Origin of the sequence: Microvirga flavescens (assembly GCF_003290125.1) — a bacterium.
In the GTDB taxonomy this organism is placed as follows: Bacteria; Pseudomonadota; Alphaproteobacteria; order Rhizobiales; family Beijerinckiaceae; genus Microvirga; species Microvirga flavescens.
This window is the reverse complement of sequence record NZ_QMKH01000008.1, coordinates 1-55305: the sequence shown is the minus strand read 5'-3', so window position 1 is coordinate 55305 and position 55305 is coordinate 1. Positions and strand designations below refer to the sequence as shown.

Annotated in this window: 55 protein-coding genes, 1 tRNA gene and 1 pseudogene (1 of these 57 only partly in view); 25 read left to right on the top strand and 32 right to left on the bottom strand. The window is 63.9% G+C overall.

Annotated elements, in window-relative coordinates:
- Positions 1 to 7 carry the final stretch of an ATP-dependent DNA helicase gene (locus DQW91_RS14650; protein ID WP_112664395.1) on the top strand. Its footprint begins 1082 nt before the window's first position, so 7 of the gene's 1089 nt are visible here — the last part of the coding sequence; the start codon falls outside the window, past its left edge; its stop codon occupies positions 5 to 7.
- A 225-nt stretch (positions 8 to 232) separates the two neighbouring features.
- Entirely contained in the window at positions 233 to 1321 is a 1089-nt protein-coding gene (locus tag DQW91_RS14645) for a TRAP transporter substrate-binding protein (protein WP_112664394.1), read from the top strand.
- 36 nt (positions 1322 to 1357) lie between these two features.
- On the opposite strand, the gene DQW91_RS14640 is transcribed toward DQW91_RS14645, so the two are convergent.
- Positions 1358 to 2188 (bottom strand): lytic murein transglycosylase, encoded by an 831-nt coding sequence (locus DQW91_RS14640; RefSeq protein WP_112664393.1) that lies wholly within the window; start codon positions 2186 to 2188, stop codon positions 1358 to 1360.
- Between the two features lie 162 nt (positions 2189 to 2350).
- On the opposite strand from DQW91_RS14640, the gene DQW91_RS14635 reads away from it, so the two are divergent.
- Genes DQW91_RS14635 through arsC form a run of 3 tightly spaced genes read left to right on the top strand, consistent with a single transcriptional unit; the run spans position 2351 to position 4219 of the window.
- The gene (locus tag DQW91_RS14635; protein ID WP_112664392.1) at positions 2351 to 2701 is read left to right on the top strand and encodes an ArsR/SmtB family transcription factor; all 351 of its coding nucleotides are present in this window, start codon (positions 2351 to 2353) and stop codon (positions 2699 to 2701) included.
- Between the two features lie 11 nt (positions 2702 to 2712).
- Complete coding sequence (gene arsB / locus DQW91_RS14630) at positions 2713 to 3762, top strand: ACR3 family arsenite efflux transporter (protein ID WP_112664391.1); 1050 nt, start codon at positions 2713 to 2715, stop codon at positions 3760 to 3762.
- 28 nt (positions 3763 to 3790) lie between these two features.
- On the top strand, positions 3791 to 4219 hold the full coding sequence (gene arsC, locus DQW91_RS14625) for an arsenate reductase (glutaredoxin) (protein WP_112664390.1): 429 nt from the start codon (positions 3791 to 3793) through the stop codon (positions 4217 to 4219).
- Positions 4220 to 4230: 11 nt separating this feature from the next.
- On the opposite strand, the gene lepA is transcribed toward arsC, so the two are convergent.
- Together lepA and hrcA are read right to left on the bottom strand one after the other, a co-directional pair.
- Entirely contained in the window at positions 4231 to 6036 is a 1806-nt protein-coding gene (gene lepA / locus DQW91_RS14620; protein WP_112664389.1) for a translation elongation factor 4, read from the bottom strand.
- 120 nt (positions 6037 to 6156) lie between these two features.
- Entirely contained in the window at positions 6157 to 7266 is a 1110-nt protein-coding gene (gene hrcA, locus DQW91_RS14615) for a heat-inducible transcriptional repressor HrcA (protein WP_425373406.1), read from the bottom strand.
- Between the two features lie 171 nt (positions 7267 to 7437).
- On the opposite strand from hrcA, the gene rph reads away from it, so the two are divergent.
- Positions 7438 to 8151: a ribonuclease PH gene (rph, locus tag DQW91_RS14610; RefSeq protein WP_112664463.1), complete on the top strand. Its 714-nt coding sequence runs from the start codon at positions 7438 to 7440 to the stop codon at positions 8149 to 8151.
- Between the two features lie 10 nt (positions 8152 to 8161).
- Complete coding sequence (rdgB, locus tag DQW91_RS14605) at positions 8162 to 8806, top strand: RdgB/HAM1 family non-canonical purine NTP pyrophosphatase (protein ID WP_112664388.1); 645 nt, start codon at positions 8162 to 8164, stop codon at positions 8804 to 8806.
- A gap of 40 nt (positions 8807 to 8846) precedes the next feature.
- On the opposite strand, the gene DQW91_RS14600 is transcribed toward rdgB, so the two are convergent.
- The gene (locus tag DQW91_RS14600) at positions 8847 to 9341 is read right to left on the bottom strand and encodes a DUF2852 domain-containing protein (RefSeq protein ID WP_112664387.1); all 495 of its coding nucleotides are present in this window, start codon (positions 9339 to 9341) and stop codon (positions 8847 to 8849) included.
- Between the two features lie 240 nt (positions 9342 to 9581).
- Positions 9582 to 10229 (bottom strand): TetR/AcrR family transcriptional regulator, encoded by a 648-nt coding sequence (locus DQW91_RS14595; protein WP_112664386.1) that lies wholly within the window; start codon positions 10227 to 10229, stop codon positions 9582 to 9584.
- Positions 10230 to 10362: 133 nt separating this feature from the next.
- On the opposite strand from DQW91_RS14595, the gene hemW reads away from it, so the two are divergent.
- Complete coding sequence (gene hemW / locus DQW91_RS14590; RefSeq protein WP_112664385.1) at positions 10363 to 11526, top strand: radical SAM family heme chaperone HemW; 1164 nt, start codon at positions 10363 to 10365, stop codon at positions 11524 to 11526.
- Between the two features lie 20 nt (positions 11527 to 11546).
- Here the strand turns inward: hemW and gshB are convergent, their stop codons facing one another.
- Positions 11547 to 12497 (bottom strand): glutathione synthase, encoded by a 951-nt coding sequence (gene gshB / locus DQW91_RS14585; RefSeq protein WP_112664384.1) that lies wholly within the window; start codon positions 12495 to 12497, stop codon positions 11547 to 11549.
- Positions 12498 to 12619: 122 nt separating this feature from the next.
- Here gshB and DQW91_RS14580 point away from each other — a divergent pair, with 122 nt between their 5' ends.
- Complete coding sequence (locus DQW91_RS14580; protein WP_112664383.1) at positions 12620 to 13495, top strand: lipid kinase; 876 nt, start codon at positions 12620 to 12622, stop codon at positions 13493 to 13495.
- A gap of 44 nt (positions 13496 to 13539) precedes the next feature.
- On the opposite strand, the gene DQW91_RS16675 is transcribed toward DQW91_RS14580, so the two are convergent.
- Positions 13540 to 13764, bottom strand: coding sequence for a hypothetical protein (locus DQW91_RS16675; RefSeq protein ID WP_157961460.1), 225 nt, complete (start codon positions 13762 to 13764; stop codon positions 13540 to 13542).
- 226 nt (positions 13765 to 13990) lie between these two features.
- On the opposite strand from DQW91_RS16675, the gene DQW91_RS14570 reads away from it, so the two are divergent.
- The gene (locus DQW91_RS14570) at positions 13991 to 14863 is read left to right on the top strand and encodes a LysR family transcriptional regulator (protein WP_112664381.1); all 873 of its coding nucleotides are present in this window, start codon (positions 13991 to 13993) and stop codon (positions 14861 to 14863) included.
- 11 nt (positions 14864 to 14874) lie between these two features.
- On the opposite strand, the gene DQW91_RS14565 is transcribed toward DQW91_RS14570, so the two are convergent.
- Entirely contained in the window at positions 14875 to 15252 is a 378-nt protein-coding gene (locus DQW91_RS14565) for a YraN family protein (protein WP_112664380.1), read from the bottom strand.
- On the bottom strand, positions 15249 to 16190 hold the full coding sequence (rsmI, locus tag DQW91_RS14560) for a 16S rRNA (cytidine(1402)-2'-O)-methyltransferase (RefSeq protein ID WP_112664379.1): 942 nt from the start codon (positions 16188 to 16190) through the stop codon (positions 15249 to 15251). Before rsmI ends, DQW91_RS14565 begins: the two co-directional genes overlap by 4 nt.
- Positions 16191 to 16403: 213 nt before the next feature.
- Here rsmI and DQW91_RS14555 point away from each other — a divergent pair, with 213 nt between their 5' ends.
- The 4 genes from DQW91_RS14555 to DQW91_RS14540 all read left to right on the top strand — a co-directional run bounded on the left by DQW91_RS14555 (position 16404) and on the right by DQW91_RS14540 (position 21947).
- Complete coding sequence (locus DQW91_RS14555; protein WP_112664378.1) at positions 16404 to 17711, top strand: penicillin-binding protein activator; 1308 nt, start codon at positions 16404 to 16406, stop codon at positions 17709 to 17711.
- Between the two features lie 77 nt (positions 17712 to 17788).
- Positions 17789 to 20539: a [protein-PII] uridylyltransferase gene (locus tag DQW91_RS14550; protein ID WP_112664377.1), complete on the top strand. Its 2751-nt coding sequence runs from the start codon at positions 17789 to 17791 to the stop codon at positions 20537 to 20539.
- Positions 20540 to 20600: 61 nt separating this feature from the next.
- On the top strand, positions 20601 to 21206 hold the full coding sequence (gene grpE / locus DQW91_RS14545) for a nucleotide exchange factor GrpE (RefSeq protein WP_112664376.1): 606 nt from the start codon (positions 20601 to 20603) through the stop codon (positions 21204 to 21206).
- Between the two features lie 105 nt (positions 21207 to 21311).
- Positions 21312 to 21947 (top strand): trimeric intracellular cation channel family protein, encoded by a 636-nt coding sequence (locus DQW91_RS14540; RefSeq protein ID WP_281024041.1) that lies wholly within the window; start codon positions 21312 to 21314, stop codon positions 21945 to 21947.
- A gap of 3 nt (positions 21948 to 21950) precedes the next feature.
- Here the strand turns inward: DQW91_RS14540 and DQW91_RS14535 are convergent, their stop codons facing one another.
- The 7 genes from DQW91_RS14535 to DQW91_RS14505 all read right to left on the bottom strand — a co-directional run bounded on the left by DQW91_RS14535 (position 21951) and on the right by DQW91_RS14505 (position 26290).
- Entirely contained in the window at positions 21951 to 22889 is a 939-nt protein-coding gene (locus tag DQW91_RS14535) for a hypothetical protein (protein WP_112664375.1), read from the bottom strand.
- A gap of 39 nt (positions 22890 to 22928) precedes the next feature.
- Positions 22929 to 23549, bottom strand: a complete 621-nt coding sequence (locus tag DQW91_RS14530) for an alpha-ketoglutarate-dependent dioxygenase AlkB (protein ID WP_112664374.1) — start codon at positions 23547 to 23549, stop codon at positions 22929 to 22931.
- A 51-nt stretch (positions 23550 to 23600) separates the two neighbouring features.
- Positions 23601 to 24116 carry a GNAT family N-acetyltransferase gene (locus DQW91_RS14525; RefSeq protein ID WP_157961459.1) on the bottom strand — a complete coding sequence of 172 codons (516 nt, stop codon included), beginning with the start codon at positions 24114 to 24116 and terminating at the stop codon, positions 23601 to 23603.
- Complete coding sequence (locus DQW91_RS14520; protein WP_112664373.1) at positions 24113 to 24733, bottom strand: 2,3-bisphosphoglycerate-dependent phosphoglycerate mutase; 621 nt, start codon at positions 24731 to 24733, stop codon at positions 24113 to 24115. The genes DQW91_RS14525 and DQW91_RS14520 overlap by 4 nt, the downstream gene beginning before the upstream one ends.
- A gap of 78 nt (positions 24734 to 24811) precedes the next feature.
- Positions 24812 to 25612, bottom strand: a complete 801-nt coding sequence (dapB, locus tag DQW91_RS14515) for a 4-hydroxy-tetrahydrodipicolinate reductase (protein WP_112664460.1) — start codon at positions 25610 to 25612, stop codon at positions 24812 to 24814.
- 82 nt (positions 25613 to 25694) lie between these two features.
- On the bottom strand, positions 25695 to 26000 hold the full coding sequence (locus DQW91_RS14510) for a DUF1330 domain-containing protein (protein ID WP_112664372.1): 306 nt from the start codon (positions 25998 to 26000) through the stop codon (positions 25695 to 25697).
- The gene (locus DQW91_RS14505) at positions 26000 to 26290 is read right to left on the bottom strand and encodes a DUF1330 domain-containing protein (RefSeq protein ID WP_112664371.1); all 291 of its coding nucleotides are present in this window, start codon (positions 26288 to 26290) and stop codon (positions 26000 to 26002) included. The genes DQW91_RS14510 and DQW91_RS14505 overlap by 1 nt, the downstream gene beginning before the upstream one ends.
- Positions 26291 to 26387: 97 nt before the next feature.
- Between DQW91_RS14505 and DQW91_RS14500 the strand changes: the two genes are divergently transcribed.
- Positions 26388 to 27359 carry a hypothetical protein gene (locus DQW91_RS14500; protein WP_112664370.1) on the top strand — a complete coding sequence of 324 codons (972 nt, stop codon included), beginning with the start codon at positions 26388 to 26390 and terminating at the stop codon, positions 27357 to 27359.
- An 80-nt stretch (positions 27360 to 27439) separates the two neighbouring features.
- Here the strand turns inward: DQW91_RS14500 and pyrF are convergent, their stop codons facing one another.
- The 7 genes and pseudogenes from pyrF to DQW91_RS14465 form a co-directional block, all read right to left on the bottom strand.
- A complete protein-coding gene (pyrF, locus tag DQW91_RS14495) occupies positions 27440 to 28180 on the bottom strand; it encodes an orotidine-5'-phosphate decarboxylase (protein ID WP_112664369.1) in 741 nt (246 codons plus the stop codon).
- Positions 28177 to 28800: a class I SAM-dependent methyltransferase gene (locus tag DQW91_RS14490; RefSeq protein ID WP_112664368.1), complete on the bottom strand. Its 624-nt coding sequence runs from the start codon at positions 28798 to 28800 to the stop codon at positions 28177 to 28179. The genes pyrF and DQW91_RS14490 overlap by 4 nt, the downstream gene beginning before the upstream one ends.
- A gap of 64 nt (positions 28801 to 28864) precedes the next feature.
- Positions 28865 to 30007, bottom strand: a complete 1143-nt coding sequence (gene dnaJ / locus DQW91_RS14485; protein ID WP_112664367.1) for a molecular chaperone DnaJ — start codon at positions 30005 to 30007, stop codon at positions 28865 to 28867.
- Position 30008: 1 nt separating this feature from the next.
- Positions 30009 to 30200: a YdeI/OmpD-associated family protein gene (locus DQW91_RS14480; RefSeq protein WP_112664366.1), complete on the bottom strand. Its 192-nt coding sequence runs from the start codon at positions 30198 to 30200 to the stop codon at positions 30009 to 30011.
- Between the two features lie 87 nt (positions 30201 to 30287).
- On the bottom strand, positions 30288 to 32201 hold the full coding sequence (gene dnaK / locus DQW91_RS14475) for a molecular chaperone DnaK (protein WP_112664365.1): 1914 nt from the start codon (positions 32199 to 32201) through the stop codon (positions 30288 to 30290).
- A gap of 216 nt (positions 32202 to 32417) precedes the next feature.
- Positions 32418 to 33323 (bottom strand): annotated as a pseudogene (locus tag DQW91_RS14470) (methylated-DNA--[protein]-cysteine S-methyltransferase).
- A 69-nt stretch (positions 33324 to 33392) separates the two neighbouring features.
- Positions 33393 to 33911, bottom strand: a complete 519-nt coding sequence (locus DQW91_RS14465; protein ID WP_112664364.1) for a DUF2244 domain-containing protein — start codon at positions 33909 to 33911, stop codon at positions 33393 to 33395.
- Positions 33912 to 33932: 21 nt separating this feature from the next.
- Between DQW91_RS14465 and nth the strand changes: the two genes are divergently transcribed.
- Positions 33933 to 34649: an endonuclease III gene (gene nth / locus DQW91_RS14460; protein WP_112664363.1), complete on the top strand. Its 717-nt coding sequence runs from the start codon at positions 33933 to 33935 to the stop codon at positions 34647 to 34649.
- Between the two features lie 7 nt (positions 34650 to 34656).
- On the opposite strand, the gene DQW91_RS14455 is transcribed toward nth, so the two are convergent.
- Entirely contained in the window at positions 34657 to 35454 is a 798-nt protein-coding gene (locus tag DQW91_RS14455; protein WP_112664362.1) for an undecaprenyl-diphosphate phosphatase, read from the bottom strand.
- A gap of 144 nt (positions 35455 to 35598) precedes the next feature.
- Here DQW91_RS14455 and DQW91_RS14450 point away from each other — a divergent pair, with 144 nt between their 5' ends.
- From DQW91_RS14450 to DQW91_RS14440, 3 genes are read left to right on the top strand one after another with little or no spacing between them, the layout of a single operon-like run.
- Positions 35599 to 36291, top strand: coding sequence for a glutathione S-transferase family protein (locus tag DQW91_RS14450; protein ID WP_112664458.1), 693 nt, complete (start codon positions 35599 to 35601; stop codon positions 36289 to 36291).
- An 11-nt stretch (positions 36292 to 36302) separates the two neighbouring features.
- The gene (queG, locus tag DQW91_RS14445) at positions 36303 to 37436 is read left to right on the top strand and encodes a tRNA epoxyqueuosine(34) reductase QueG (protein WP_281024040.1); all 1134 of its coding nucleotides are present in this window, start codon (positions 36303 to 36305) and stop codon (positions 37434 to 37436) included.
- On the top strand, positions 37433 to 38308 hold the full coding sequence (locus DQW91_RS14440) for an SDR family oxidoreductase (RefSeq protein WP_112664361.1): 876 nt from the start codon (positions 37433 to 37435) through the stop codon (positions 38306 to 38308). Before queG ends, DQW91_RS14440 begins: the two co-directional genes overlap by 4 nt.
- Here DQW91_RS14440 and olsB read toward each other — a convergent pair.
- From olsB to mutS, 4 genes are all read right to left on the bottom strand, one after another.
- Positions 38296 to 39240: a l-ornithine N(alpha)-acyltransferase gene (olsB, locus tag DQW91_RS14435; protein ID WP_112664360.1), complete on the bottom strand. Its 945-nt coding sequence runs from the start codon at positions 39238 to 39240 to the stop codon at positions 38296 to 38298. The two genes, DQW91_RS14440 and olsB, sit on opposite strands and share 13 nt — an antisense overlap.
- A gap of 151 nt (positions 39241 to 39391) precedes the next feature.
- Entirely contained in the window at positions 39392 to 40930 is a 1539-nt protein-coding gene (locus DQW91_RS14430; RefSeq protein ID WP_112664359.1) for a YifB family Mg chelatase-like AAA ATPase, read from the bottom strand.
- 82 nt (positions 40931 to 41012) lie between these two features.
- The gene (locus DQW91_RS14425) at positions 41013 to 41660 is read right to left on the bottom strand and encodes an ankyrin repeat domain-containing protein (RefSeq protein ID WP_112664358.1); all 648 of its coding nucleotides are present in this window, start codon (positions 41658 to 41660) and stop codon (positions 41013 to 41015) included.
- A gap of 89 nt (positions 41661 to 41749) precedes the next feature.
- Positions 41750 to 44494 (bottom strand): DNA mismatch repair protein MutS, encoded by a 2745-nt coding sequence (gene mutS / locus DQW91_RS14420; RefSeq protein WP_112664357.1) that lies wholly within the window; start codon positions 44492 to 44494, stop codon positions 41750 to 41752.
- Between the two features lie 150 nt (positions 44495 to 44644).
- Here mutS and DQW91_RS14415 point away from each other — a divergent pair, with 150 nt between their 5' ends.
- From DQW91_RS14415 to hrpB, 3 genes are read left to right on the top strand one after another with little or no spacing between them, the layout of a single operon-like run.
- Complete coding sequence (locus tag DQW91_RS14415) at positions 44645 to 46933, top strand: NADP-dependent malic enzyme (RefSeq protein ID WP_112664356.1); 2289 nt, start codon at positions 44645 to 44647, stop codon at positions 46931 to 46933.
- Between the two features lie 30 nt (positions 46934 to 46963).
- Complete coding sequence (locus DQW91_RS14410; RefSeq protein ID WP_112664355.1) at positions 46964 to 47578, top strand: HAD family hydrolase; 615 nt, start codon at positions 46964 to 46966, stop codon at positions 47576 to 47578.
- A 41-nt stretch (positions 47579 to 47619) separates the two neighbouring features.
- Positions 47620 to 50088, top strand: a complete 2469-nt coding sequence (hrpB, locus tag DQW91_RS14405; protein ID WP_112664354.1) for an ATP-dependent helicase HrpB — start codon at positions 47620 to 47622, stop codon at positions 50086 to 50088.
- Here hrpB and DQW91_RS14400 read toward each other — a convergent pair whose 3' ends face one another.
- The 4 genes from DQW91_RS14400 to aroA all read right to left on the bottom strand — a co-directional run bounded on the left by DQW91_RS14400 (position 50089) and on the right by aroA (position 53407).
- Complete coding sequence (locus tag DQW91_RS14400; protein ID WP_112664353.1) at positions 50089 to 50463, bottom strand: methylglyoxal synthase; 375 nt, start codon at positions 50461 to 50463, stop codon at positions 50089 to 50091.
- An 84-nt stretch (positions 50464 to 50547) separates the two neighbouring features.
- The gene (locus tag DQW91_RS14395; protein ID WP_112664352.1) at positions 50548 to 51354 is read right to left on the bottom strand and encodes a DUF1194 domain-containing protein; all 807 of its coding nucleotides are present in this window, start codon (positions 51352 to 51354) and stop codon (positions 50548 to 50550) included.
- 72 nt (positions 51355 to 51426) lie between these two features.
- Positions 51427 to 52050, bottom strand: coding sequence for a (d)CMP kinase (gene cmk / locus DQW91_RS14390; RefSeq protein WP_112664351.1), 624 nt, complete (start codon positions 52048 to 52050; stop codon positions 51427 to 51429).
- 7 nt (positions 52051 to 52057) lie between these two features.
- Positions 52058 to 53407, bottom strand: coding sequence for a 3-phosphoshikimate 1-carboxyvinyltransferase (gene aroA, locus DQW91_RS14385; RefSeq protein WP_112664350.1), 1350 nt, complete (start codon positions 53405 to 53407; stop codon positions 52058 to 52060).
- A gap of 282 nt (positions 53408 to 53689) precedes the next feature.
- On the opposite strand from aroA, the gene DQW91_RS14380 reads away from it, so the two are divergent.
- The 3 genes from DQW91_RS14380 to DQW91_RS14370 all read left to right on the top strand — a co-directional run bounded on the left by DQW91_RS14380 (position 53690) and on the right by DQW91_RS14370 (position 54930).
- Complete coding sequence (locus DQW91_RS14380) at positions 53690 to 54067, top strand: TIGR02300 family protein (protein ID WP_112664349.1); 378 nt, start codon at positions 53690 to 53692, stop codon at positions 54065 to 54067.
- Positions 54068 to 54151: 84 nt separating this feature from the next.
- Positions 54152 to 54227: transfer RNA gene (locus tag DQW91_RS14375), tRNA-Ala, on the top strand.
- Between the two features lie 256 nt (positions 54228 to 54483).
- Positions 54484 to 54930 carry a DUF2267 domain-containing protein gene (locus tag DQW91_RS14370; protein WP_112664348.1) on the top strand — a complete coding sequence of 149 codons (447 nt, stop codon included), beginning with the start codon at positions 54484 to 54486 and terminating at the stop codon, positions 54928 to 54930.
- Positions 54931 to 55305 lie beyond the last annotated feature (375 nt).

Here is a 55305-nt window from a genome sequence, read left to right as displayed (position 1 = left end):
CCAGTAACGCGCGGAACCTTCATCAGCCCCGAGACTTGATGCCCGAAGCCGGCCGGCTGAGAGAGGGGCTTCACCTATGCGCCCCGCGCATGAACTCCCTGCTCTCGTGGGGCTGCCTCCCCGTGCTCGGCCCGTTATAGGGGCGCATTCGAGTTTTGCGTTTCGCGACCGTTGTTTGAAATTTTCTGTCTCGGACATCTCGCGAAGCGTTTGTTTGCGAAAGGATGACCCCATGAAACGCCGCTCCTTCATGCAGGCGGCCACGCTTGGCGTGGCTGCGGGAGCCATTGCCAAACCCGCGATCGCCCAGGCGATGCCCGAGGTCAAATGGCGCCTGACTTCCGGTTTCCCGAAGTCGCTCGACACGCTTTTCGGCGGTGGCGAGCTTCTGGCCAAACTCGTGAGCGAGGCGACCGACGGAAAGTTCCAGATCCAGACCTTCGCCTCGGGTGAGATCGTCGGCACGCCGCAGGCGCTCGATGCGGTGACCAACAACACCGTCGAGATGGCCCATACCTGCTCTTATTATTATATCGGCAAGGACCCGACCTACGCGATCGGCACCACGCTTCCCTTCGGCATGAATTCCCGCCAGACCAATGCGTGGCTCTATCATGGCGACGGAAACCAGCTTCTGAACGAGTTCTATGCCAAGTCGAATCTCTACGCGCTCGTCGCCGGCAACACGGGCGCGCAGATGGGCGGGTGGTTTCGCAAGGAGATCAAGAGCGTTCAGGATCTTGTGGGATTGAAGATGCGCATCGCGGGTCTCGCGGGGCAGATCATGGCGAAGCTCGGCGTGGTGCCGCAGCAGATCGCCGGCGGCGATCTCTATCCCTCGCTCGAGCGCGGCACCATCGATGCCGCCGAATGGGTCGCGCCTTACGACGATGAGAAGCTCGGCCTGAACAAGGTCGCTCCTTATTACTACTATCCCGGCTTCTGGGAGGGCGGCCCGGCGATTCACTTCTTCATCAATCTGCAGAGGTGGAACGAATTGCCGAAGGCCTACCAGGCCGCGCTGCAGGCGGCGTCGGGCTACGTCAATGGCGACACGCAGGCGAAGTACGATGCCCGTAACCCGGCTGCCCTGCGCCGCCTGATCGGAGCGAACGCGCAGCTTCGCGCCTTCCCGCAGGACATCATGGAACAGGCCTACAAGGCGGCAAACGAGATCTATGACGATCTCAGCGCCAAGAACGCCGACTTCAAGAAGATCTATGACAGCTATAAGGCGTTCCGCGGCGAGGAATATCTCTGGTTCCAGGTCGCGGAATACGCCTACGATAACTTCATGATCCGCTCCCGCGCTCGCGGGTAACGAGGCCGGTGCGATGCGGGCGCGTGAAGCGCCCGCTCACTGACCGACGCGCGCCTCGCGGCCTTCCGCGAGGCGGCTCGCGAAATAGCCGACCGTACGCGAATAGACCGTGGACTTGTTCCACGCCCGCAAGGCGTCGAAGTTCGGCGCATCGGGAGCCCAATCCGCGCCACGCACCCAGCCGTGCCCTTTGAGATAATTCGCGGTGGAGGCGAGCACATCGGCCGGGCTGTGCAGAAGATCGGCTCTTCCGTCACCGTCGAAATCAACCGCGTATTTGATATAAGACGACGGCATGAACTGGGTCTGGCCGAGTTCGCCCGCCCAGGCTCCGCGCATTTCCGCCGGGGTCAGGTCCCCATGCTGGACGATGCGCAAGGCGTCGAACAATTGCGCCTGAAACATCTCGGTGCGGCGGCAATCGTAAGCGAGTGTCGCGACCGAGCGGACCGTCGCCATGTTTCCCTTTACCGCGCCGAAATCGCTCTCCAGCCCCCAGATCGCCACGAGAATTTCCGGCGGCACACCATAGCGATCCTCGATCCGTGCGAGTGTTCCGGCATGCTTCTTCAGCAGGCTCGCACCCATTCTCAACCGATAGGGGGAGACCATGCGCCCGGAAAACTGTTCGAAGCTCTGCTTGAAGACTCCCTGGCCGCGATCCTTGCGGATCACGCTCTGATCGAACGTGACGCCGCCCAACCCTGAGCGGATCGCTTCGGCGGAAATGCCCTGCTCGGCGGCTTCCACGCGGATGTCGGCGAGCCATTTTTCAAACCCTGCCGGATCGCGGCAGGTCGCGGCGAAAGCGCTGCTTGCGCTCATCAGGAGAGCGGTCACCGTCAAAAGGCGAGGGATCATGGGCATTTGCCGTCTCCAGCATTCTGCTTCCCTCCGAGGTAGCGTCACGGGCGGTCAACTCAAGTACGAAGCCGACACGCTTGCAGCGCGTATCTGCCAAGGGATTTCCCGTGCCTCATCTCGATTTTGAGCTTGTCTTTGATCTAATATGTCGATAAGTCCAGACATATGGACAAAGAGCAAACCATTCTCGCCCTTGCGGCTTTGGCGCAGACGACCCGGCTTGATGTGTTCCGGCTTCTTGTCGCTCATGAGCCGAAGGGCATGCCGGCGGGGGAGGTGGCGCAGGCGCTGGCGGTGCCGCACAACACCATGTCGGCTCATCTTGCCGTGCTGACCCGCGCCGGGCTTGTGCAGGCAAAGCGGAATGGGCGCTCCATCGTCTACAGGGCGGATCTTGGGGGATTGCGGGGCATGACGACGTTTCTGCTCAAGGATTGCTGCGGAGGCCGTCCTGAGATCTGCGCCCCGTTGATCGCGGACCTCTCGCCCTGCTGCCCCTCTCAAGACAAAGCTTAGGAAAGCGTCTGATGTCATTTTTCGAACGCTATCTCACGCTCTGGGTCGCGCTTTGCATCGTCGTGGGCGTTGTGCTTGGGCATCTCGCGCCGGGTGTGTTCCATGCCATCGGCTCGATGGAAATCGCCAAGGTCAATCTGCCTGTCGCGGTGTTGATCTGGCTGATGATCGTGCCGATGCTGGTGAAGATCGACTTCGCCGCGTTGCATCAGGTGCGCGAGCATTGGCGCGGCATCGGCGTGACGCTCTTCGTCAACTGGGCGGTCAAGCCGTTCTCAATGGCGGCGCTGGGATGGTTCTTCATCGGATATCTGTTCCGATCCTACCTGCCGGCGGAGCAGATCGACTCTTACATTGCGGGCCTTATCATCCTGGCTGCCGCGCCGTGCACCGCGATGGTGTTCGTGTGGAGCAATCTCACGAAAGGCGAGCCGCATTTCACGCTCTCCCAGGTTGCGCTCAACGACGTCATCATGGTGATCGCGTTCGCCCCGGTCGTCGGGCTCCTGCTCGGCCTTTCCGCGATCACAGTGCCGTGGAATACGCTCACGCTGTCGGTCGTGCTCTATATCGTCGCGCCGGTGATCGCCGCGCAGGTTGTGCGCAAGTACGTCCTGGCGCGGGGTGGAGAAGCGGCACTCACCGGGCTTCTTTCGGCCCTGCAGCCGCTCTCGCTTCTGGCGCTGCTCGCCACGCTGGTGTTGCTGTTCGGCTTCCAGGGCGGGCAGATCCTCGCGCAGCCGCTTGTCATTGCGCTTCTCGCTGTGCCGATCCTGATCCAGGTCTATTTCAATGCGGGGCTCGCCTATCTGCTCAATCGATTGAGTGGCGAGAAGCATTGCGTTGCAGGGCCGTCCGCGCTGATCGGCGCGAGCAATTTCTTCGAGCTCGCAGTTGCCGCCGCCATCAGCCTGTTCGGCTTTCAATCGGGCGCAGCGCTCGCGACTGTCGTCGGCGTTCTCGTCGAAGTGCCGGTGATGCTCTCAGTGGTCTATATCGTCAACGGAAGCCAGGATTGGTACGAGCGCGGCCAGCGTAAAGAGCGCGTCTTGCGGGCTTGAACCGTCTTTCGAATATCAGGAGGTCACGATGGATGTGATCGTCTACCACAACCCGCTTTGCGGAACGTCGCGCAACACCATCGGGCTCATCCGCAATGCGGGAGTTGAGCCGCATATCATCGAGTATCTGAAGACCCCGCCGACGCGCCTTCTGCTGCGCCAGCTGATCGAGCGTATGGGACTCAATGTCCGGGACGTGCTCCGCAAGAAGGGCACGCCTTACGCCGAACTCGGCCTCGACAATCCGGCCCTGACAGACGACCAATTGCTCGATGCCATGATGGAGCATCCCATCCTGATCGAACGCCCCATCGTGGTGACGCCCTTCGGGGTCAAGCTCTGCCGCCCGTCGGAGGCCGTGCTCGACATCCTGCCGGTGCCGCAACTCGGCGAGTTCCGGAAGGAGGACGGGGAGCTTGTAATCGACGCGTCGGGCCGCCGCGCGGCGACGGTTTAAGACGGGACGCCTTACGAATCCATCTTGAGCGCGGCGATGAAGGCTTCCTGCGGGATGTCGACCTTGCCGAACTGGCGCATGCGCTTCTTGCCTTCCTTCTGCTTGTCGAGCAGCTTGCGCTTGCGCGAGGCGTCGCCGCCGTAGCACTTGGCGGTCACGTCCTTGCGGAGCGCGCGGATGGTTTCGCGGGCGATGATCTTGCCGCCGATGGCCGCCTGGATCGGAATCTGGAACAGGTGCGGCGGGATGAGGTCCTTGAGCTTCTCGCACATGGCGCGGCCGCGGCTCTCCGCGCGGGTGCGGTGCACGAGCATGGAGAGCGCGTCCACCGGTTCGGCGTTGACGAGAACGGACATCTTCACGAGGTCGCCCTCGCGATAATCGGAGATGTGATAGTCGAAGGAGGCATAGCCCTTCGAGATCGACTTCAGGCGATCGTAGAAATCGAACACCACCTCGTTCAGCGGCAGGTCGTAGACCACCATTGCGCGCTTGCCGACATAGTTGAGGTCGATCTGGATGCCGCGGCGGTCCTGGCAGAGCTTGAGCACGGAGCCGAGATAATCGTCCGGCGTCAGGATCGTGGCGCGGATCCACGGCTCCTCGATGGTTTCGATCTTCATGACGTCCGGCATATCCGCCGGGTTGTGAAGCTCTATCGTCGCGCCGTCGCTCATGTTGAGGTGGTAGACAACGCTCGGCGCGGTGGAGATGAGGTCGAGGTTGAACTCGCGCTCCAGGCGCTCCTGAATGATCTCGAGGTGCAGAAGGCCGAGGAAGCCGCAGCGGAAGCCGAAGCCGAGCGCGGCGGATGTCTCCATTTCGTAGGAGAAGCTCGCATCGTTCAGGCGCAGCTTGCCCATGGCGGCGCGCAGGTTTTCGAACTCGGCTGCGTCCACGGGAAAGAGGCCGCAGAACACCACCGGCTGCACGGGCTTGAAACCGGGCAGCGCCTCGGCGGTGGGCTTGCGCTCGTCGGTGATGGTGTCGCCGACGCGGGTGTCGGACACTTCCTTGATCGAGGCGGTGAGGAAGCCGACCTCGCCGGGGCCGAGCACGTCCACATCAGTCATCTTGGGCCGGAACACGCCGACCTTGTCGACGCCGTAGACGGCACCGGTGCCCATCATCTTGATGCTCTGGCCCTTCTTCAGGGTGCCGTCGATGATGCGCACGAGCACGACCACGCCGAGATAGGCGTCGTACCAGGAATCGACGAGCATGGCCTTGAGCGGCGCATTCTCGTCGCCCTTCGGCGGCGGCAGCTTCTTGACGATGGCTTCCAGAACGCCCTCGATATTGATGCCCGTCTTGGCCGAAATCGGAACCGCGTCCGAAGCGTCGATCCCGATCACTTCCTCGATCTGCTCCTTGATCCGGTCCGGGTCGGCGGCAGGCAGGTCGATCTTGTTGAGAACGGGCACGATCTCATGGTTGGCGTCGATAGCCTGATAGACGTTGGCGAGCGTCTGGGCCTCCACGCCCTGAGAGGCGTCCACCACGAGAAGCGAGCCCTCGCAGGCGGCCAGCGATCGCGAAACCTCATACGCGAAGTCCACGTGGCCGGGGGTGTCCATGAGGTTGAGGATATACGTCTTGCCGTCCTCGGCCTTGTATTCGAGGCGCACGGTCTGCGCCTTGATGGTAATGCCGCGCTCGCGCTCGATGTCCATGCTGTCGAGCACCTGCTCCGTCATTTCGCGCGCGGAAAGCGCCCCGGTCGTCTGGATCAGACGGTCGGCGAGCGTCGACTTTCCATGATCGATATGGGCGACGATGGAGAAGTTCCGGATGTTATCGAAGGTGCGGGCGGTCATTTAAGCTTGCAAATACCAAAAGATCTGTTGCTCGCGGCAATAGCAGCATGGGCCGCATAAGCCAAGCGAAGGCGGTGTCGCGTGAGGGTGACGCTCTGGGCGGGTGGCTCCACAGCCCGGTTAACGGCCCTTTTCCAGGATCCGCGAAATGACCCTGGCCGTATAATCGACCATCGGGACGATGCGGGCATAGTTCAGCCGTGTCGGACCGATGACGCCCAGAACGCCGACGATCTTCTGGCTGCCGTCGCGGAAAGGCGCGGCGATGAGCGATGAGCCGGAGAGCGAGAACAGCTTGTTCTCCGAGCCGATGAAGATCCGCACGCCCTCGCCGCCTTCGGCACGGGTGAGAAGGTCGATCACGTCCGTCTGGGTTTCGAGGTCGGCGAAGAGCAGGCGGATGCGGTCGAGATCGTCCGCCGCCTTCAGGTCCTCCAGAAGATTGGCCTGTCCGCGCACGATGAGCTGGCGCGTGTCGGAGGAGCCGACGGTGGTGGCAAGGCCCGCATTGACGAGCTTTGCCGTGAGCGCGTCGAGCTCCTGCTCCATGTTGGCGCGGGTCGCCTCGATCTCGCCCCTCAAGTCGGCCAGCGTGCGGCCTTTGATGCGGGCATTGAGGTAGTTTCCGGCTTCGATCAAGGCTCCGGCGGGCAGGCCAGCGGGCAGGTCGAGCAGGCGGTTTTCCACCGAGCCGTCGTCGGACACGAGAACCACGAGCGCACGGGCCGGGTCGAGGCGCACGAATTCGATATGCTTCAGTTTTGCGTTCGATTTCGAAGTGAGCACCACCCCCGCGCCGCGCGAGACGCCGGACAACAGCGTCGAGGCTTCGGCAAGGGCCGTCTCCAGCGTATGGCCGGAGGCGGCGGCCTTCATCTGGGCTTCGATGCGCGCCCGCTCCTCGCTGGTGACGTCGCCGATCTCCATCATGGCGTCCACGAAGAACCGCAGGCCCATCTCGGTGGGCAGGCGTCCGGCGCTGGTATGAGGGGCGAAGATCAGGCCCGCGGCCTCCAGATCCGACATGACGTTGCGGATCGAGGCAGGGGAAAGCGTCATGGGCAGGATGCGCGCCAGATTGCGCGAGCCGACCGGCTCGCCGGTCGTGAGGTAGCTCTCGACGATCTGCCGGAAAATCTCGCGCGAGCGTTCGCTCAGCTCCGTTGCGGCGCGGTTCTCGGCGGAGGAATGAAAGCGTCCCGGGACTGTCATGGCGTCGTGGTGGTGAATCCTGAGGTTCATATGTGCGGAGTGGCGCTGGTCTATGCAAGCGCAGAGTCATATGTTTCGTAACATTATTGGCACGAAATGCTTGGGTCGCGGCGCTTGTCGGGCTGATCGCTTGCCGTGGCGGCCAATAAAATCTAGGAAGCCTTCTCTTTTTTCATGGAGAACGAGTTCATGCGCCCATCCAACCGCGCGCCCGACGAAATGCGCCCCGTCACTCTCGAACGCGGCGTCGCGCGCTATGCGGAAGGCTCCTGCCTCGTTTCCTTCGGCAATACCCGCGTGCTCTGCACCGCCTCCCTCGAAGAAAAGGGGCCGCCGTGGCTGCGCGGCACCGGCAAGGGCTGGGTCACGGCGGAATACGCCATGCTGCCCCGCGCGACGCACGAGCGCACCAAGCGCGAGGTCAATTCGGGCAAGCCTTCGGGCCGCACGCAGGAAATCCAGCGCCTGATTGGCCGCTCGCTCCGCGCGGTCGTGAACCTGCCCGCCATCGGCGAGCGGCAGATCGTGGTGGATTGCGATGTCATTCAGGCCGATGGCGGCACCCGCACGGCCTCGATCACCGGGGCCTGGGTCGCGCTGCATGAGTGCTTCACCTGGATGCAGGGCCGCTCGATCATCTCGATCAACCCCTTGCGCGAACCCGTCGCCGCCATTTCCTGCGGCATCTTCAAGGGCACACCGGTTCTCGATCTCGACTACGCCGAGGATTCCTCCGCCGAGACTGATGCGAATTTCGTCATCACCGGCTCGGGCGGCATCGTCGAAGTGCAGGGCACGGCGGAAGGAAAGCCCTTCTCCGAGGAGGAATTCCTGAGCCTCCTGCGGCTCGCCAAGGCCGGAACGGCGCAGCTCATCGAGATGCAGAAGAAGGCCGTGGCCTGAGGATCTTTCGATGCATCGCCCCCTGACCGGCAAGGTCGTCATCGCCACGCACAACGCGGGCAAATTGCGTGAAATGCAGGAACTGCTCGCCCCGTTCGGGGTGGAGGCCGTCTCGGCGGGTGAGCTTGGCCTGCCGGAGCCGGACGAGACCGGCTTCATGTTCTCCGAGAACGCGGCCATCAAGGCGCATGCTGCCGCAAAAGCAACCGGCCTGCCCGCGCTCTCCGACGATTCAGGGCTCTGCGTCGATGCGCTGGATGGTGCGCCGGGATTGTTCACGGCGAACTGGGCGGGGCCGAACAAGGACTTTCCGGCGGCGATGGCCCGTGTCGAGAAGGAACTTCAGAAGCGCGGCGTGGATGCGAACGGCAACCGCCGGGCCCATTTCACCTCGGCCCTCGTCATCGCATGGCCCGATGGACATGAAGAGCTGTTCGAGGGGCGCGTTTTCGGCGAGGTCGTCTGGCCGCCGCGCGGCAATCAGGGCTTCGGTTACGATCCACTGTTCCAGCCCGATGGGTTTGCGAAAACCTTCGGTGAGATCTCATCGGAAGAGAAACACGGGATCGATTGGTCGCAGAGCGAACCCACGGCGCTCTCCCATCGTGCGCGGGCCTTCCTCAGCCTGGCGGCGGGCTGCCTCTCCCGGGCATGAAGAAAAGGCGGAGCACCCGAAGCGCTCCGCCTCTTTCGTTTTAGACGCCTGAGCCGTTGTTCTCCGCCCGGCGCTTGGCCATGAAGGCGTCGAACTCCTCGCGGTCCTTGGCGCGCTTCAGGTCCTCGACGAAGCTCGCGAAAGCGCGGGCCTCCTCATCGAGGCGGCGGCGCTCCTCTTCGAGCCGCTTCAGCTCTGCCCGGCGATATTCCTCGAAGGCCGAGTTGCCGGTGCCGCCGGGGCCATAGCCGAACCCACCGGCAGGGCCGCCGGAGAACGTTTCGCGGAAGCGCGAGAAATTATCCTCGAAGAAAGCCCGCATCTCGCTCGCCTTCGGGCGGCCTGCAACCCGCCAGACCAGGTAGGCGACGGCCAGCGGCCAGAACCAGAAGAACGCGACGATGACCCCGATGATTTCGAGCGCCCGGCGCGGCGGCCCGCCGCAGCGGTGGTGGCGAGCGCCGTGCTCAGAACCCGGTTCGGCGCCCGCGTTCCACGCGGACGAATGGTAGGAGGCAGAAGACGAGCAAGTCATGGCTGGATCCCGCATGTTAATGCAAACAACATTTACATGCGGAAGGGAGGACCCGCTTTCAAGGGGTGCGACAGGGCTGCGACAAAGGCAGGCGCGGTGAGGGCAGGGCGTCAGACGCGGAGTCGAGGGGAGGAGCGCAAGCGGGACGGCGAAGTGCGGCAGGCAGGGGGTCCTACGAAAGCCTTTACCTGGTGGTGGGTTGGGAAAGCAGGGCTTGGCTGTTCCGCCGAAAAGTGGCCGCTACTTCCCGCCCTTCTGGAGCGCGCCGTGGACAAGGGCGAGGACGCCTGCGCGCAAAAGCTCGTACTTGTCCGGCAAGCCGGGGCCCCTCGGCAATTGCCCGGCGGCGTCGAGGGTCGCGATGCCGTGGGAGAGCGCCCAGACCTCGAGGGCAATGAACCGCACGTCAACATCCTTGAAGCCGCTCGGGAAGGTCTCGGAGAGGGCGCGCACCAGAAAGTCGAACGCGGTTTCCGGCGGCCGGACACCAGGCGCAACCGGCTGCTTCGGCGCTTTTTCGCCCTCGCTCACCTGTGGTGAGAACATGGCCAAGTAATAGCCGGGCTCCTGCTCGGCGAAGGTGAGGTAGGCCTCGCCCATCCGCGTGAAGCGTTCGAGCGGGGTGCCTTCCCCGGCAAGCGCCCGGCCGAGCCGCTCGCCGAGATCCTTGAAACCGCGAAACGCCACCTCCGCGACCAGCGCATCGCGCCCGCGAAAGTGGCGATAGAGCGCGGCGGGCGTGACGCCGACGAGCTTGGCTGCATCGGCCAGCGTGAAGCCGCCGAGCCCGCGCTCCGCGATGAAGCGTTGGGCCGCCTCGATCAGCGCCTCTTTCAGATTGCCGTGGTGGTAGCCACGCTTGTCGAAGGGGCTGTGCCAGTGGCGCATGCAAAAGGAACTCGCCGGTTTCTCTGTCGATAAACAATTAGGCCGCCCGGGCCGAGGACGCCAGTCTGTTCAGGGTCTCATCGCGGCAAAGAGCAACCGTGACGGGATGCGCGGAAGATGCCATATACGGCCCATGATCGATCATCCGACGCGCGATGTCGGTTTCGGTGTCTATGTGCACTGGCCCTTCTGCGCTTCAAAGTGCCCCTATTGCGACTTCAACAGCCATGTCCGCCATCAGCCGGTGGACCAGGAACGGTTCGTCGCGGCCTTCCGCCGGGAGATCGCCCACACGGCGGCGCGGATTCCGGGGCGCACGGTCTCCAGCATCTTCTTCGGTGGGGGAACGCCATCTCTCATGAAGCCGGAAACGGTCGGCGCGCTGCTCGATGCCATCGGTGGAGCCTGGGCCATCGACCCGAATGCGGAGGTGACCCTCGAGGCCAACCCGACCAGCGTGGAAGCGGAGCGTTTTCGCGGCTATCGCGCGGCTGGCATCAACCGCGTGTCGCTTGGCGTGCAGGCGCTCAACGATCATGACCTGCGCCGCCTCGGGCGCATGCACAGTGTCGATGAGGCGCTCGACGCCGTGAAGATCGCCGCCTCGATCTTCGAGCGTTACTCCTACGACCTCATTTACGCGCGCCCCGACCAGACGCCGCAGGCGTGGAAGGCGGAACTGGAGCGGGCGATTTCCTACGCCGTCGAACATCTCTCGCTCTATCAGCTTACCATCGAGCCCGGCACATGGTTCGAGCGCCTGCATCAGGCAGGCAAGCTTGTCGTGCCGGGAGATGATGAAGCGCGCGCGCTCTACGATCTCACGCAGGAGATCTGCGAGAAGCACGGGCTTCCCGCTTACGAGGTTTCGAACCACGCGCGGCCCGGCGCGGAATCGCGGCACAATCTTCTCTACTGGCGCTATGGCGAGTATGCGGGCATCGGCCCCGGCGCGCATGGTCGTCTTGTGACAGGCAATGCGCGCCTTGCGACGCAGACGGAAAAGCACCCCGAGACGTGGCTTGCGAGCGTGGAACGGGAAGGGCACGGCATCATCGATGAGGAAGTGCTGTCCTCCGAATCCGAAGGCGACGAATTCCTCCTCATGGGCCTTCGCCTGAAAGAGGGTATCGACCCTCAACGCTACACCGCCTTCACGGGCCGCACACTCGATGAGAAGCGCGTGCGCGTCTTACGGGAAGCGGGAATGCTCGCGCGGCGAGACGATGCGCGGCTCTCCGTCACGCGCGAAGGTTTCCCTGTGCTCAATGCAGTGATTGCGGAACTCGCGGCTTGAAGACGTTCGCCGGGCGACGCTCACGTCCCGCGAGTGATGTTTCTCTCGATCGCATCCCAGAGCATCACCGTCAGATCCGGCCCGCCGAGGCGCTTGATGGCGCGAAGGCCGGTCGGAGAGGTGACGTTGATCTCGGTCAGGTTGCCGTCGATCACGTCGATGCCGACGAAGATCTGGCCCATCTTTTTCAGGTGCGGGCCGATGGTTTCGCAAATTTCCCGCTCGCGCGAAGTCAGATCGGCGGGCTTTGCCGCGCCGCCCCGCACCATGTTGGAGCGGATGTCGTTGGCCGCCGGAACGCGGTTGATCGCGCCCGCCGCCTCGCCGTCGATGAGGATGATGCGCTTGTCGCCCTCGCTCACCTTCGGCAGGAATCGTTGGATCACCCAGGGCTCGCGGAAGGTGACGGAAAACAGATCGTAGAGTGAGCCGAAATTCGGATCTTCACGCCCCACCTTGAACACCGCCGCGCCGCCGTTGCCGTAAAGCGGCTTCATCACCACGTCGCCGTGCTCGCTGCGGAATTCCTCGATCTCTTTCCTGTCGCGGGAGATCAGCGTCGGCGGCATCAGGTGCGGGAATTCGGTGACGAAGAGTTTCTCTGGCGCATTGCGCACATGGGCGGGATCGTTCACCACCAGCGTGTGCGGATGGATGCGCTCCAGAAGGTGCGTCGTGGTGATATAGGCCATGTCGAAGGGCGGGTCCTGACGCAGCAAAACAACGTCGGCCGTCGAGAGGTCGATCTTCTCAGGCTCACCCAGGGAAACATGGTCGCCCTCAACATCCCGCACCACGATGGGTTCCGCCGAGGCGACGATCGCGCCGTCGCGCATGGAGAGACGATCCGGCGTATAGTGCAACAGCCGGTATCCCCGCCGCTGCGCCTCCAAAAGCATGGCGAAGGTCGAATCGCCCGTGATCTTGATGTTCTGGATGGGATCCATCTGGACCGCGACGGTGAGGGTCATGCATCAGTCTCCATGCGTGGGATGGGTTATCGAGCCGAAACGGCCGCTTGGCAACTGCCCCGGTTGCATGGCCCCGTCGCGGGGCCTTGTGGATATGCTCAAGCCTTCACATCTGGAGGTTCATGAAGCCTCCCAAACGCGCCCTTCTCATCATCAATGCCAGGAGCCGCTCGGGCGCCGCCCGGCGCGATCTCGCTATTGCGCGGCTGAAGGCGCACGGCATCGAGCCGTTGCAGAAGGAGTGCGGCAGCCGGCATGAGCTGGCTCCGCTCATCGCCCATTATGCGGACAAGGTGGATTGCGCCGTGGTGGGCGGGGGCGATGGGACCCTCAACGCCGCGGCCTTCGGCGTGATCGAGGCCGGGCTTCCCCTCGGCGTCCTGCCGATGGGAACGGCGAACGATCTTGCCCGGACCCTCAAGATCCCATTCGACATCGACGGCGCAGTGAAAGTGATCGCCGCAGGGCGCACGCGAAAGATCGATCTTGGAGTCGTGAACGGCGAGCCGTTCTTCAACGTGGCGAGCATCGGCCTTTCGGCAGAACTGGCGCGGGAACTGACAGGCGACATCAAGCGTCGTTTCGGCCGCCTGGCCTATGCGCTCGTTGCGCTCAAAGTGCTGATGCGGGCACGCCCGTTCAAGGCGACCATCACCAGCGAAACCGAATCCGCCCGCGTGCGGACGCTGCAGATCGCCGTCGGTAATGGGCGCTACTATGGCGGCGGCAATGCGGTGGAGAAAGATGCTGCCATCGATGACGGGCATCTCGATCTCTACAGCCTCGAATTCCGGCAGGTCTGGAAGCTCGCCCTGCTGGTGCGTTCGTTCCGCTCCGGCGAGCATGGCGCATGGCGGGAAGTCCGCGCTGTGCGTGCGCAGGAATTCGACATTCGCACACGCATCTCGCGCCCTGTGAATGCGGATGGCGAAATCGTCACCAGCACCCCGGCCCATTTTTCGATCAGGCCGGGAGCGGTGACGGTGTTTGCGCCATAGCGTGGGAAACGTTTTCCCCGGTCCAGGCATTCCGAGAACTATTGCTAGCGGCAGCGGCCGTTGCGCAGGGCATCCTCCAAGCCGCCTCTCGCCAGTCCGATGTCGCAGAGCGCAGCATCGTCGAATGAAGCGAGAAGGCGCATGTCGCGGCGAATGCGGATCTCCTTCGCGAGGAAGGCAGAAAAACGGACGAGGAGGGCCGGAACGCGTGGCGTGAAAGAGCCGGTGGTGCGGGTTGTACTCGCATTGCAGATCATGGTCGAGGACATGGCTTGCTCCTTCTTTCGGATCGACGATCCGGCACCGTTCGCGCAAGCGCTCTCATGCGGCGGGCAGAGGCCCGACGTGGCAATGCGGGAAAAGAGTCGGGTCGTTTGCTTTTCCTCGCCACCGAACAATCTTCAGCGGCGATGAAGAGACCATATGCCGGCCTCTTGCATAAATGAAACGAATGTTCATTATATTTAGAATAACGATCCATTATGGAGAGGTCTTATGGCCCGTAACCTCGATGTCAGCCTCTTGCGTGCCTTCGTTGCCGTCGTCGATGCGGGCGGCATGACCGCCGCGACAGGGGTCTTGAACCTGACCCAGGCGGCGGTGAGCCAGCAGATCAAGCGCCTGGAGGACACCTTCGGTGAAGCGCTCATCGCGCGCGAGCGGCGAGGCTTGAGGCTGACGAGCGCGGGAGAGCGCCTGTTCGGTCGCGCAAAGCGGCTCCTTGCCCTCAACGACGACATCTGGACCGAGATGACGACACCGCTCTACGAGGGCGAAGTTCGCCTCGGCATTCCAAGCGACATCGTCAACACCTATCTCCCGACCTTTCTGAAGGGGTTTGCGCAGGCCTATCCGAAGGTTCGCGTCTCGCTGCGGTGTACGTCCAGCGTCGAGCTTCGCGAGTTGCTGAAGGCCGGCAAGATCGACCTCACGTTGACGACCGAGCTGAAATGCGGACCGGACGGTGAAAACCTTCTGGTCGACCGTCTGGTCTGGGTCGGCGCGCGCGGCGGCGAAGCGCAGTGGCAACGGCCCTTGCCAGTGTCGATCGGCTGCAGCGATTGCGCATTCCGCGCACCGATCCGCGAGGCTTTGCAAAAGGCCGGTATTGAATGGCGCTCGATTTCCGAAGTCACGATCAGCGAAGCTCAAGTGGCGACGACGGTGGCGGATATTGCGGTGATGGCTTCACTCTGTTCGAGCGTTCCGAGCGGCCTTGAGATCCTCGGCAAGGAATCCGGCCTGCCGGCGCTTCCGCCCTTCTCCGTCAATCTCTATTTGCCGAAAGATGGCGGGACCCACATCGCGCAGGAGCTTGCGCGTCACATCCGTCAGGCCGTGGTGGAGCAGCGTCGGTTGGTGGCGTGAGAACGACGAGGTTAGTCGATCTCCAGTTCGAACGCCGCCTTTAAATGGCGCGGAAAACTCCCCGGCGCGATGAAGACGGCATCGGCGCGCCATGTCTTGTCCGCAGCCCATGCGTGGCGGGAGAGCCATGCGCGCGCCGCGCGGGAAAAGCGCTGACGCTTGACGGCGGTGATTGCGGTTTGCGCATCGTCCATGACACTCCGCGCTTTCACCTCGACAAAGGCGATGGTGTCGCCGCGCTTGACGATGAGATCCACCTCGCCGCCTGCCGCCGCATAACGGCGGGCGAGGGGGCGATAGCCTTTGAGGAAAAGAAACAGCAGGGCCATGCGCTCCGCCCGGTGACCGCGCAGAAACGTGCGGCGACGGCGCTCGCCGGGCTTCGTCATGCGTCCTTGGCTTTCGCCAGCACGAGCGCGCGCGCATAGACATCGCGCTTCGGAAGACCGAGCTCTGCGGAAACGATGGCGGCGGCGTCCTTGATCGAATGGGCCTTGAGCGCGGCTTCGAGCTTGCCGTCGAGGGCGGCATCGGCCTCCGCCGCGTGCATCTCCTTCGTCGCTTCGCCGATGAGAACGACAATCTCGCCCTTCGGCGGACCCTCCTTCTCGAATTGCTCGGCAAGCTCCGGCAGAGTGCCGCGCCGGATGGTCTCGAACAGCTTCGTCAATTCCCGCGCCACGACGGCCCTGCGCTCGCCGAGCACGGCGGCTGCGTCGATGAGCATTTCCGGCAGGCGGTGAGGCGCTTCGAAGAGCATGAGCGTGCCGGGGATCGTTGCGATCTCGCCGAGGCGCGTGCGCCGCGCGGCGCTTTTCGGCGGCAGGAATCCTTCGAAGAAGAAACGGTCGGTCGGCAGGCCCGAGGCGACGAGAGCCGTCAGGACAGCGGAGGGGCCTGGAATGGGGGTGACGGGCAGGCCTTCCTCGATCGCCGCCTGCACCAGCTTGTAGCCGGGGTCGGAGACGAGCGGCGTTCCCGCGTCGGAGACGAGGGCCAGCGCCTGCCCCTCGCGGATGCGCAGCACCATGCGCTCGCGCACCGCCTCGTTGGAATGCTCGTGATAGGCGACCAAAGGCGTCGTGATACCGTAATGGGCGAGCAGCGTCTTCGTCACCCGCGTATCCTCGGCAAGCACGGCGTCCGCCGCCGCCAGAACGCTCAGCGCGCGGAAAGACACGTCCTTCAGGTTGCCGATAGGGGTGGCGACCACATAGAGGCCAGGGGAAAGGGGCTCCACCTCGGCGGCAAGGCCGAAGGCGGTGAACGTGCTGGTCTGCCCGTTCGGCGAGCGCCTCTTGGTGCGGTTGTCGATTCTCTGTGTCATGCCGGGTTACCTTTGCATGAAGGTTTCCGGGACGGGAAGCCTCAAGCATGATCAGAACAAGTGGAAACCTGTTGTTCGCCCGGATCATGAGACGGCCTATTTCGCCGGATCGGGCTTTGGAAACAATATTTACTTTTCCCCGCCACCCTTGTCGGATCCGTAAGATAGACCGCCCGCATGGCTCCACGGCCATGCCGCGCCGGAGAGTGGACGATGGTGCGCATTCGCTTTGACCGACGCTTTGACCGACAGGGCAAAGGCCTGTCGAGCCGTGCCGTGGCCCTTCTGGCGCTGGCGCTTCCCGTGTTTCTCGCCGGATGCATCGGCTCCGGCAGCATGACGCCGCCGCGCCGGGTGGCGAGCGCCCCCGCGCAAGCCGCGCCGCAGCCCGCCTATGGACAACCGGTCGAAGAGGCGATGCCGGGGCAGGCTCCCGCTCCCGTGTATGCAGGCGCGCCGTCGGGGATGAACATCGGCACCGGCAATGTCAGGGTCGCGTTGATCCTGCCCTTTTCCAGCCCCGGTCAGGGGGCCATCGTCGCCCAGAGCATGCGCAACGCCGCGGAGCTCGCCCTTGGCGATTTTCAAGGCTCGGACATCACCCTTCTCGTGAAGGACGATAGAGGCACCCCGGACGGCGCGCGGGAGGCCACGCAGCAGGCTGTCGCCGAGGGGGCGGAACTCATTCTGGGGCCGGTCTTTGCCGGTTCCGTGCAAGGGGCCGGGCAGGTCGCCCGCCAGGCGGGGCGGCCGATGATCGCCTTTTCCACCGATGCCAGCGTCGCCGGACCCGGCATCTATCTCCTGAGCTTCCTCGTGCAGGAGGAGGTCGACCGCATCGTCTCCTATGCCGCGCGGCAGGGGCATCGCTCCATCGCGGCGCTGATTCCGGAAACGACCTACGGCACGGTGGTCGAGGCGCGCTTTCGCGAGACGGCGGCCCGGTCGGGCCTCAGGGTCGTCGCCATCGAGCGTTATCCGGCGGGCCAGCCTCAGGGGGCCGTGCAGCGCATCGCCAACGTTATCGGCGGCGGCGCGCCGCAGGCCGATTCCCTTCTCATTCCCGACAATACCGATGGTCTGAACGCGGTTGCTCGCGCCTTGCAAACGGTCGGCTATGACCCGCAGAGGGTGCGCCCCCTCGGCACAGGCGTCTGGAACGAGGCGCGGGTGTTCGCGCTGCCGCAGTTGCAGGGCGGTTGGTTCGCAGCGCCCGACAGCCGTGGCTTCGAGGCCTTCGCGGGCCGCTACCGCGCGCGCTTCAATACCGATCCGACGCGCCTTGCCACCTTGTCCTACGATGCCGTCACGCTTGCTGCGGCTTTGACGCGCACCCAAGGGTCCCGGCGCTTTGCGGAAGACGTGCTGACGAACCCGGCAGGGTTCGCCGGAGCCGACGGCGTGTTTCGTTTCAAGGCCGACGGCATGAACAACAGGGCTCTTGCCGTGCAGGAAGTCCGCAACGGTGGGGCTGTCGCCGTGAATGCCGCACCCCGCGCTCTTACGGCCTCCGCCTATTGAGGCGGCCCCTGTAAAATCATAGCTTCGCGCCCATGACGATACTAAGCGAGGGCGCAGCTCAGCCCGTCCCCAGGCCCATGTCGAACCAGACCTTTGAGACTGTCTTGCGCGAACTCGGCGACAAGCCCCTTCGCGATGCCGCCACCTTGCGCGCGCGCCTTGTACCGGGGCTCAAGAGCGTTCTGGACGAGGGCCGCGCGGCGGCCGAGCGGCAGTTGATGGAGCGACAGAACGGCCTTGTCTGCGCGCGTCGTCTTTCCGCCCAGATGGATACGCTCGTCGAAGCCATTTATGGCGCGGTCGTTCATCATCTCTATCCGGCCTCGAACCCCTCGACGGAGGAGCGTCTCGCCATCGTCGCGACGGGCGGCTACGGGCGTGGCACGCTCGCGCCGGGTTCCGATGTCGATCTTCTGTTCCTGCTTCCCTACAAGCAGACGGCCTGGAGCGAGAGTGTCGTCGAAGCGATGCTTTACGTGCTGTGGGACCTGAAGCTGAAGGTCGGCCACGCCACCCGCTCGATTGAGGATTGCTTGCGCGAAGGCGCGGCGGATATGACGATCCGCACCTCGCTTCTCGAGGCGCGTTTCCTGTTTGGGGACAAGGCGCTGTTCGACAATATGGTCGAGCGGTTCGACCGCGAGATCGTCGCCGTCTCGGCGGCGGAATTCGTTGACGCGAAACTGAAGGAGCGCGATGCGCGCGTCGCCAAGGCAGGCGCATCGCGCTATCTCGTCGAGCCCAACGTGAAGGACGGCAAGGGCGGGCTTCGCGATCTCAATACGCTCTTCTGGATCGGAAAGTACGTCTATCGCGTGCGCGAGCCGGCGGAGCTGGTGAAGGCGGGGCTGTTTACGCCGGATGAATTCAAGCTCTTTGCGCGATGCGAGGAGTTTTTGTGGCGCGTGCGCTGCCATTTGCATTTCGCCACGGGGCGAGCGGAAGAGCGCCTGACCTTCGATATGCAGCGCGTGCTCGCGGAGCGCCTCGGCTTTACCGGGCGCGCGGGCTTGTCGGCGGTCGAACGCTTCATGAAAGCTTACTTTCGCATCGCCAAGGACGTGGGCGATCTGACGGCCATCGTCTGCGCGGAACTGGAAGCCCGGCAGACCAAGCACAGACCCATGCTCGACCGCGTGCTCGGCCGCTTTCGCCGCCGTCGCGGCGGCGCGCTGGAAGGGCATGATTTCTTCATCGACAACAATCGCATCAATGTGCGCAGCGAGCATGCCTTCGAGCGTGATCCGGTCAACCTGATCCGCCTCTACTGGCTGGCGGACAGGCACAATCTCGCGATCCATCCGGATGCGACGCGTCTTGCCACGCGCTCGTTGAAACTGATCGGGCACAATCTGCGCAACGACAAGGAGGCCAACCGCCTCTTTCTCGACATCCTCACCTCGCGCAATGCGCCGGAGGTCGTTCTGCGGCGCATGAATGAGGCCGGCGTGCTTGGCCGCTTCATTCCCGATTTCGGGCGCATCGTCGCAATGATGCAGTTCAACATGTATCACCACTACACGGTGGACGAGCATCTCCTGCGGTCCATCGGCGTTGTCGCCGAAATCGAGGCTGGGCAACTGGCGGAAGAGCATCCGCTTGCCAACCATGTCGTCGGCACCATCAAGAACCGACGCGCGCTTTATGTCGCCGTGTTGCTGCACGATATCGCCAAGGGCCGTGAAGAGGATCACTCCGAGGCGGGCGCTGTGATCGCGCGCAAACTCGGGCCGCGCTTCGGGCTCGATGCTGCGGAAATCGATACGGTTGCGTGGCTCATCGAGCATCACCTTCTCATGTCGAACACCGCGCAAAGCCGCGATCTTTCGGACCCTGCCACCATCAAGAACTTCGCTGGCGTCGTGCAGACGATGGAGCGGTTGAAGCTTCTTCTCGTCTTGACCATCGCCGACATCAAGGCTGTCGGGCCCGGCGTGTGGACGGGATGGAAAGGCCAGCTTCTGCGCACGCTCTATCAGGAAACGGAAACCGCGCTCGGCGGCGGCGTGGTCGATCTTGCGCGCTCCGAGCGCATCCGCATTGCGCAGGAAAAATTGCGCACTGAACTACCCAACTGGAGTCAGAGCGACTTCGACACGTATGCGGCGCGCCACACGCCGGCCTATTGGCTGCGGGCGGATGAGACGCGGCGCGCCAAGCATGCCCGTTTCGTGCGCGAGGCCGACAAGGTGGGGCGCACGGTCACGACGTCTTACGAGACGGACCAGTTCAGGGGCGTGACGGAACTGACTGTTCTCTCGCCGGATCATCCGCGCCTTCTCGCCATCGTCACCGGGGCCTGCGCGGCGGCGGGCGGCAACATTGTGGATGCGCAGATCTTCACGACGACGGACGGCATGGCGCTCGACACCATCGTGCTCTCCCGCGCCTTCGACCGGGACGAGGACGAACTACGCCGCGCGGGACGTGTCGCGAGCGCCATCGAGAAAGCGCTGAAGGGCGAGGTGAAGATTGCTGATCTCGTTGATACCAAGCGCCCGGCCAAGGAGCGATCAAAGGCGTTCCAGGTGGTGCCCGAGGTTTCCATCGACAACGATCTGTCGAATCGCCAGACCGTCATCGAGGTCTCCGGGCTCGATCGTCCGGGCCTTCTCTACGACCTCACGACGGCTTTGGGAAAACTCAATCTCAACATCGCTTCCGCCCACATCGTCACCTTCGGCGAAAAGGCGGTGGACGTGTTCTATGTGACGGATCTCACCGGAACCAAGGTCAATCACCCGGGCCGGCAGGCCACGGTGCGGCGGGCCCTCATGAAAGTGTTCGAGGGTGAGGAGAAGGAACCCTCCTCGCGCCGCGGCGCTTGATTTGTGAGCCCAAGACCCTGATATGAGGCCAGAACCTTTTCTCATCCCCAGTTGATCGACGATGAAGCCGACCGATACTGACGCCAACCAGACCCCTTCCCAGGAGCCCGCGAACGACGCCGTTCCCGGCGCCGAGCCTTCCGAGCAGCCCACGCACGATCCCATCGCTGCGCTCGAGGCCGAGCGGCAAGACGTCAAGGACAAGCTGCTCCGCACGCTGGCCGAAATGGAAAACCTGCGCCGCCGTACGGAGCGCGAGGTTGCCGATGCCCGGACCTACGGCATGGCTAATTTCGCCCGCGACATGTTGACCGTGGTGGACAATATCCGTCGCGCCATCGAGAGCGTGCCCGCCGAGGCAAAGACCGAAGCGGACGACGCGTTGAAGAGCCTTCTCGACGGCATCGAGCTGACGGAGCGCGATTTCCTCAAGACGCTCGAGCGTCACGGCGTGAAGCAGCTCGACCCGCAGGGCCAGAAATTCGATCCGAATCTCCATCAGGCCATGTTCGAGGTGCCGAATCCGGACGTTCCGTCCGGCACGGTCGTTCAGGTCGTCCAATCCGGCTACGTGATCGGCGAGCGCGTCCTGCGTCCGGCCCTCGTCGGCGTGGCGAAGGGCGGCCCGAAGGCCGCCAACGGCACGGACAGTTCTTCAGTCGCTTAAAGCATGATCAGAACAAGTGGGCACCGGTTGTTCGCCTTGGATCATGCGGCAAACCAAGACATCGGGAGATTGATCGTGTTTCAAAGAAACGGGATCAATCTCTAAGTGTCGTTTCTCAACGCCATTCCCTTCGAGGCCATCGGCGTCGCCGTCTTTGCATTGACGGGGGCCCTGATGGCGGCCCGAAAGGGAATGGACCCGTTCGGCTTTGCCCTTCTCGCCACGGTGACGGGCGTCGGCGGCGGAACCATCCGGGACCTTCTGCTGGGCGAGCCGGTCTTCTGGGTGGGCAAACCGACGGACGTGTTCGTCTGCCTTATCGTCGCGGAAATCGTATTCGCCCTAGGGCCCCAGAGGGTCGCCGCCCTCGAAGGCGGGCGGCGGCGGGGCCTTTTGCTGCTCTGGGCGGATGCCCTCGGCATGGCGCTTTTTACCGTCATGGGCACCGGCAAGGCGCTGGCGGCGGGCGTTCCGTTCATGTCGGCCATCGTGCTCGGCACCATTACTGCAACGTTCGGCGGCATCATTCGGGATATTCTCGCCGCGACGACGCCTCTGGTGCTGAAGAAGGACATCTACGTCACGGCGGCGGCGCTCGGCAGTGGCGTCATGGTCGGCTTGCAGGGGCTGGGGCTCGATCCTTTCCTTGCATCCGCCACGGGCGCCTGCGCCGCCTTTGGTCTGCGCGCGCTCGCCCTGCTCAGGGGTTGGTCGCTGCCATCCTTTCCGAGCCGGGACTGATCTTCACTCGTTGACCTCGACGCTGTCGATGATGTGCCGGAAGCGCGGCAGGTCACGGTCACGGCTGTCAGCCCGGGTCATGGCGACCATGCGCACGTAACGGTCAGGGTCAAAGCGAATCGTCTGCATCACCACAATCGCCTCGCCCGAGACGGCCTCGTTCGCCTTGGCGACGATCTCGTGCCATTCCTGCCCCTTGAGGCGGAAGGTATCTGCGCGCTCGATGGTCACGTTCTTGAGAATCTGATTCGAGCTCAGCGCGGCGCGGGCAAACTGCTCCCTGCGCTCGCCGACCGGGGGCGGGGCGCTGAGGGACGTCGCCAGAATCACGATCGGCTGTTCGATGGCCGCAATGTTGTCCTTGGGCCCCTCGGTGAACAGAACGGAATTGCCCGAGAGCACGCGAACCGGCCTGAATCCGCCGCGATCCCCGATGCGGAAGGGCAGGGCGGACAACTGCTCCTCGATGGAGACGGGGCCGCGTAAGGAAACGCTCTTCAGGGCCTTGAGCATCTGTGCGTCGGTGTAACCTTCGCCATCGCCCTGGATCTGCGCGACGAGCAGGGCGGTCATGCCCTGATCTTTGAGGGCGAGAAGCCATTTGCGCCCACCTGCGCCGCCAAGGAGATTACCGGTGATGAGGATGCCGGAGCGACCGTCGAGCTTCACGCTTTCGCGCCCGGTGACATTCATGCCCTGACGCTTCAAGGCATCATTGGTGAGGCCCGCGACGAGCTGCGGATAAGCCTCCGGCGGCATTTCGACGAAGCTGATGCCGGCGGCGCGGTCGGGATTCTCGAACCCGCTGAATCGCTTGGAGGGCTGCATCTCCTGTGGCGGCACGATGCCGATGCGGGATGCGGGAGGGAAAACGGCGTCGGCCGCGATTGCCGCCTGCAGGGAAACAACCAATCCGAAGGCCGCGAAAACAAGACGCCTCATTGCCCAAGCCCCTCATACAGACGCACGTTTCATAAAACTCTAGAGTGCCTGTCTCACCTTGCGCAAGGTGAGATTGAGGCGCCCTCCCTGCGGCAACAGATCGGACGTGCCGGGCAAGATCCGGTCGATGCCGTGAAAAATCAGCCGGGAGGGGCCGCCGAACACGATGGCGTCTCCCGATTTCAGCTTGATCGAGCGGGTCGGGTCCTTCCGGTCGAGGCTGCCATAGCGGAAGAGTCCGGTCTCCCCGAGGGAGAGCGAGACGACAGGGGCCTCGAATTCCTCCTCGTCCCGGTCCTGATGTAATCCCATGCGAGCGGAAGGCTCATAGAAATTGATGAGGCAGGCATCGGGCGGCTGCGGATAGCCGCTCAGGTCCTGCCAAGCCTTGAGCACCTGATCCGGCATCACGGGCCAGGGCTGACCTGTCTCGGGGTGCGTCGGCTGGTAGCGATAACCGTCGATGTCCGACACCCAGCCGAGCCGCCCGCAATTGGTCATGCGGACGGAGAAAGGCTTTCCCGTGCGCGGCATGCGCGGCGAAAAGAGTGGCGCGGCGCGTGTGACGTCACGCACCGCGTCGAGCAGCCGCTGCTGCGCGAGGCGGTCGAGATAATCGGGATGGTAGGTCAGGCCGGGGGCGAGGGTGATCGCGGTCATGGTCACGCCGATATGGCGCTCTGCGCAGAGGTTGTCATCCCGGCACGACGATCAGGGCACTTTCCAGAAAACTGTCGTGTCGCAGAAGCTGCCATCGGGAAACAGCGCGTAATTCGGGATGATGCCGGACTTCGTCCAACCGAGCTTGGCGTAGAGCTGCTCGGCGTTCGAGCCGGTCACCGTGTCGAGAGTGAGAAGCGTGAGGCTCCGGCGTCGCGCTTCCTCTTCGAGCGCGGTCAGCAAGTGGCTTGCGAGGCCCTGCTTGCGTGCGCGGCGATGAACGAGAAGCTTTTTCACATCGCCACGATGAGGCTGGTTCGGCGGCGTGTCGAGACCGAGCTGCACGGTGCCGCTCAGAACGCCGTCCACGTAAGCGGCGAAGAGCACCGTGTCGCCGGCGGCGATCTTCTCGATTACGCCGCCCCACCAGCGATGCGCCTCCTCGACAGGGTAGGGCCACATGAAACCGACCGACGCACCGCCCGCGACGCAATCGGCGAGCGTCTCGGCAAGCTGTGCGCGGTCGGCCTGCGTGGCCTTCGCGTCGAGAAGGCGGATATCGATCACGCGGTGAGAACCTTTTTGTCCTCGACAGTGGTGTCGGCCTTGAGGCGGTAGACGAGCGGCACGCCGGTGGCGAGTTCCATCGAGGGGATCGTGTCCGCGCTCAGGCGGTCGAGCACCATCACGAGGGCGCGCAGGGAGTTGCCGTGCGCGGCCACGAGAACGCGCTCGCCACGCATCACGCGAGGCAGGATCTCGCTCACGTAGTAGGGAAGCACGCGGGCGACGGTGTCCTTCAGGCTCTCGCCGCCGGGAGGCGGAACGTCATAGGAGCGGCGCCACACATGGACCTGCTCCTCGCCCCACTTGGCGCGGGCGTCGTCCTTGTTGAGGCCCGACAGGTCGCCGTAGTCGCGCTCGTTCAGCGCCTGCTCTTTGATGACGGCGAGGTCCGGCTGGCCGATCTCTTCCAGGATCAGCTGGCAGGTGCGCTGCGCACGCGAAAGCGCGGACGTGTAGGCCACGTCGAACTGGATGCCGAGCGCCTTCAGGCGGCGTCCCGCCGCGCGGGCTTCCTCCACGCCGAGATCGGTCAGGCCAGGGTCCTTCCAGCCGGTGAACAGGTTCTTGAGGTTCCAGTCGCTCTGGCCGTGGCGGGCAAGGACGAGAAGGCGGTTCATGGCAGGCGGCTCCGGTTGGAGGTTATCGGCGACAAGGCGAATAGCGAATGGCGGCTATGAGGGCAAGGATTCAGGGTGCTATTCCAACCCGAGCACGTCCGCCATGCTGTAGTAGCCGGGCTTCTTGTCGAAGGCCCAGAGCGCGGCGCGCACCGCGCCACGGGCGAAGATGCTGCGGTCCTCGGCGCGATGAGAGAGTTCGAGACGCTCGCCGGCCCCCGCGAACATCACCGTGTGATCGCCGACAACCGTGCCGCCGCGAAGGGTGGCAAAGCCGATGTCGCCCGCCTTGCGCGCGCCGGTATGGCCGTCGCGCATGCGCACCGAATGCTCCTTGAGGGAGACGTTGCGCCCCTGCGCTGCCGCCTCTCCCAGAAGGAGCGCGGTGCCGGAGGGCGCGTCTACCTTCATGCGGTGGTGCATTTCGAGAATCTCGATATCGAAATCGTCGCCGAGGGTCGCGGCGACCTTGCGGACGAGCCCCGCGAGAAGATTAACTCCGAGCGACATGTTGCCCGACTGGACGATGCGCGCATGGCGTGCGGCGGCTTCGAGCTTTTCGAAATCCTCGTCCTGAAGGCCTGTGGTGCCGATGACATGGACGATGCGCGCCTGCGCGGCCAGCGCCGCGTAAGTCCGCGTGGCGGCAGGGGCGGTGAAATCGAGAATGCCGTCGGCCTGCGCGAAAACGGGCAGGGGATCGTCCGTCACATTGACTTCGAGAAGGCCGATCCCGGCGAGAATGCCGGCATCGTGGCCGAGATGCGCGGATCCCTCGCGCGCGATTGCGCCGACGAGACGGCAGCCCTCGGTTTCCGCGATAGCCTTGATGAGCATGCGGCCCATGCGTCCGCCCGCGCCGACGACCGCCAGTCGCATTTCGCTCATGCTTCTCTCCTGTCTTTCGCAAATCCCCTCCCCACAGGGGAGGAGAGAACACCGCACTTGTCGATGTCAGTCCTTATCCCGGCTGCGGGCCGTCATATCCTTCGATAACGATGATGTCGGCCACGGCATGGCCGTACCGTTCGGCCTTCGCCGCCTTGTATTCGGGGGAGTGCCAGCAGGCGAGCGCCTGTTCGTAGGAGGGAAATTCGATCACCACGTTGCGCGCGCGGCTTTCCCCTTCCACCGTCTCGAAAGCGCCGCCGCGCACCAGAAAGCGCGCGCCGTATTTCGAGAACGCGGCGGCGTTCGCCGCGACGTAGTTCTTGTAGGCCTCGGGGTTGCTGACGTCGACGCGGCCGATCCAGTAGCCCTTGGCCATCACTCGGCGCCTTCGACGAGGACGAATTCCGCGATGCATGCGCCGTCGCGCTTGGCCTTGGCGGCCTGGTATTCCGGCGAGTGATAGTAGCGGCGGGCTGCTTCCATCGATTCGAACTCGATCACGACGTTGCGCGGGCGCGCCTCGCCCTCCAGCGCCTCATAAGCGCCGCCGCGGGCCAGAGGACGTCCGCCATATTGCTTGATCGCTGCCGTCGCCCCCTTGGCATACTCGGCATAGGCCTCGGGGTTGGTGACGGTGACGCGGGCGATGACAAAGGCCTTGGGCATAGGGCTCTCCTCGGTCAGCAAAAAACAGGCCGGTCCTGTCATGCTGCTGTGATGGTCGCAACTTATCGAAATTTTCGTCCCAACAAAGGATTTTTCGATGCTCAGGACTCTCAAGGCGGCCTGCCTCGGCCTTCTCGCGCTCACGACCCAAAGCCTCGCGGCAGGGCCGAATGCGTTCGACTTCGTCGCCCTCGGCGACATGCCCTACAACCTGCCGAAGGATTACGAGAAGTTCGACCGCCTGATCGCGACGATCAACAAGTCGGGCCCGGCCTTCTCGCTCCATATCGGCGACATCAAGTCGGGCTCCTCGCAGTGCTCGAACGAGAATTTCCAGAAGGTGTTCGATCAATTCGCGACCTTCGAGGGGCCGCTTGTCTATACGCCCGGCGATAACGAGTGGACCGATTGCCATCGCGAGGCCGCCGGCAAGTTCGACCCGCTGGAGCGCCTCTCCGTCGTCCGTTCGATGTTCTATCCCAAGCCCGGCCAGTCCCTCGGCCGCAAGCCGATGCCGGTTGAAAGCCAGGCGCTGGTGATGCCCGAGCACAAGACCTTCGTCGAGAATGTCCGTTTCGAGAAGAATGGCGTGATGTTCGTCACGCTGCATGTGGTCGGCTCGAACAACAATTTCGAACCGCTCAATCCGAAATCGGCGATGGAATATTTCGAGCGCGACAAGGCCAACATCGCCTGGCTCGACGACAGCGTGAAGCGCGCGGCGGAGCGCGGCGTGAAGGCGATGGTCATCGGTTTCCAGGCGAACCCTTACGACATCCGCCAGAAGACAGGCGGCCTGCCCGTCGCCTCGGCCTTCGCCAACACCTTGAAGGGAATCGAACGCGCCGCGAAGACCCTCAACCGTCCGCTCCTCGTGATCGAGGGCGATGAGCACACCTTTGAATACGTTCCGCTGCTCAACAGCGAGTTCAAGCCGATCCCGAACGCGATGCGTCTTCAGGTCATGGGTGCGGATCAGGTGCAGGCGGTGCGCGTCACCGTCGATCCGGACGATCCGGCGGTGTTCGGCGTGACGCCGCTCCTCGTGCGCGAGAACCTGTCGAACTGATTTGACGACATGACACGAACCGGAGCGGTCGCAAAATCGTTCCGGTTTTTATTTGCCCTGGCAGCGGTTTTGAAAAAAACTCAGGCGAGCGCCGCCGCCATCTCCTTGACGATGGCTTGTGCTGCCGCGCGCGGGTCGGCGGCCTTCACGATGGGGCGCGCCACGACGAGATGGCTTGCACCCGCGCGGATGGCGTCTCCCGGCGTAACGATGCGTTTCTGGTCATCAGCCGAGGAACCGGCAGGGCGGATGCCCGGTGTCACGATGGCGAGGTTCGGGCCGACGATGGCGCGCACCTTCGCGGCCTCCGTTGCCGCGCACACGATGCCGTCGATGCCGAGATCCCGCGCCTGGCCCGCCCGCTTTGCGACGAGCTCATCCGTCGAAACGGGGGCATAGCCCGCCTCGACGAGATCCTGATCCGAATAGGACGTGAGAACAGTGACCGCGAGGATCTTGAGGTTCGAGCCCGCCTTGCCGGCGACCGCTGCGCTCATGGTCTGCGGATAGGCGTGGACGGTGAGAAACGTTGCGCCGAGTTTCGCGACGGAGCGTACGCCCTCCTCGACGGTGTTGCCGATGTCATGGAGCTTGAGGTCCATGAAGACCTTCTTGCCCTCGGCGATCAATTCCCTCGCGATCTCGAAGCCGCCTGCATAAGCGAGCTGGTAGCCGATCTTGTAGAACGTTCCCGCATCGCCGATGCGCTTGACGATGGCGCGCGCCTCATCGGGGGAGGGAACATCGAGGCCGATAATGAGTCTGTCGCGAACATCCCCTACCGGAATGGAATCCGAGGAAAGGGGCATCGCGTCACTCATGGGGTCGTCGCCTTGTTGTAGACCCACACGCGGGCCGGAGGGAGATTGCGCCAGATCCGGTTGGAGGCGCGGGTGCGGTAGAAGGGCGAGCGCGCCGGAATCGGCGGCACGACCGCATACGTGAACTGGATGAAGGGCGCGTCCGGATGCATCAGGGACTGCGCCGTCTCGAGAAGGCCGGTGCGCTGTTCCATGGGTTTGGTGAAGAGCGGGAGGCTCGACACCGTCGCTGCCGCAGGCTCGCTCAGCACGCCGGCGAGGGTCTCATTGAGATCGTAGGCATCGCCCTGAATGATCGTCGCCCGCGGGAAGCGGCGCTTCAGGAGCTGGCAGAATTCCGGGTTGAATTCCACGAGGATCAGGCGCTCCTGCGCCACCCCGCGCCGCACCAGGGCATCGGTCACCGGCCCGGTGCCGGGGCCAAGCTCCAGAATCGGTCCCGGCAGGCGGGTATCCACGAAGGAGGCCATCGTCCGGGCCAGAACCTTGCCGGAGGGCGTGACCGCCCCGATCACCAGAGGCCGTTCAAGCCAGGAGCGCAGGAAACGGGCTTCGTCCTGAAAACGATCCTTGCTGAGAGGATGCTTTCGCGGCGTCGGTCTCTGAAACGACTGAAGCACTTTTTGAACCTCTTGCGGGCGGATCGCGGTCACTCTTTAGAACTCAATAAAAACGACCGTCAAGTTAACCGGGTCCACCAAGACCATCGATAAATTCCCGAACGCGGGTGAAGAAACCCGAACTTTCGGGGTGTGTGTCCTTCGAGCACTCCTGCTCGAACTCCGTCAGAAGCTCGCGTTGGCGCTTCGTGAGCTTTTGCGGTGTCTCAACGACGACCTGGATATAGAGGTCGCCCACATCGCGGGAGCGCAGAACCGGCATGCCCTTGCCCTTCAGGCGGAACTGCTTACCCGACTGGGTGCCTTCCGGAACCTTCACCTTCGCGTCGCTGCCGTCGATATTGGGCACGGTGAACTCGCCGCCGAGGGAGGCCGCCACCATCGAGATCGGCACGCGGCAGAACAGGTCCGCCCCATCGCGCTGGAAGAACTCGTGCGGCTTGATCGACAGGAAGATGTAAAGATCGCCCGAAGGCCCGCCGCGAAGGCCGGCCTCGCCCTCGCCGGAGAGGCGGATGCGGGTGCCTTCCTCGACGCCTGCCGGAATGTTGACCGAGAGCGTGCGCTCCCGCGTTACCCGGCCCGCCCCGTGGCAGTTGCCGCATGGATCGTCGATGACCTCGCCGCGTCCGTGACAGTTCGGGCAGGTGCGCTCGATGGAGAAGAAGCCCTGCTGCGCGCGAACCCGCCCCGCGCCGCCACAGGTCGGGCAGGGCTTGGGCTTCGAACCTGCCTTCGCGCCGGTGCCGGAGCAGACGTCGCAGGTGATCGCGGTCGGGATCTTGAGCTCGGCGGTCTTGCCCTTGAAGGCTTCCTCGAGAGAGATTTCGAGGTTGTAACGCATGTCGGCGCCACGTTCGCGCCCGCCCGTGCTGCGTCCACCACGGCCGCGCCCGTCGCCGAAGAAATTCTCGAAAATGTCCGACATGAAGTCGGAGAAATCGTTGCCGAAGCCCGGCCCGCCGGGCCCGCCGCCGCCATTGGCGAAGGCCTCATGGCCGTAACGGTCGTAGGCCGCCCGCTTCTGGCCGTCCGAGAGCGTCTGGTACGCCTCGTTGATTTCCTTGAACTTGACCTCGGCTTCGTGATTCCCGGGGTTGCGGTCCGGGTGATGCTGCATCGCGAGCTTGCGGAAGGCGGATTTCAACTCCACCTCCGTCACGGTTTTCGAAACCCCGAGAACTTCATAATAGTCGCGTTTGGACATTTCAGGCGCCCTTGGGAGCGGCGAGCCGCTCCATCATGCCGCCGGTCCGTTTCTGACGCGTTTCCGGCTTTTTCGCCTCCTCGGCCCAGCGCAGATATTCGCGCTGGTGGGACGGCGACAGCTTTTCGAAAACGCGTGTCGCATCGCCATTCCTGGCGAGAGCATCACGGATATCCGGCGGTAGTTCAGACATTTATGGGCCTTCCAGCTCGTCTTGTGAAAACGGCACCCGGCGGATCATCAACCGGGTGCCGAACTCTCAAGACGCGGTCATGAGACTTTAAGCCCGCTTTTTCTTGTCGTCCTCGTCGACTTCCTGGAAGTCGGCGTCGATGACATCGTCCTTCTTCTCGGCACCGGCGGCGGCTTCCTCGCCGCCCTCGGCGGCCTGCGTCGCCTGGTACATGGCTTCGCCGAGCTTCATGGAGGCCTGCATCAGGTCCGTCGTGCGGGCCTTGATGGTCTCGGCGTCCTCGCCGGCGAGCGCCTGCTTGAGCGCGTCGATGGCGGTCGAGATGCCCTGCTTGTCGCCCTCGCTCACCTTGTCGCCATACTCGGTCAGCGACTTTTCGGTGGCGTGAATCAGGCTCTCGCCCTGGTTCCTGGCTTCCACCAGCTCGCGGCGCTGCTTGTCCTCGGCGGCATGGGCCTCGGCGTCCTTGACCATCTTGTCGATGTCGGCTTCCGAGAGACCGCCTGAGGCCTGGATGCGGATCTGGTGTTCCTTGGCCGTGGCCTTGTCCTTCGCCGTGACGTTGACGATGCCGTTGGCGTCGATGTCGAAGGTCACCTCGATCTGCGGCACGCCGCGCGGGGCCGGCGGAATGCCGACGAGGTCGAACTGGCCGAGGAGCTTGTTGTCCGCCGCCATTTCACGCTCGCCCTGGAAGACGCGGATGGTCACCGCGTTCTGGTTGTCATCGGCGGTCGAGAAAACCTGGCTCTTCTTGGTCGGGATCGTGGTGTTGCGGTCGATCAGGCGCGTGAACACGCCGCCGAGCGTCTCGATGCCGAGGGAGAGCGGGGTCACGTCGAGAAGCAGAACGTCCTTCACGTCGCCCTGCAGAACGCCCGCCTGGATCGCCGCGCCGATAGCGACGACTTCATCCGGGTTGACGCCCTTATGAGGCTCCTTGCCGAAGAACGACTTCACGACTTCCTGGATCTTCGGCATGCGGGTCATGCCGCCGACGAGAACCACTTCGTCGATCTCACCGGCCGAGACGCCGGCGTCCTTCAGCGCCTTGCGGCACGGCTCGATGGTCTTCTGCACGAGGTCGTCCACAAGCTGCTCGAACTTGGCGCGCGAGAGCTTGAGGGCGAGGTGCTTCGGACCGGAGGCATCCGCCGTGATGTAAGGCAGGTTGATTTCGGTCTGGCTCGCCGAGGACAGCTCGATCTTCGCCTTTTCCGCAGCCTCTTTCAGGCGCTGGAGGGCGAGCTTGTCCTTGGTCAGGTCGATGCCCTGCTCCTTCTTGAACTCGGCCGCGAGGTATTCGACGAGGCGCATGTCGAAATCTTCACCGCCGAGGAAGGTGTCGCCGTTCGTCGACTTCACCTCGAACACGCCGTCGCCGATCTCGAGGATCGACACGTCGAAGGTGCCGCCGCCGAGGTCATAGACCGCGATCGTGCCGTGCTGCTTCTTCTCGAGGCCGTAAGCGAGCGCCGCCGCCGTCGGCTCGTTGATGATGCGCAGCACTTCAAGGCCGGCGATCTTGCCGGCGTCCTTGGTGGCCTGGCGCTGGGCGTCGTTGAAGTAGGCGGGAACCGTGATGACGGCCTGCGTCACCGTCTGGCCGAGATAGGCCTCCGCGGTTTCCTTCATCTTCTGCAGGGTGAAGGCGGAGATCTGGGACGGCGAAAATTGCTTGTCGTCAGCCTTGACCCAAGCGTCGCCGTTCTGGCCCTTGACGATATCGTAGGGGACGAGACCCATGTCCTTCTTGGTCATCGGGTCGTCGAAAGTGCGCCCGATCAGGCGCTTGATGGCGAAAAACGTGCGCGACGGGTTCGTGACCGCCTGGCGCTTGGCCGGCTGGCCGACGAGACGCTCGCCGTCGTCCGTGAAGGCGACGATGGACGGGGTCGTGCGTGCGCCTTCCGCGTTTTCAATGACTTTGGGCTGCGCGCCTTCCATAACGGCGACGCAGGAGTTGGTGGTGCCGAGGTCGATACCAATGACCTTTCCCATGGCGGGATCCCTCACTTTCAAGCAGACCGCCGAGCCCCGAAGCAGCTCGGCCCATGGCTGTGGTTGAACGAATGACAGGGCTCTGCCGGAAACCCGGCCCGAACCCTGCCTACGGCGCTGATATAAGAAGGCGCCGCGAGGGCCGCAAGTCGAAGGTGCGACGTTGTTTGCGGTAAAAGCCGAGCCTGTGAGAAACCGCCGGGAATCGCCCGATCGTCAGGTCGCGGTCTGCCCCGCCTCCCAGCCCAGGATCGCCTGCTTGCGGGTGAGGCCCCAATGGTAGCCGGTCAGGGCCCCCGAGCGTCCGAGCACGCGATGGCAGGGGACGACGAAGGAGATCGGGTTCTTGCCGACAGCCGCCCCGACCGCCCGGGCGGCGGAGGGCTTGCCGATGTGCCGGGCGATATCGGAATAGGTTGTCGCCTTGTCGCGGGGAATGCGAAGCAGGGTCTGCCAGACCCGGACCTCGAAATCCGTGCCGATGAGAACGACCTTCAGGGGCTGCTCCTCCTACCAGCGATGGGGGTCGAAAATGCGTCGGGCGAGGGGGGCCGTTGCGGCGGCATCCTCGACATAAGTCGCCTTCGGCCAGCGCCGGGTCAGATCCTCCAGCGCAGCGTGCCGGTTGCCCTTGTCCACGAAGCCGAGGCCGGCGAGCCCCCGGTCGGTGGCCACCAGAACCGCTTCCCCGAAGGGGGAGGGGTGGAAGCCGTAGCGCATGGTGAGCCCTGCGCCACCCACTTTGTAGTCCCCCGGCGTCATGGCCTCGTGCGTCACGAAAAGGTCGTGCAGGCGCGCGGGGCCGGACAAGCCGACCTCATAAGTGGTTTCGAGAACGCTGGCGGAGGAGGTCAGCATCGCCTTGGCGTTGTCGAGGGTGATCGCCTGCAGGAAGGCCTTGGGCGACAGGCCCGACCAGCGGCGGAAAAGGTGGTGCACATGGGTCGTCGAGACGCCGACATGCTCCGCGATGGCCTCCAGGGAGGGCTGCTCGCGCCAGTGTTCGGAGATATAGGCGATAATGTCCCGGACGCGCTCGTAATCCGCCACCGGCCCCTCTGGGGTCTCGACGGCTGACGGCTCGATGGTGATGTCTCGCAGGGCGCTCAACATGGCATTCATCCTCTGTTGGGAGACACATTAGCCTCCCTCTCGCGAGGCCGACACCCGATTCCTGCGGCCCGTCCCGCTTCAATAGCCCCGTTTGACGTCAGCCAGAGCCCGCCCGAAAGCTTCGGCGAAAGTCTCCCGCTCCGGAGGAGAGAGTTCGTGGGCGATGACGACGCTCTGGCCGCGTGACGTCAGAGCGAGCTGCATGAGGCCAAACTCCTCGTCCTCCGCCCGGGCGAGGCGCGTCCAGAGCGGGTTGAAGGACCATTCCCGCGCTTCTCCGCGATGGGAGACCTTGCGCAGCAGGATACGCACCGGCGTCAGCACGACTTCCTCGAAGGCCCGTCCGTGCTGGTCGTTGATGCGAAGAGCGAGATAAAGCCCGAGAAAGTCGAGGCCGAAAAAGCCGACCACGGGCCAGAAGCCGAGAATGACGAAGGGAAGGCTCGCGACGATGGAGGTGATGCACATGAGCGCCATCACGACACGGAAGCCCTTGGGGCCCAGCGACCGGTGCGGGCGGATGGTGGCCGCGAAGATGGGTTTCTCGAACCGCTCGGCCTGATCCGTTGCTGCGTTGGCTGCTTTGCCGTTTTCCATGCCGGGGATTATAACGCGCTCATGTCCGATCTGAAGCCGTCATCCCGCCGCAAGGCCACGAAGGCCACTGCGCCCGCCAAGAAACCCGCCCGTCAGCCGAAGCCGGTCGACAAGGCGACGGTTCTCGAAATCTTTCGTCGGTTTGAGGCGGCCAATCCGCACCCGGAAGGCGAGCTGGAATACGTCAATCCATATACGCTGCTCGTCGCGGTGCTGCTCTCCGCGCAATCAACCGACGTGGGGGTCAACAAGGCGACGCGGCAGCTTTTCCCCATTGCCGACACGCCGCAGAAGATGCTGGCGCTCGGCGAGGAGAGCGTGCGCGAACGCATCAGGACGCTCAACTATTTCAACACCAAGGCGAAGAACGTCATCGCCATGTCGAGGCGGCTGGTGGAGGATTTCGGCGGCGCGGTGCCGCGCACGATGGAAGAGCTGACTAGTCTTCCCGGCGTTGGGCAGAAGACCGCGAGCGTCGTCATGAACATCGCGTTCCACATTCCGCATATCGCCGTCGACACGCACATCTTCCGCGTCGCCAACCGCATTCCGCTCGTCAACACGAAGACGCCGCTGGAGACGCAGGAACCGCTCGAGAAGCTGGTTCCCGGTGAGTTCAAGCTCCATGCCCACCACTGGCTGATTTTGCACGGGCGCTATGTGTGCAAGGCGCGCACGCCGGAATGCGCGCGCTGCCTCATCAACGACCTGTGCCGCTATCCGGCCAAGACGATCTGACGACTTTTCAACCGAAGACGAGAAGTCCTGCGAGGCCAGCCGACCCGACCACGATGCGCCACCACGCGAACGGCATGAAGCCGTGGCGCGAGATGTAGTTGAGAAACGTCTTCACCACGAGAAGCGCCGACAGGAAGGCGGCGATGAAGCCGACGAAGATCAGCCCGAAATCGTCCGCCGAGAGGTTCTTGTAGTTCTTCAAAAGGTCATAGGCGAAGGCGCCCGCCATCGTCGGCATGGCGAGGAAGAACGAGAACTCGGCGGCCGAGCGCTTGTCAGCCCCCATCAACATCGCGCCGACGATGGTCGCGCCGGAGCGGGAGACGCCGGGGATCATCGCAAGGCACTGCATAAAGCCGATCTTCACATACATCGGCAGCGGGAACCGGGTGGCGTCGGTCTGCGTCGGCACGAGCGGGAGGCTGTCGATCAGGAGAAGCACGAAGCCGCCCGCGATCAGCGTCATGCAGACGATCCAGGGGTTGAACAAAACGTCCTTGATGAAGCCGTGCAGGGCAGCGCCGATGAGGGCGGCGGGGAGGAAGGCGACGAAAACTCCGAGCACGAATCGCTGCGCGTCCTTGTCGTAGGGCAGGGCCCTGGCGATGGCGAGCAGCCTCTGGAAATAGACCAGGAGGATCGCGAGAATCGCGCCGAGCTGGATCAGGACCTCGAAGGTCTTGCCTGTCGACTCAAAGCCCAGGAAATGGCCGACGAGCAGGAGGTGCCCGGTCGAAGAAACGGGCAGGAACTCGGTCAGCCCCTCGATTATGCCGAGGAAAAGCGCTTCGAACAGTTGCAACATGCTTGAAAATCCTCAGCAACGCGTCGACAGCATGGGAACTGCCGTTTGTCTGCGTTGCGGACATGAGATTCACCAAATTTCCTTACCGACCGTTAATCGAGCGCGGCCTTATTGTCGCCGTCTGTTTCGCGTCTGACACGCTTCATGCCAATCTTTCATCATTACCCTTTTTGCCCGCGGTCGCGGTTCGTGCGCCTGGTCCTGTCCGAGCTTGGTCTTGAGCCCGAGAATGTCGAGGAAAAGCCGTGGGAACGGCGGATTCCATTCCTTGAGGTGAACCCGGCGGGTCACTTGCCCGTGCTTGTCGAGGACAACGGCCTCGCCGTCCCCGGGGCGGGGGTGATCGCCGCATATCTTGACGATATGCGGGGCGAAAGCCTCGGCGAGCACCGCTTTTTGCCGCAGAACGCCACCGAGCGCGTGGAAGTTCGCCGCCTGACGGATTGGTTTCTGAACAAGTTCCACGATGAGGTGTCGGAATACCTCGTCACGGAAAAGATCTACAAGCGCTTCATGCCCTCCGAACTCGGCGGCGGGCCGCCCGACATGAACGCGATTCGCGCCGCGCGGAACAATGTGCGATACCACCTCAAATATATCAGCTATCTGATCTCAGGTCGGAACTGGCTCGCGGGCGACCGGCTCACTTATGCGGATCTTGCCGCGGCAGCCCATCTCTCGATCATCGATTATCTCGGCGACGTTCCATGGGAAGAGGACGAAACAGCGAAGCATTGGTACGCCAGGATCAAGTCCCGGCCGTCCTTTCGCGCGCTCCTGTCGGACCGGGTCGCGGGGATGGCGCCGGCGGATCACTACGACGACCTGGACTTCTGACGGGCGAGGGCTTGAAGCGCGCTTTCATTGAGCGCGCTAGAAGCCTCGGCTTCGAGGCAATCCGCGTCACCGCTCCGGACAGCATGCCGCAAGCGCCCGAGCGGTTGAGGGAATGGCTCGATAAGGGCCGCCACGGTTCGATGGAATGGATGGCGGAAACGGCGGAACGGCGCGCCGACCCCGCGACCCTGTGGCCGGAGGTGAAAAGCATCATCCTGCTCGGCCTCAACTATGGCCCGACGCGCGATCCGCTCGAGACGCTCGGCATGAAGGACCGGGCATCGATTGCAGCCTACGCCCGCAATCGCGATTATCACGATGTCATCAAGGGCAAGCTGAAGGAAGCGGCGGGCTTTCTCGCCTCCCGTGGCGGAAGCGACGTAAAGGTGTTCGTCGATACGGCTCCCGTCATGGAGAAGCCGCTCGCGCAGGCGGCGGGCCTTGGCTGGCAGGGCAAGCACACGGTCATCGTCTCGCGCGAGTTTGGCAACTGGCTCTTTCTCGGCGCGATCTTCACCACCGCCGAACTTGCCCCCGATGCGCCCGAGCGCGACCATTGCGGCTCCTGCCGCCGTTGTCTCGACATCTGCCCGACGAAGGCGTTTCCCTCGCCCTACAAGCTCGATGCGCGGCGCTGCATCTCGTATCTGACCATCGAGTACAAGGGACACATTCCGGCGGACCTGCGCACTGGCATCGGTAATCGCATCTTCGGCTGCGACGATTGTCTTGCGGTTTGCCCCTGGAACAAGTTCGCGCAAGCTGGCCGTGAGGCACGTCTGCAGCAGCGCGATGATTTCGCGGCACTCCCGCTCGCTGAACTGGCGCGCCTCGACGATCCGGCTTTCCGGACGATGTTTGCCGGAACGCCGATCAAGCGCACGGGGCGCGACCGTTTCATCCGCAACGTGCTCATCGCCATCGGCAATTCGGACATGCCTGAATTGGCAGAGGAAGCGTTACGGCTTCTCGACGATCCCTCGCCGCTCGTGCGCGCCATGGCGGTCTGGGCTGTCGCGCAGCTTCTGCCTGCTGATGCTGTCGTTGCGCATGCCGTGCGTTACGAGGACGAAAGCGATATCGACGTGCGTGCGGAATGGGCGCGGGCGCTTGACGTGTCGCAGGTCAATGAAGGCGTTTCATGAATCTCTTCGTTCTCGGTCTCGGTTACTCCGCGCAAGAACTGATCCGTCAGCACAGCGCGCAGTTTTCAAACATCGCGGGGACAGTGCGCGAGGTTGAGAAGGCGGAGCGTCTGAGACGCGCCGGCATTGAAGCCCACGCGCTGTCGAACCAGAACCTTGATCTCGATGAGAGGATTGCGCAGGCCGATGCCATTCTGATTTCCGCGCCGCCGGGTGCGGATGGCGATCCTATCCTTGAGCGGTTCGGTGAAAGCGTAGCGCGTGCCAGGAATGCGCGGTGGATCGGCTATCTCTCGACGACAGGCGTCTATGGTGATCATGGGGGCGCATGGATCGACGAGAGCGCGGCGACCGTGCCGTTGAGCCGCAACTCCGTTCAACGCCTCGCCACCGAGAACGCGTGGCGCGCCATCGGCGAAAGAAGCGGCGCGCCAACGCACGTCTTTCGCATCACGGGCATTTATGGGCCGGGGCGGAACGCGCTCGCCGATCTCGCGCGCGGAAAGGCGCGGCGCATCCACAAGCCGGGGCATGTCTTCAATCGCATCCATGTGGCGGACATTGCCAATGCTCTTGCGGCTTCATTGCGAAAGCCACGGCAGGGCGCCATCTACAACATCGCTGATGACGAGCCTGCGCCGGCCTCCGATGTCGTGGCCTATGCCGCGCGTCTTGCCGGCATCGAACCGCCGCCGGAAATCCCCTTCGAGGAGGCTGACCTCACACCGATGGCGCGCAGCTTCTATGCGGAGAGCAAGCGCGTCTCGAATGCGCTCATCAAGAGCGAACTGAGCGTGAAACTTGCCTACCCAACCTATCGCGAAGGCTTGCAGGCACTTTACACCGCGGGAGAGTTCTCTCAGGCCGCGTGACGGTCGGCCGATGAACCGAAGTGCTCGATGTAGCGCTTGCTGATCGCTGAAACCGGCAGGATTACGAGAACGTCCGTCGTGCCGAACTGGCGGTCGATCACAGCGCCACGCCCGAAGGTGGCGCCGAGGCGCAGGTAGCCCTTAATCATCGGCGGCAATGCGTGGAGCGCAGCTTTCTGGTTGATGTCGTCCTTCGCCATCAGATCCATCGGCGTGAAGCGCGCGGGCACGGCGCTGGCCTGCCATTCCTGCGGGGCGGAAGCGAAGTGATGGAGGAAGCTCAAGGGCAGAGCCAGCTCCTTCGGGTCTGTCCCCTCGAGGCTGGCGCAACCGATCATCACGTCGATGCGGTGATGCAGCACGTAGGCCCAGATGCCGTGCCACAACAATTCGACCGTACGCTTGTTGCGATAGGGCTTGAGCACGCAGGAGCGTCCGAGCTCCAGAAAACGCAGGCCCGGATGCGACTTGATGAGGGGCGCGATGTCGTATTCCGCCGCCGTGTAGAAACCGCCGTGACGGTCGGCCACGTCCTGCCGGAGCAGGCGGTAGGTGCCGACGACCTTCGGCTTGCTCTGCCGGAACGGTTTGGCCTTCACGTCATGGTCGAGCACGAGCAGATGGTCGCAAAGCGCGTCGTACTGGTCCACATCGCGGCGAGAGAGGCGGGCCGTCGCATTCGGCTCGGCCGACATCTCCTCGTAGAAAACCTTGTAACGCAGCTTCTGCGCCGCGCGGATCTCAGCCGTGGTCGTGGCAAGGCGCACCTCGAGAGAACCGATCCGCCCCAGCACGAGATCGAAATCGCCGTAATGGCGGACGGTCCGGTTGAATCCCGGCAGAGACCTCGCCTTCCCCTGCTTCAACAGCGGAAGGGGCGCGATGCCGGCATTGGGCAGCTTCACCTTGGGCTCAACCGAAGGGGAAATCATCGAATCCTCACAGGGCGACCGCTCTGGCCTATTTGCCAAGCTTGATCCGGACATAACGCTCATTTCGAACAATTCTGTGACAAAGGTATCGAATCCTTAAGGCGGCAAAACAAGGGTTTTGTCGGTCTCCGATGCTCCATACCCAGACAAATCAGGCCGCCGCGGGGCGCCGGTCCGTGTGCGCGCGATAGGAAAGGGCCTCCGCCAGATGAATACGGCGCACCCGGTCCTCTCCATCGAGATCGGCCAGCGTGCGGGCCACTTTCATGACGCGGTGGAAGCCACGCGCCGAAAGCCGCATCGTCTCCGCGGCTTCGCGAATAAGCGACAGACCATCCGAATCAGGCTGGGCGACTTCGTCCAGCAGGGCTGCCGGGCAGGCGGCATTCGTGGTGATGCCGTCGAGATTATAGGCCGCGTAACGCTTTGCCTGCCGCTCGCGCGCCTGGGAAACGCGGGCGACAACCTCGGCGGAGCCCTCCTTCGGCGGCGGCAATAGAAGATCCGTCGCCGTCACCGCCGGAACCTCGATGGCAAGGTCGATCCGGTCGAGGAACGGGCCTGAGAGACGCGCCTGATATTGGGCGATGCAGCGTTCGTTGGGCTGGCGGCGGCAGACATAGCCGGGCTCCGTGCCATGCCCGCAGCGGCACGGGTTCATGGCCGCCACGAGCTGGAACCGCGCCGGGTAGGTCACCCGGTGATTCGCCCGCGCGATCAGGATCTCGCCCGTCTCCAGGGGCTGCCGGAGCGAATCGAGCACCTGAGGCTGGAATTCGGGTAACTCGTCCAGAAACAGCACGCCGTTATGGGCGAGGGAGATTTCGCCCGGCCGCGCGTTCATGCCTCCGCCCACCAGCGCCGCCATCGAGGCCGAGTGGTGCGGCGCGCGGAAAGGCCGCCTGCTCGACAAAGCGCCTTCCTCGATCAGGCCCGCGATGGACTGAATCATCGAGACTTCCAGTAACTCGCGCGGTGTCAGCGGCGGCAGGATCGAGGGCAGGCGTTGGGCCAGCATGGACTTGCCTGCGCCCGGGGAGCCGCTCATCAGGAGACCATGCGCGCCTGCCGCGGCGATCTCCAGGGTTCGCTTGGCGCTTTCCTGTCCCTTGATGTCGCGCAAATCGGGCATCGAGCCGGAGGCCGGCATGATGGCCGGTTCCGGGCGCGCCATGACCTGCGTGCCCTTGAAATGGTTGGCGAGCTGGATCAGCGAGCGTGGGGCGAGAATGTCGATCTCGCTGCTCGCCCAGGCGGCTTCCGCGCCGCAGGCTGCCGGGCAGATGAGCCCGTGCGCACGGGCGTTGGCGGCAATCGCTGCCGGAAGAACGCCGGCCACGGACGTGATCGACCCGTCGAGAGCGAGCTCTCCCAGAACCGTGAACCCGGCCAGCGCATCCCCCGGCAGGGCGCCGATGGCCGCCATCACGCCGAGCGCGATGGGCAGGTCGTAATGGCTCCCCTCCTTCGGCAGATCGGCGGGGGCGAGATTGACGGTGATTCGCTTTGCGGGGAGGGCGAGCCCCGAGGCGATCAGGGCGGAGCGCACCCGCTCCCGCGATTCCGCTACGGCCTTGTCAGGCAGCCCGACGATGGTGAAAGCCACGTTTCCCGGTGCAATCTGGACCTGCACATCGACCGTGCGCGCCTCGATGCCCTCGAAGGCGACAGTGGAAACATGCATGACCATAAGGGGAACTCTCCGCGAACGGCGCGTAGTTTAGCGTGGCCGTTCGGGATGCGATAGAGTTACGTCTTTCCTGCGGGACGCTTCAACGCGCACCGGCCTCGAGCAGCATTGCTGCGATGGGCTGAAAATCCTTGTTTTGTGCATGCCGAAGCGGGGTCACGCCTTCACGATCGGCCAGATTCAACGATGCGCCGGCGGCGATGAGCTGGCGGACGATCTCCTGATGCGCTGGCCCGCCATTGCTGAGCAGGATCGCTTCGAGCAAAGCCGTCCATCCCAGCTTGTTCACATGGTCTACATCGACGCCCGCAGCGATCAGCGTGCGCACCACTTCCACATGCCCGCGCTCGGCCGCCGGAATGAGTGCGGTGCCGCCATAACGGTTCGTGCTTCTGAGATCGGCCCCATGTTCGAGCGTGAGCTTGAGGATGTCGAGACGTCCTTCCGCTCCGGCGTAGAGATAGGGACTGTCGAGTTTCGAATCTTTCGCGTTCACATCGGCACCCGCCACGATCAGGGCGCGCGCGATCTCGATGTGGTTCAACTCCGTCGCCAGCAGAAGCGGTGTGCGGCCGAGTGAATCCTTCGTATCGATGGCTTCGCCGGATGCAATCAGCTCCTCGACACGGGAGAGACTGGCAGCGCCAACCGCATCATGCAGCGCCGATGCGCGCGCAGCGATGGGCATCAGGGCAACGAGCAGCAAGAGAGCGTGGATGACATGGCGCATGGTCTCCTCTCCAATTCACTTTGCAAGCGCGGTGTAGTTTGAGAGTCAATCCTTCAGGGAACTTGATGACCAAACGATGGCTGGTCCTCTCAGCGCTGGGCTTTCAAGCGATAGAGGGCGTCCAACGCCTCGCGCGGCGTCATCTGGTCGGGGTCTATGGCATCGAGCGCATCGCGCAGGGCATCGGCTTCAACCTTCGGTGCTTCGGTCCGCGCAGGGACGGCGAAGAGCGGAAGATCTTCGAACAGAGTTCGCTTGGGGTTCTCGCGATCGGAGTTTTCCAGCTCGCTCAGGATGATCTTCGCCCGCTCGACGACGGCCTTGGGGAGCCCTGCGAGCCGCGCGACCTGCAGACCATAGGAGCGATCCGCCGCGCCCGTCACCACCTCATGGAGAAACACCACCTCGCCGTTCCACTCCGTGACTTTCAGCGTCGCGTTCTCGATGCGCGGCAGGCGCTCCGACAAGGCGGTCAATTCGTGGAAATGCGTTGCGAACAATGCGCGGCAACGGTTGGCCTCGTGCAGGTGCTCAATGGCTGCCCATGCAATCGAAAGGCCGTCAAAGGTTGCGGTGCCGCGTCCGATCTCATCGAGAATAACGAGGGAGCGCGGCGTGGCTTGATTCAAGATGGCGGCGGTTTCCACCATCTCGACCATGAAAGTGGAGCGCCCGCGCGCCAGATCGTCCGCCGCGCCGACGCGCGAGAACAGGCGATCGACGATGCCGATATGGGCCTCTTGCGTCGGAACGAAGGAGCCCATCTGTGCCAGAACGACGATCAACGCGTTCTGGCGCAGATAAGTCGATTTACCGCCCATGTTCGGGCCGGTGATGAGGAGGATGCGTCCCGCATCATTGCCTGAGAGTTCTGAATCGTTGGCGATGAAGGCTGTGCCTTCACGCTTCAACGCCGCTTCGACGACAGGGTGACGCCCGCTCTTGATGGTGAAGGCAAGGCTCGTATCGACGATGGGCCGCGTCCAGCCGTGCCGCATGGCAAGTTCCGCGAGGGCTGCCGCGACGTCGATGGCGGCGATCATTTCTGCTGCCGCCGCGATGTCGGAGGAAAGCGCGAGCAGCTTCTCGCACATCTCATCGAACAGGCCGAGCTCGATGCGAAGAGCGCGGTCGGCGGCGGAGGCGATCTTGGCTTCCAGTTCGCCGAGCTCCACCGTCGAGAACCGCATGGCGCCCGCCATTGTCTGGCGGTGGACGAAGGTTTCCTTCCACGGTTCCTTCAGCAAGTCCTCGCCCACATTCTGCGGCACTTCGACGAAGTAGCCGATCATGTGGTTGTGCTTCACGCGCAGCGTCTTGCAGCCGGTCTCGGTGGCATAGCGTGCCTGCAGCGCGGCGATGAAGCGGCGCGAATCCTGCTGCAGGTCGCGCAACTCATCGAGATCCTGATGAAAGCCCTGACGGATGAAGCCGCCGTCGCGCTTGAGCAACGGAAGCTCGTCGGCAAGCGCCGCACCAAGGTCATCCGCGACATCCGTGCGCAAGGATTGCAGGCGCTGCGCGGCCAAGGAGAGATCGCGCGGCAGATCCTGCGCGGCGAGCATGCGCCCGAGATCGCGCGCGGCGACGAGGCCGCTTCTGACGCAAGCGAGATCGCGCGGGCCACCGCGCCCGAGACCGAGCCGCGAGAGGGCGCGGGCGAAATCGGGGCTCTCTTTCAGCACCTCCCGTAAGCGGTCGCGCAACAAGTTGTCTTCGGCGAGAAAGGCGACGGCGTCCTGCCGTTCGCGGATCGCCGCCGGGTCCGTGAGCGGTCCGGCAAGGCGCTCGGCCAGAAGGCGCGCGCCGCCCGGCGTGACGGTGCAGTCGATGGTGGCGAGAAGGCTGCCCGCGCGCTCGCCGGCAAGGGTGCGCGTCAGTTCGAGATTGGCGCGCGTTGCCGCATCGATGGCAAGCGTCGCGTTCGTCGCAGCGTGGATCGGCGGATTGAGAACGGGGCGGCTGCCGATCTGCGTTTTCTCGACATAGAACAAGGCGGTGCCCGCCGCCGTGATCTCGGCGGCGCTGAAGGCGCCGAAAGAATCGAGGGTGGCGACGCCGAAATAATCTTTCACGCGCCGCTCTGCCGAGGCCGGATCGAGCCCGTCGCGGGAGAGGGGCGTGACGGCGGCTCTCGTTTCACCCCAGAAGGCGCGCAGGTCAGGATCTTCGTAGATCGCATCCGAGACGATGATCTCGCGTGGCTCGAACCGCGCGATCTCGGCGGAAAGCCCAAGCCCATTGGTTTCGCTCAAGACGAAATGGCCGGTTGAAATGTCGATGGCGGCAAGGCCGTAGGACCAGGCGGTGTCCGAGGCGCGGCGGCGGGCGATGGCGAGGAACAGGTTGGCCCGCCCGGGCTCCAGAAGCCGCTCCTCGGTGATGGTGCCGGGGGTGACGAGGCGCACCACGTCCCGCCGCACCACCGATTTCGCGCCGCGCTTCTTGGCTTCCGCCGGGTCTTCGGTCTGCTCGCACACGGCGACCCGATGGCCGAGGCCGATGAGGCGCTGGAGATAATCGTCGGCCCTGTCCACGGGCACGCCGCACATGGGGATGTCCTGCCCCTGATGCTTGCCGCGCTTGGTGAGGACGATGCCGAGGGAGCGGCTCGCGATTTCCGCGTCCTCGAAGAAAAGCTCGTAGAAATCGCCCATCCTGTAAAACAGGAGGCTGTCAGGGTTCGCTGCCTTGATCTCGGTGTATTGCGCCATCATGGGCGTGACGCGGTTGTCCGGGCCGGGGGCGCCTTGGCCGGGGGGGACCTGGCCGCTGGCGGCGGGGGGCTGCTCCGGGGCTTCTTCGGAATGCTGGGGGAGGGCTTGCGCGGACATGTCCCCTTTCTAGCAAAGCCCGCCCAGCCTTTCACCCCGTCCCAGGGCTGCGCGATGAGCGGGGATGTGGACAAGTCTTGAGGAAAGCCCTCTCCGTGCATTAAGGTCGCTGCCCGCCTCAGGAAACGCCAGCAAGAGCTTGGTTTATAAATGAACGATAAGCCTCAAAACCGCCGCAGCCGCCCGACCTTCACCGACCAGGAGGCTCTGCAGTTCCATTCGCAGGGGCGTCCCGGCAAGCTCGAGGTGGTCCCCACCAAGCCGATGGCGACCCAGCGCGACCTTTCTCTCGCCTATTCGCCGGGCGTCGCCGTGCCGGTGAAGGCGATTGCCGAGAACCCCTCGCTCGCCTTCGATTACACCGCCCGCTCCAACATGGTTGCGGTGATCTCGAACGGCACCGCCATTCTCGGCCTCGGCAATCTCGGCGCCTTGGCCTCCAAGCCCGTGATGGAGGGCAAGGCCGTCCTCTTCAAGCGCTTCGCGGACGTGGATTCCATCGATCTCGAGGTCGATACGGAGGATCCGGAGGCGTTCATCAACAGCGTGCGCTATCTCGGCCCCTCCTTTGGCGGCATCAACCTTGAGGATATCAAGGCTCCCGAGTGCTTCATCATCGAGGAGCGCCTGCGGGAGCTGATGGACATTCCCGTCTTCCATGACGATCAGCACGGCACGGCCATCATCGCCGCCGCCGGCATGATCAACGCGCTGCACCTGACCGGGCGCGACATGAAGAAGACCAAGCTCGTGGTGAACGGCGCGGGTGCGGCGGGCATCGCCTGTACCGAGCTTCTCAAGGCGATGGGCTTCACGCCCGAGAACGTCATTCTCTGTGACACCAAGGGTGTGGTTTATCGCGGCCGCGTCGAGGGCATGAATCAGTGGAAGTCGGCCCACGCGGTGGAGACGGATGCCCGCACGCTCGCCGATGCGCTTAAAGGTGCCGACGCCGTGTTCGGCCTTTCCGCGAAAGGCGCGTTCACCGACGACATGATCCGCTCGATGGCGCCGCACCCGATCATCTTCGCGATGGCCAATCCCGATCCGGAAATCACGCCAGAGGAGGTCGCGCATATTCGCGACGACGTGATCATCGCGACGGGCCGCTCGGATTATCCGAACCAGGTCAACAACGTTCTCGGCTTCCCCTACATCTTCCGCGGCGCGCTCGACGTGCAGGCGACCACCATCAATATGGAGATGAAGATCGCCGCCGCGCAGGCGCTCGCGGAACTGGCCCGCGAGGACGTGCCGGACGAGGTCGCCGCAGCTTACCAAGGCTCGCGCCCGCGCTTCGGGCGCGATTACATCATCCCCGTTCCGTTCGATCCGCGCCTCATCCACACCGTGCCGCCGGCGGTGGCGCAATCGGCGATGGATACGGGCGTCGCGCGCCGTCCCATCGTCGACATGCGCGCCTACAAGGCGCAGCTCTCCGCAAGGCTCGATCCCGTTGCTGGAACGCTCAACCGCATTTTCGAGCGCGTGCGCAAGTTCCCGAAGCGCGTCGTGTTCGCGGAGGGCGAGGAAGAACAGGTCATCCGCGCCGCCATTTCCTTCGTGAACCAGGGCCTCGGCACGGCTATCCTGGTCGGGCGCGAAGACCGCATTCAGGAAACGGCGACCTTCGCGGGCATCGAGCTTGCGGGGCGCGAGGGAATCGAAATTCACAACGCGCGGCTTTCGCACCGCAACGCGACCTACGCGCAATTCCTCTATGAGCGCCTCCAGCGCAGCGGCTTCCTGTTCCGTGATTGCCAACGCCTCGTCAATCAGGACCGTAATCACTTTGCCGCGTCGATGGTGGCGCTCGGTGATGCGGATGCGATGGTGACGGGCGTGACGCGCAATTACTCGACCGCGTTGAGCGATGTGCGCCGCGTCATCGATGCGAAGCCCGGCCACCGCGTCATCGGCTTGTCGATCTGCCTTGCGCGAGGCCGCACGGTCGTTGTCGCGGATACGGCGATCCACGAAATGCCCAATGCGCAGGAGCTTGCTGAAATCGCCATCGAGGCGGCGGGCGTGACGCGGCGTCTCGGCTACGAGCCGCGAGTTGCATTGCTCTCGTTCTCGACCTTCGGCCAGCCTCGTTCCGAGCGCTCGGAGAAGATTCAGGAAGCGGTGCGCATTCTCGACAACATGCGCGTCGATTTCGAATATGACGGCGAAATGTCAGCGGACGTCGCGCTCAACCGCGACCTGATGGCGCAATATCCGTTCAGCCGCCTCACCGGCCCCGCGAACGTGCTTGTCATGCCGGCGATCCATTCGGCCGCCATCTCCACCAAGGTTCTTCAGGAACTCGGTGGCGCGATGGTGCTCGGCCCTCTGGCAGTGGGTCTCGACAAGCCGGTCCAGATCGTCTCGCTCGGTGCGACGGACGCGGACATCGTCAACATGGCGGCGCTCGCGGCGTTCAACATCGGCGGCTGATGTGAATTCAAAAGAGAAGAGGGGGCAGGAATGAGCCAGAAACCAACAACCGTCGTGTTTGACGTCGGCAACGTCCTCTTGCGGTGGGACCCGCGCAATCTCTATCGCAAGATCTTCGACGACGAAGACCGGATGGAATGGTTTCTTTCGTCCGTCTGCACCAACGACTGGAATGCGGAGCAGGATCGCGGACGTTCCTGGGAGGAAGCCGTGGCGCTTCTGGTGCGCGAGCATCCCGATCACGAGGCGCCGATCCGCGCGTTTCATGAGCGTTGGGAGGAGACGGTTTCCGGCGACATCGCGGAGAACGTCGCCGTGCTCAAGCGCCTGCGCGAGACGGGCGTGCCCAACTATTGCATCACGAATTTCTCGAGTCCGAAGTTCGTTCTGGCGCAGAAGCGCTTTGAGTATCTTTCCGGTTTCGACGGCATCATCGTCTCCGGTGACGAGCAGCTCTTGAAGCCAGAGCCCGCGATCTACAACCTGCTCCTGAGCCGCTACGGCCTTGTCGCTGAGGATTGTGTCTTCATCGACGATTCCAAGGCGAATGTGGAAGGTGCGCGAGCTGTCGGCATGCATGCCATCCATTGCCTCGAAGCGACGGACCTCGCGGCGGAGCTGCGCGACTATGGAATTGCCGCCTAAGGTCCGCTTGCGCTCGTGCGGCGCATGAGCCATCACGCAGCATGCGCGCTTTCGACACCAGCCTTCCCATCGATGCCGTGCTCGCCGATCTTTCGGCGAGCCTGCGCGCGCGTCCGAATGCGGTTCTCGTCGCTCCGCCCGGCGCGGGCAAGACGACGCGGGTGCCGCTCGCGCTGCTCGATGAGCCGTGGGTCGAAGGGCGCAAGATCATCGTCCTCGAGCCGAGGCGTCTTGCTGCCCGTGCTGCGGCGGATCGCATGGCGCAGACGCTGGGCGAGGCCGTCGGCGAAACAATCGGCCTTCGTGTGCGTCTCGGCTCCAAGATCAGCCGCAAGACACGCATCGAGGTGGTGACCGAGGGCGTCTTTGCCCGCATGATCCTCGACGATCCGACGCTTGAAGGCATCGCCGCCGTTCTCTTCGACGAGTTTCACGAGCGCTCCCTTGATGCGGATCTCGGCCTTGCGCTTGCTCTCGATGCGCAGAGTGGATTGCGCGAGGATCTTCGTCTTCTCGTCATGTCCGCCACCCTCGACGGCGCGCGGGTAGCGAAGCTCTTGAGCGACGCACCGGTCATCGAATCGGAGGGCCGCGCCTTTCCCGTCGAGACACGCTATCTCGGGCGCGATCCGAACCGGCGCATCGAGGAGCAGGTGGCCGATGCGGTAACGCGCGCGCTTCGCGCGGAGCCCGGCTCTATTCTGGTGTTCCTGCCGGGGCAGGGGGAAATCCGCCGCGTGGAAACGCTGCTGCGGGAGCGCGTCAGTGACCCCGTCATCGATATCGCGCCGCTCTATGGCGCGCTGGACCGTGCGGAGCAGGACCTTGCGGTGAGCCCCGCCAAGCACGGACGCCGCAAGGTTGTTCTGGCAACCTCCATCGCGGAAACATCGCTGACCATCGAGGGCGTGCGCGTCGTGGTCGATTCAGGCCTTGCGCGCATTCCGGTCTACGAGCCCGATATCGGCCTGACCCGTCTTGAAACCGTGCGCGTTTCGCGCGCTGCTGCCGATCAACGGCGTGGACGCGCGGGGCGCACGGAGCCCGGCATCTGCTACCGCCTGTGGGAGGAAGCTGCGACCGGCGCGCTGGAGGCTTTCGCGCGGCCCGAAATTCTCGCGGCCGATCTCGCGCCGCTTCTTCTCGATTGCGCTGCGTGGGGCGTCACCGATCCGGTGACGCTCGCCTTTCTCGATCCTCCGCCAGCGCCAGCGGTGAAGGAGGCGCGGGCGCTGTTGCAGCAACTCTCCGCGCTCGATGAGAACGGGCGCATCACCGAAACGGGTCAGCGGCTGCGCAATCTGCCTCTGCCGCCGCGTCTTGCCCGCATGGTTCTTGTCGCCGGTGCGCATGGGCAGGCGCGCGCAGTGGCGGAGCTTGCCGCCGTTCTCGTGGAACGTGGCCTTGGCGGCGATGCGGCCGATCTGACGGAGCGTGTCGATCGCTTCCGCCGCGAACGCTCCAAGCGAGCCGAGGACATGCGGCGGATGGCGCAGGGCTGGGCCAAGGAGAGCGAAAGTGTTTCGCGCGAGAGCGGCGCGCTTTCGACAGGCGCGCTTCTTGCGCTCGCCTATCCCGACCGCATCGCCAAGGCGCGCGGCAAGCCTGGCGAATATCTCATGGCCAACGGGCGCGGCGCGGTGCTGGAGCCGCATGAGCGGCTCGCGCGCGAGCCTTTTCTCGCCATCGCGGAAATCACAGGCGGCGCGGCTTCGGCTCGCATTCTGGCAGCCGCTCCGATTTCGCTTGCCGAGATCGAGGGCGATTATGGAGACGCGATCGAGCAGCGCGACGAAATCACCTTCGACCGTCAGGCGAAGGCGCTGCGCGCACGCGGCGTTCGTCGTTATGGTGCGCTGGTGTTGAATGAGCGCCCGCTGTCCGTGCAGGCGACAGAGGAGAGCGCGCGCATTCTGGCAGCGGGGCTCGCAAGCCTTGGAGCTGACGCTTGGCCGTTCTCCAAAGCGCTGGCGCAATGGCGCGAACGCGTCATGTTCCTGCGCCGCGCGGAAGGGGAGGAATGGCCCGATCTTTCCAGCGAGGCTTTGGTTGCGACGGCTGAGGAATGGCTCGCGCCCCATCTCGTCGGCAAGACATCCCTCAACGACATGGGGCCTGACGTTCTGAGCGAGGCGCTGAGAAGCCTCTTGCCTTGGAATTTGCAGCGGCGGCTCGATGCGGAAGCGCCGACGCATATCGAGGTGCCGACGGGCTCCGAGATCGCCATCGATTACGGCGCGGAGGAGGGGCCGGTTCTTGCCGTGCGCGTGCAGGAATTGTTCGGCCTCGACAAGCACCCGACCATCGCGGCGGGGCGCGCGCCGCTGGTGCTGCATCTGCTTTCGCCCGCGCAGCGTCCGATCCAGATCACACGCGATCTTCCCGGCTTCTGGCGCGGCTCGTGGGCGGCGGTGCGCGCCGACATGCGCGGGCAATATCCAAAGCATCCGTGGCCGGAAGATCCGCTCTCCGCGCCGCCGACGCGGCGCGCCAAGCCGCGCGGAACGTGATTATCGGAAGGTCCCGATCAGCCGCTCGGCGGTGGCGCGGTTCAGCGCCATCGGGATGTTGTAGACGAGCGCCAGGCGCATCAGCGCCTTCACGTCGACATCGTGCGGGTGAGGGGAGAGCGGGTCTACGAAAAAGAACAGGGCATCGATTCGCCCTTCCGCGATCATCGCGCCGATCTGCTGGTCGCCGCCGAGAGGGCCGCTTTTCAGCCGTGTCACGGAAAGGGCCGGGCATCGCTCCATGATGCGCCCGCCGGTCGTACCCGTCGCAAAGAGCGTGAAAGGGCTGATCTCGTTCTCGTGCATCGCCACGAAGTCCGCCATGTCGGCCTTCTTGGCATCGTGGGCGACAAGCGCCAAAGTCCGTTGAGTCATAGCCCCTAGGGCCGCCGCTTGCCGCGCCGCCCTATCCCTTTTTGTTGCGGCATTATGTTAAGGCCGCGCCGGGCTGTCTTCCAGTCAATTGTTCCAGCGTTCGCGCCATTGCAGCTCGCCTGCCATGCAGCTTGGGCGCTGCGCGTCCTGAATGCGTTCAAGCTTCACGGGTTGGGGCGGCGTGATGTTGGCGACCTCGAGCAGGATCTTGGTCTTGATGGCCTGCGGGAATTGTTCGCGCTCCTTCACGGGAATCATGAACGAACCTGGGCCGCCGATCACGCAGTCCTTATAGTAGGCGTCGAGGTTCGGGATATCGAGATAACCGGGCTGGCGCATCATCAGCGGCAGGCCGTTGATGATGATGCCTTTGGCGTTCGCCTCGTCCCGGGCATCCGTGACGGCGCGGCCCTGATTGTTCGGCCCGTCGCCGGAGATGTCGATCACCTGCCTTGCAGCGTTGACGCCGCTTAGCGCGAAAAGCTTCACGCTGAAATCGATGGCGCTGGAGATCGACGTGCGCTGTGCGCGGCGCAACGGGGTCGAAGCGATCTTTTCCGAAAAGGCGAGCAGCCCTTCCGGATTGTCGAGGATCGTCCAGGGAACGATGACCTGTTGGTCGTTCGTGCCCGCCCATTCCACGTAAGTGACGGCGATCCGCCCGGTCAGTCCGTCGCGGATGGCTTCATGGACGAGCGGAGAACGGAACGCTTCGGCGAAGCCCTCGCGCTGGAGAGCCTGCTCGTCGGTATCCATCGAATAGGAGATATCGACGGCAAGGACGAGGGCGAGATCGACATCAACCTCGGCCCAGGAAGGGGAGGCTGCGATCAAGGGGCTCAAGCCCAGAGAGAGCCCCACGGCAAGACACTTGAGTGCGAACCGAACCATTGCTTTCCCCTTTCGGAGTCAGGCGGTTCTGTTGAGTGTGTGTCGGAATTGCCGTTGCGGCAAGGCCGGGCTTCAGCGAATCTTCGTGAGGACGAGCTTCAGCGCCGCCTCGAAAGAGGCATCCGCATCGAGGTGGGTCGTATCGAGGGTGATCGCGTCGTCGGCGGCGCGCAAGGGAGCCGTGGCGCGGCTGATATCCCGCTCGTCGCGGCGGCGGATATCGGCCAGAATCGTCTCGAACGCGTTGTTCTCGCCCCGCTTGAGAAGCTCGTTATGCCGACGGCGCGCGCGCTCTTCCGGCGAGGCGGTGATGAACAGCTTCACGTCCGCGTGCGGGCACACGACCGTGCCGATGTCCCGCCCGTCAAGCACCGCTCCCGGGGCCTGCGCGGCGAATTGGCGCTGGAAGGCGAGAAGAGCATCCCGGACGGGCTGATAGGCGGAAATCACCGAAGCCGCTTCGCCCATTTCCGCGCCGCGTAGGCGGCTTTCGTCAAGGTGCGCGGCATCAAGGCGCGTCGCGGCCAAGGTTGCGGCATCGCGGTCCGTGAGCGGCGTTCCCTGGTCGATGAGGGCGCGGGCAACGGCCCTGTAGAGCAGGCCGGTATCGAGATGCGCCAGGCCGAAATGATCAGCCAGGCGCTTGCCGAGGGTTCCCTTGCCCGATGCGGCGGGGCCGTCGATGGCGATAATCATGGGTGGCTCAATCCCGGATATCGGCGCCAAGCCCGCGCATGAGCGGGATGAAGGTGGGGAAGCTCGTAGCGATCATCGCGCCGTCGTCCACCGTCACGGGCTCCTGCGTGGCAAGCCCCATGACGAGGAAGGACATGGCGATGCGGTGGTCGAGATGGGTCTTGATCGGCTTGCCCCCACCACGCACGGGGCCGCCCGTGCCGTGGACGATGAGATCGTCGCCCTCGATGGTGTAGCTGACGCCCGCTTCGGCCAGGCCGTCGGCGACGGCGGCGAGGCGGTCGGATTCCTTCACACGCAGTTCGTGCAGGCCCTGCATCCGCGTATCGCCCTCGGCGAAGGAGGCTGCGACCGCGAGAACGGGATACTCGTCGATCATCGCCGGCGCGCGCGCCGGCGGAACGGTGACGCCCTTGAGGCGACTCGTGCTGATGCGCAGATCCGCCACGGTCTCGCCGCCCTCGTTCCGCTCGTTCAGGCGCTCGATGGATGCGCCCATTTCGAGAAGGGTGGTGATGAGGCCGATGCGCAGCGGGTTCATCATCACGCCCTCGAGCACGATCTCGGAACCCGGCACGATCAGCGCCGCCACGAGCGGGAAGGCGGCCGAGGAGGGGTCGCTTGGCACGACGACAGGCGAGCCGCGAAGCTCCGGTTGGCCCTGCAGGGTGATCTCGCGGCCATCGTCCCCGTGCGGCTTCACCTCGACGCTCGCGCCGAAATGGCGCAGCATTCGTTCCGTGTGGTCGCGGGTTGCTTCCCGCTCGATCACGGTGGTCTTGCCGGGTGCATTGAGCCCGGCGAGCAGGATGGCGGACTTGATCTGCGCCGAGGCGGCAGGGGTCTCGTAGACGATGGGCGTGGTCTCGCGCGGGCCACGCAAGGTCAGCGGCACCCGCCCGCCCTCGGCCTCGCTGACGACGGTGACGCCCATTTTCACGAGCGGGTCGAGGATGCGGCGCATGGGGCGCTTGCGCAAGGAAGCATCGCCATCGAAGGTCGTGGTGATGGGGTGGCTGCCGGCAACGCCCATCATCAGGCGCGAGCCCGTGCCCGCGTTGCCGAAATCGAGCACGTCAGCCGGCTCGGTGAGGCCGCCGATGCCGACGCCACGGATGCGCCAGCGGCCTTCCGCCTCGCGGGTGATCTCGGCTCCGAGAGCCCGGCAGGCCTCGGCGGTGCGCAGCACGTCATCGCCCTCGAGCAGCCCCTCGACGCGGGTCTCGCCGATGGAGAGCAGGCCGAAGATCATGGATCGGTGGGAAATCGACTTGTCGCCCGGAACGCGGATGCGACCTTTCAAGCCGGCGCCCGCCTTGCCCGTGACCGGCGATGCCGGGCCATGTCCGTGTGACATCCTTGCTCCCCCTTAAGAAGCATTTTCAAGAAAAGTGGACACCACTTTTCGTGAAGAAAATGCGGCAGATCAAAAAGTTAGAGAAAAATCTCGATTCAGCATGATCGAATTTTTCTCTAGAATTCCTTGGACTTTAGGAGGGCTCCTAACACGGGGTTTTCGCGGCGTCATCCCGGAGGAACCGAACACCCGCAGAAGAGCCACAATTTCGTATTTGACAAGCAATCTCCCCGCGACTAACGGGGAGCGCTCTCAACTTTTTTGTTTTCGAAGGCAAATACCGTGGCCAAACCGGAACTCGGCTTGAAGCGCCAGTGCATGAGCTGCGGCGCGAAATTCTACGACCTGAACAAGGATCCCGCGACCTGCCCGAAATGCGGCACTGTTTTTCAGGCTGTCGCCCTCGCGCGCGTGGCTCCTCCTGTGGTCGCCCGCTCGACCAAGGACGAGGACGAAACCGAACTCGAATCAACGGGTCCGGAACTCGTCTCCCTCGACGAGGTCGAGGCGGCCGAAGCGGACAAGGACATCCCATCCGAGGACGATATCGACGTAGGTGACGACAGCGCCGACGACACTTTCCTTGAAGAAGAAGAGGAAGGTAACGATGACGTGTCGGATCTGATCGATAGTGATATCGAGGACGACGAAGAGGCTTGAACCTCTCGTCAGACCCGACTATAGAGACGCCACCGCTTCGGCGGTGACCCTTTCCGCGGTGCCCCAAACGCCGCGGACCAGAGTGGGGCCATAGCTCAGCTGGGAGAGCGCTTGCATGGCATGCAAGAGGTCGGCGGTTCGATCCCGCCTGGCTCCACCAAATTTCTTCCTGGAAATTTAAGCCTGCAGACAGTGCCTTGAACGGTGCGTGCTTCTGCGCCTTTGCGAAAAAGGGCTGTCAGGCTTCGCCTTTCTGAAAGTTTGGATGGCCGTATAAAATTACCGGCTCAATTCCGGAGCGGATTCTTCCGGAGAATCGAATCGGATTTGCGACGGCAGTGCTGTGCGTATGGCTGGAACAGATTCGGCTTGGCGCGGTTCATCCGCCGGGGGCGCGTGAGAGCTCGAGGTTCATCATGAGCGCGACCGGTCTCGAAGTGTTCGACAAGACGCTGCACATCACCAACACCTGGCTCAGCGAGATCATGGAGAAGCTCGGCCCGGACAGGCAGGTGGCCTGGCATGTGCTCGGAGCCGTCCTGCGGACGATTCGCGACCGGATTCCGATGGAACTGTCTGCCCACCTCTCGGCGGAGCTGCCGATGCTGGTGAGGGGGCTTTATTTCGATCAATGGCGCGCCGCAGCCCCGCAGGAGCGCTATCGCACCCAGGAAGAGTTCTTCGATCGTCTTGTGGTCAATCTCGGCGCGACGCGCCCTGTCGGAGCGAGCGATGCAGCGAGGGCCGTCTTCGAAGTTCTGAACCGACATCTCGATGAGGGGCAGGCCAGAAAGATACGCGAGGCCCTCCCTGAAGAAGTCCGCCTGCTCTGGCCGCAGAAGGTCATGGAGCAGCAGGGATAGGGCAGGGCGGCTCGATGGCGATTCGCACTATGTCGGTCATGACACTCTCACGCATTCTGACACGCTCGCGCGGCTAACCCGAAAGAAGGCGCAGTCGTTCAAAGATGGATTTTTCGATTCGGAATGACGCCCTCATTTGCAGGGCCACCGAAGCTGCTTTTTAGCGTGTCAAATCAGGTCCTGTCTTGCGCTCGTAGGTAAGAGGTTGGGATCTGCATTCTGCGTGTCTGGAGACTGCGATGGCTGTCTGCTGGTGATGCCGCGGAACACCATCATGCCCCTTCGCGCGCAGGGCTCCTGACGTCTTATGCCCACCTTGCTTTCCGCTCCCCGCGTGCCTGCGGTGGTGTCTTCTGTGCGGCGCCGGTTTTGTCG

Bases quoted from the DNA above. Each gene is read 5' to 3' on its own strand.
- DQW91_RS14645 (WP_112664394.1), top strand. From the start codon at position 233: ATGAAACGCCGCTCCTTCATGCAGGCGGCCACGCTTGGCGTGGCTGCG.
- DQW91_RS14640 (WP_112664393.1), bottom strand. From the start codon at position 2,188: ATGCCCATGATCCCTCGCCTTTTGACGGTGACCGCTCTCCTGATGAGC.
- DQW91_RS14635 (WP_112664392.1), top strand. From the start codon at position 2,351: ATGGACAAAGAGCAAACCATTCTCGCCCTTGCGGCTTTGGCGCAGACG.
- arsB (WP_112664391.1), top strand. From the start codon at position 2,713: ATGTCATTTTTCGAACGCTATCTCACGCTCTGGGTCGCGCTTTGCATC.
- arsC (WP_112664390.1), top strand. From the start codon at position 3,791: ATGGATGTGATCGTCTACCACAACCCGCTTTGCGGAACGTCGCGCAAC.
- lepA (WP_112664389.1), bottom strand. From the start codon at position 6,036: ATGACCGCCCGCACCTTCGATAACATCCGGAACTTCTCCATCGTCGCC.
- rph (WP_112664463.1), top strand. From the start codon at position 7,438: ATGCGCCCATCCAACCGCGCGCCCGACGAAATGCGCCCCGTCACTCTC.
- rdgB (WP_112664388.1), top strand. From the start codon at position 8,162: ATGCATCGCCCCCTGACCGGCAAGGTCGTCATCGCCACGCACAACGCG.
- DQW91_RS14600 (WP_112664387.1), bottom strand. From the start codon at position 9,341: ATGACTTGCTCGTCTTCTGCCTCCTACCATTCGTCCGCGTGGAACGCG.
- DQW91_RS14595 (WP_112664386.1), bottom strand. From the start codon at position 10,229: ATGCGCCACTGGCACAGCCCCTTCGACAAGCGTGGCTACCACCACGGC.
- hemW (WP_112664385.1), top strand. From the start codon at position 10,363: ATGATCGATCATCCGACGCGCGATGTCGGTTTCGGTGTCTATGTGCAC.
- gshB (WP_112664384.1), bottom strand. From the start codon at position 12,497: ATGACCCTCACCGTCGCGGTCCAGATGGATCCCATCCAGAACATCAAG.
- DQW91_RS14580 (WP_112664383.1), top strand. From the start codon at position 12,620: ATGAAGCCTCCCAAACGCGCCCTTCTCATCATCAATGCCAGGAGCCGC.
- DQW91_RS16675 (WP_157961460.1), bottom strand. From the start codon at position 13,764: ATGTCCTCGACCATGATCTGCAATGCGAGTACAACCCGCACCACCGGC.
- DQW91_RS14570 (WP_112664381.1), top strand. From the start codon at position 13,991: ATGGCCCGTAACCTCGATGTCAGCCTCTTGCGTGCCTTCGTTGCCGTC.
- DQW91_RS14565 (WP_112664380.1), bottom strand. From the start codon at position 15,252: ATGACGAAGCCCGGCGAGCGCCGTCGCCGCACGTTTCTGCGCGGTCAC.
- rsmI (WP_112664379.1), bottom strand. From the start codon at position 16,190: ATGACACAGAGAATCGACAACCGCACCAAGAGGCGCTCGCCGAACGGG.
- DQW91_RS14555 (WP_112664378.1), top strand. From the start codon at position 16,404: ATGGTGCGCATTCGCTTTGACCGACGCTTTGACCGACAGGGCAAAGGC.
- DQW91_RS14550 (WP_112664377.1), top strand. From the start codon at position 17,789: ATGTCGAACCAGACCTTTGAGACTGTCTTGCGCGAACTCGGCGACAAG.
- grpE (WP_112664376.1), top strand. From the start codon at position 20,601: ATGAAGCCGACCGATACTGACGCCAACCAGACCCCTTCCCAGGAGCCC.
- DQW91_RS14535 (WP_112664375.1), bottom strand. From the start codon at position 22,889: ATGAGGCGTCTTGTTTTCGCGGCCTTCGGATTGGTTGTTTCCCTGCAG.
- DQW91_RS14530 (WP_112664374.1), bottom strand. From the start codon at position 23,549: ATGACCGCGATCACCCTCGCCCCCGGCCTGACCTACCATCCCGATTAT.
- DQW91_RS14520 (WP_112664373.1), bottom strand. From the start codon at position 24,733: ATGAACCGCCTTCTCGTCCTTGCCCGCCACGGCCAGAGCGACTGGAAC.
- dapB (WP_112664460.1), bottom strand. From the start codon at position 25,612: ATGCGACTGGCGGTCGTCGGCGCGGGCGGACGCATGGGCCGCATGCTC.
- DQW91_RS14510 (WP_112664372.1), bottom strand. From the start codon at position 26,000: ATGGCCAAGGGCTACTGGATCGGCCGCGTCGACGTCAGCAACCCCGAG.
- DQW91_RS14505 (WP_112664371.1), bottom strand. From the start codon at position 26,290: ATGCCCAAGGCCTTTGTCATCGCCCGCGTCACCGTCACCAACCCCGAG.
- DQW91_RS14500 (WP_112664370.1), top strand. From the start codon at position 26,388: ATGCTCAGGACTCTCAAGGCGGCCTGCCTCGGCCTTCTCGCGCTCACG.
- pyrF (WP_112664369.1), bottom strand. From the start codon at position 28,180: ATGAGTGACGCGATGCCCCTTTCCTCGGATTCCATTCCGGTAGGGGAT.
- dnaJ (WP_112664367.1), bottom strand. From the start codon at position 30,007: ATGTCCAAACGCGACTATTATGAAGTTCTCGGGGTTTCGAAAACCGTG.
- DQW91_RS14480 (WP_112664366.1), bottom strand. From the start codon at position 30,200: ATGTCTGAACTACCGCCGGATATCCGTGATGCTCTCGCCAGGAATGGC.
- dnaK (WP_112664365.1), bottom strand. From the start codon at position 32,201: ATGGGAAAGGTCATTGGTATCGACCTCGGCACCACCAACTCCTGCGTC.
- DQW91_RS14465 (WP_112664364.1), bottom strand. From the start codon at position 33,911: ATGGAAAACGGCAAAGCAGCCAACGCAGCAACGGATCAGGCCGAGCGG.
- nth (WP_112664363.1), top strand. From the start codon at position 33,933: ATGTCCGATCTGAAGCCGTCATCCCGCCGCAAGGCCACGAAGGCCACT.
- DQW91_RS14455 (WP_112664362.1), bottom strand. From the start codon at position 35,454: ATGTTGCAACTGTTCGAAGCGCTTTTCCTCGGCATAATCGAGGGGCTG.
- DQW91_RS14450 (WP_112664458.1), top strand. From the start codon at position 35,599: ATGCCAATCTTTCATCATTACCCTTTTTGCCCGCGGTCGCGGTTCGTG.
- DQW91_RS14440 (WP_112664361.1), top strand. From the start codon at position 37,433: ATGAATCTCTTCGTTCTCGGTCTCGGTTACTCCGCGCAAGAACTGATC.
- olsB (WP_112664360.1), bottom strand. From the start codon at position 39,240: ATGATTTCCCCTTCGGTTGAGCCCAAGGTGAAGCTGCCCAATGCCGGC.
- DQW91_RS14430 (WP_112664359.1), bottom strand. From the start codon at position 40,930: ATGGTCATGCATGTTTCCACTGTCGCCTTCGAGGGCATCGAGGCGCGC.
- DQW91_RS14425 (WP_112664358.1), bottom strand. From the start codon at position 41,660: ATGCGCCATGTCATCCACGCTCTCTTGCTGCTCGTTGCCCTGATGCCC.
- mutS (WP_112664357.1), bottom strand. From the start codon at position 44,494: ATGTCCGCGCAAGCCCTCCCCCAGCATTCCGAAGAAGCCCCGGAGCAG.
- DQW91_RS14415 (WP_112664356.1), top strand. From the start codon at position 44,645: ATGAACGATAAGCCTCAAAACCGCCGCAGCCGCCCGACCTTCACCGAC.
- DQW91_RS14410 (WP_112664355.1), top strand. From the start codon at position 46,964: ATGAGCCAGAAACCAACAACCGTCGTGTTTGACGTCGGCAACGTCCTC.
- hrpB (WP_112664354.1), top strand. From the start codon at position 47,620: ATGCGCGCTTTCGACACCAGCCTTCCCATCGATGCCGTGCTCGCCGAT.
- DQW91_RS14400 (WP_112664353.1), bottom strand. From the start codon at position 50,463: ATGACTCAACGGACTTTGGCGCTTGTCGCCCACGATGCCAAGAAGGCC.
- DQW91_RS14395 (WP_112664352.1), bottom strand. From the start codon at position 51,354: ATGGTTCGGTTCGCACTCAAGTGTCTTGCCGTGGGGCTCTCTCTGGGC.
- cmk (WP_112664351.1), bottom strand. From the start codon at position 52,050: ATGATTATCGCCATCGACGGCCCCGCCGCATCGGGCAAGGGAACCCTC.
- aroA (WP_112664350.1), bottom strand. From the start codon at position 53,407: ATGTCACACGGACATGGCCCGGCATCGCCGGTCACGGGCAAGGCGGGC.
- DQW91_RS14370 (WP_112664348.1), top strand. From the start codon at position 54,484: ATGAGCGCGACCGGTCTCGAAGTGTTCGACAAGACGCTGCACATCACC.